The 57671-nt window shown below is 64.9% G+C and carries 37 protein-coding genes, 1 pseudogene and 1 riboswitch (2 of these 39 cut by a window edge); of the genes and pseudogenes, 16 read left to right on the top strand and 22 right to left on the bottom strand.

The genetic code is table 11. From position 1 onward, the window contains the following. The 4 genes from ftsZ to GFD25_RS03040 all read right to left on the bottom strand — a co-directional run. Positions 1-117: the start of a cell division protein FtsZ gene (gene ftsZ / locus GFD25_RS03025; RefSeq protein WP_338024611.1), read on the bottom strand. The gene continues 1146 nt to the left of window position 1, outside the view; 117 of the gene's 1263 nt are visible here — the first part of the coding sequence; it begins with the start codon at positions 115-117; the stop codon falls past the left edge of the window. Positions 118-260: 143 nt separating this feature from the next. Further along, positions 261-1472: a tRNA dihydrouridine synthase DusB gene (gene dusB, locus GFD25_RS03030; RefSeq protein ID WP_204314753.1), complete on the bottom strand. Its 1212-nt coding sequence runs from the start codon at positions 1470-1472 to the stop codon at positions 261-263. A gap of 190 nt (positions 1473-1662) precedes the next feature. Further along, the gene (locus GFD25_RS03035) at positions 1663-3138 is read right to left on the bottom strand and encodes a glycine--tRNA ligase (RefSeq protein WP_163229858.1); all 1476 of its coding nucleotides are present in this window, start codon (positions 3136-3138) and stop codon (positions 1663-1665) included. A 214-nt stretch (positions 3139-3352) separates the two neighbouring features. After that, on the bottom strand, positions 3353-9058 hold the full coding sequence (locus GFD25_RS03040) for a discoidin domain-containing protein (RefSeq protein ID WP_239512370.1): 5706 nt from the start codon (positions 9056-9058) through the stop codon (positions 3353-3355). A gap of 413 nt (positions 9059-9471) precedes the next feature. Next, positions 9472-9578, top strand: a riboswitch (TPP riboswitch). Between GFD25_RS03040 and thiM the strand changes: the two genes are divergently transcribed. The 5 genes from thiM (at position 9570) to GFD25_RS03065 (ending at position 16198) form a co-directional block, all read left to right on the top strand. Then, complete coding sequence (gene thiM, locus GFD25_RS03045) at positions 9570-10499, top strand: hydroxyethylthiazole kinase (RefSeq protein WP_163229862.1); 930 nt, start codon at positions 9570-9572, stop codon at positions 10497-10499. It overlaps the preceding riboswitch by 9 nt. A 40-nt stretch (positions 10500-10539) precedes the next feature. After that, positions 10540-13176, top strand: coding sequence for a phosphomethylpyrimidine synthase ThiC (gene thiC / locus GFD25_RS03050; protein WP_163229864.1), 2637 nt, complete (start codon positions 10540-10542; stop codon positions 13174-13176). A gap of 192 nt (positions 13177-13368) precedes the next feature. Next, positions 13369-14235 (top strand): bifunctional hydroxymethylpyrimidine kinase/phosphomethylpyrimidine kinase, encoded by an 867-nt coding sequence (thiD, locus tag GFD25_RS03055; RefSeq protein WP_163229867.1) that lies wholly within the window; start codon positions 13369-13371, stop codon positions 14233-14235. A 21-nt stretch (positions 14236-14256) separates the two neighbouring features. Then, entirely contained in the window at positions 14257-14628 is a 372-nt protein-coding gene (locus GFD25_RS03060) for a thiamine-binding protein (protein WP_163229869.1), read from the top strand. Between the two features lie 196 nt (positions 14629-14824). Continuing rightward, entirely contained in the window at positions 14825-16198 is a 1374-nt protein-coding gene (locus GFD25_RS03065) for an MFS transporter (RefSeq protein ID WP_163229871.1), read from the top strand. Between the two features lie 148 nt (positions 16199-16346). Here GFD25_RS03065 and GFD25_RS11990 read toward each other — a convergent pair whose 3' ends face one another. Together GFD25_RS11990 and GFD25_RS03075 are read right to left on the bottom strand one after the other, a co-directional pair. Beyond that, positions 16347-17720 carry a 2CS histidine protein kinase gene (locus tag GFD25_RS11990; RefSeq protein ID WP_239512371.1) on the bottom strand — a complete coding sequence of 458 codons (1374 nt, stop codon included), beginning with the start codon at positions 17718-17720 and terminating at the stop codon, positions 16347-16349. Positions 17721-17743: 23 nt separating this feature from the next. Then, entirely contained in the window at positions 17744-18481 is a 738-nt protein-coding gene (locus GFD25_RS03075) for a response regulator transcription factor (RefSeq protein ID WP_163229873.1), read from the bottom strand. Between the two features lie 213 nt (positions 18482-18694). Between GFD25_RS03075 and GFD25_RS03080 the strand changes: the two genes are divergently transcribed. Next, complete coding sequence (locus GFD25_RS03080) at positions 18695-19840, top strand: hypothetical protein (protein ID WP_163229875.1); 1146 nt, start codon at positions 18695-18697, stop codon at positions 19838-19840. Positions 19841-19864: 24 nt separating this feature from the next. On the opposite strand, the gene GFD25_RS03085 is transcribed toward GFD25_RS03080, so the two are convergent. Next, a complete protein-coding gene (locus tag GFD25_RS03085) occupies positions 19865-21457 on the bottom strand; it encodes a hypothetical protein (protein WP_163229877.1) in 1593 nt (530 codons plus the stop codon). Between the two features lie 138 nt (positions 21458-21595). Between GFD25_RS03085 and GFD25_RS03090 the strand changes: the two genes are divergently transcribed. Further along, positions 21596-24481 carry a transglutaminase domain-containing protein gene (locus GFD25_RS03090; protein WP_163229879.1) on the top strand — a complete coding sequence of 962 codons (2886 nt, stop codon included), beginning with the start codon at positions 21596-21598 and terminating at the stop codon, positions 24479-24481. Between the two features lie 120 nt (positions 24482-24601). Here the strand turns inward: GFD25_RS03090 and nagA are convergent, their stop codons facing one another. Both nagA and nagB read right to left on the bottom strand, forming a co-directional pair. After that, a complete protein-coding gene (gene nagA, locus GFD25_RS03095; protein ID WP_163229881.1) occupies positions 24602-25858 on the bottom strand; it encodes an N-acetylglucosamine-6-phosphate deacetylase in 1257 nt (418 codons plus the stop codon). Between the two features lie 58 nt (positions 25859-25916). Next, positions 25917-26729 (bottom strand): glucosamine-6-phosphate deaminase, encoded by an 813-nt coding sequence (gene nagB / locus GFD25_RS03100; RefSeq protein ID WP_163229883.1) that lies wholly within the window; start codon positions 26727-26729, stop codon positions 25917-25919. 324 nt (positions 26730-27053) lie between these two features. Between nagB and GFD25_RS03105 the strand changes: the two genes are divergently transcribed. Then, positions 27054-28202 carry an ROK family transcriptional regulator gene (locus tag GFD25_RS03105; RefSeq protein WP_420837542.1) on the top strand — a complete coding sequence of 383 codons (1149 nt, stop codon included), beginning with the start codon at positions 27054-27056 and terminating at the stop codon, positions 28200-28202. A 179-nt stretch (positions 28203-28381) separates the two neighbouring features. On the opposite strand, the gene GFD25_RS03110 is transcribed toward GFD25_RS03105, so the two are convergent. The 5 genes from GFD25_RS03110 to GFD25_RS03130 all read right to left on the bottom strand — a co-directional run bounded on the left by GFD25_RS03110 (position 28382) and on the right by GFD25_RS03130 (position 35583). Next, complete coding sequence (locus tag GFD25_RS03110; RefSeq protein ID WP_163229887.1) at positions 28382-30574, bottom strand: glycoside hydrolase family 127 protein; 2193 nt, start codon at positions 30572-30574, stop codon at positions 28382-28384. A gap of 62 nt (positions 30575-30636) precedes the next feature. Next, positions 30637-31578 (bottom strand): carbohydrate ABC transporter permease, encoded by a 942-nt coding sequence (locus GFD25_RS03115; protein WP_163229889.1) that lies wholly within the window; start codon positions 31576-31578, stop codon positions 30637-30639. 33 nt (positions 31579-31611) lie between these two features. Then, positions 31612-32547, bottom strand: coding sequence for an ABC transporter permease (locus tag GFD25_RS03120; RefSeq protein WP_239512377.1), 936 nt, complete (start codon positions 32545-32547; stop codon positions 31612-31614). Between the two features lie 262 nt (positions 32548-32809). Then, positions 32810-33805, bottom strand: coding sequence for a LacI family DNA-binding transcriptional regulator (locus GFD25_RS03125; protein ID WP_163229893.1), 996 nt, complete (start codon positions 33803-33805; stop codon positions 32810-32812). 164 nt (positions 33806-33969) lie between these two features. After that, positions 33970-35583, bottom strand: coding sequence for an extracellular solute-binding protein (locus GFD25_RS03130; RefSeq protein WP_163229895.1), 1614 nt, complete (start codon positions 35581-35583; stop codon positions 33970-33972). A gap of 437 nt (positions 35584-36020) precedes the next feature. On the opposite strand from GFD25_RS03130, the pseudogene GFD25_RS12520 reads away from it, so the two are divergent. The 3 genes and pseudogenes from GFD25_RS12520 to GFD25_RS03145 form a co-directional block, all read left to right on the top strand. Further along, positions 36021-37313, top strand: a pseudogene (locus GFD25_RS12520) (carbohydrate binding domain-containing protein); the annotation flags it as partial. A gap of 154 nt (positions 37314-37467) precedes the next feature. After that, positions 37468-38382, top strand: coding sequence for an alpha-L-arabinofuranosidase C-terminal domain-containing protein (locus tag GFD25_RS12110; protein ID WP_239512372.1), 915 nt, complete (start codon positions 37468-37470; stop codon positions 38380-38382). A gap of 71 nt (positions 38383-38453) precedes the next feature. After that, positions 38454-40871, top strand: a complete 2418-nt coding sequence (locus GFD25_RS03145; protein WP_204314751.1) for an alpha-L-arabinofuranosidase C-terminal domain-containing protein — start codon at positions 38454-38456, stop codon at positions 40869-40871. Positions 40872-41027: 156 nt separating this feature from the next. Here the strand turns inward: GFD25_RS03145 and GFD25_RS03150 are convergent, their stop codons facing one another. The 8 genes from GFD25_RS03150 to GFD25_RS03185 form a co-directional block, all read right to left on the bottom strand. Then, the gene (locus GFD25_RS03150) at positions 41028-41933 is read right to left on the bottom strand and encodes an ROK family protein (RefSeq protein WP_163229904.1); all 906 of its coding nucleotides are present in this window, start codon (positions 41931-41933) and stop codon (positions 41028-41030) included. 51 nt (positions 41934-41984) lie between these two features. Next, positions 41985-43505: a UDP-glucose--hexose-1-phosphate uridylyltransferase gene (locus GFD25_RS03155; protein ID WP_163229906.1), complete on the bottom strand. Its 1521-nt coding sequence runs from the start codon at positions 43503-43505 to the stop codon at positions 41985-41987. Next, complete coding sequence (locus GFD25_RS03160) at positions 43505-44587, bottom strand: phosphotransferase enzyme family protein (RefSeq protein WP_163229908.1); 1083 nt, start codon at positions 44585-44587, stop codon at positions 43505-43507. Before GFD25_RS03160 ends, GFD25_RS03155 begins: the two co-directional genes overlap by 1 nt. A 237-nt stretch (positions 44588-44824) precedes the next feature. After that, positions 44825-47077, bottom strand: coding sequence for a 1,3-beta-galactosyl-N-acetylhexosamine phosphorylase (gnpA, locus tag GFD25_RS03165; RefSeq protein WP_163229910.1), 2253 nt, complete (start codon positions 47075-47077; stop codon positions 44825-44827). Positions 47078-47270: 193 nt separating this feature from the next. Next, entirely contained in the window at positions 47271-48221 is a 951-nt protein-coding gene (locus GFD25_RS03170) for a carbohydrate ABC transporter permease (protein WP_163229912.1), read from the bottom strand. After that, positions 48218-49189 (bottom strand): carbohydrate ABC transporter permease, encoded by a 972-nt coding sequence (locus tag GFD25_RS03175; RefSeq protein WP_163229914.1) that lies wholly within the window; start codon positions 49187-49189, stop codon positions 48218-48220. The genes GFD25_RS03170 and GFD25_RS03175 overlap by 4 nt, the downstream gene beginning before the upstream one ends. A 141-nt stretch (positions 49190-49330) precedes the next feature. After that, positions 49331-50653 (bottom strand): ABC transporter substrate-binding protein, encoded by a 1323-nt coding sequence (locus tag GFD25_RS03180; protein ID WP_163229916.1) that lies wholly within the window; start codon positions 50651-50653, stop codon positions 49331-49333. Between the two features lie 287 nt (positions 50654-50940). After that, positions 50941-51678 (bottom strand): copper homeostasis protein CutC, encoded by a 738-nt coding sequence (locus GFD25_RS03185; protein WP_163229918.1) that lies wholly within the window; start codon positions 51676-51678, stop codon positions 50941-50943. A gap of 265 nt (positions 51679-51943) precedes the next feature. On the opposite strand from GFD25_RS03185, the gene GFD25_RS03190 reads away from it, so the two are divergent. The 5 genes from GFD25_RS03190 to GFD25_RS03210 form a co-directional block, all read left to right on the top strand. Then, positions 51944-53146, top strand: a complete 1203-nt coding sequence (locus tag GFD25_RS03190) for an ROK family transcriptional regulator (protein ID WP_163229991.1) — start codon at positions 51944-51946, stop codon at positions 53144-53146. Positions 53147-53230: 84 nt separating this feature from the next. Beyond that, the gene (locus GFD25_RS03195; RefSeq protein ID WP_163229920.1) at positions 53231-54127 is read left to right on the top strand and encodes a carbohydrate kinase family protein; all 897 of its coding nucleotides are present in this window, start codon (positions 53231-53233) and stop codon (positions 54125-54127) included. Positions 54128-54390: 263 nt separating this feature from the next. Next, a complete protein-coding gene (locus GFD25_RS03200) occupies positions 54391-54780 on the top strand; it encodes a VOC family protein (protein WP_163229922.1) in 390 nt (129 codons plus the stop codon). Between the two features lie 139 nt (positions 54781-54919). Continuing rightward, positions 54920-56302 carry an L-fucose:H+ symporter permease gene (gene fucP, locus GFD25_RS03205; protein WP_163229924.1) on the top strand — a complete coding sequence of 461 codons (1383 nt, stop codon included), beginning with the start codon at positions 54920-54922 and terminating at the stop codon, positions 56300-56302. Between the two features lie 162 nt (positions 56303-56464). After that, a protein-coding gene (locus GFD25_RS03210; protein ID WP_163229926.1) for a glycoside hydrolase family 125 protein crosses the window boundary here: on the top strand, positions 56465-57671 show its 5' portion. The gene runs 95 nt beyond the window's last position; 1207 of the gene's 1302 nt are visible here — the first part of the coding sequence; its start codon is at positions 56465-56467; its stop codon lies off the right edge, out of view.

Genomic DNA, 57671 nt, shown 5'->3' on the forward strand with positions numbered 1-57671 from the left:
GTTTTGCAGGCCTTCGGCGATCATGCGGTTGACGGCATTGCCACCCGCGCCGCCGACACCAACGACCTTGATGTTGGTTTTGTCGTTGAACTGCTCGTTCTGGGCGATTTCGCTCACCATTGTCTCCTGTCACTCACACGGTCACGCATAACTCTATCGCAGAACCCCTGATAAAGGAGTCACTTTTCTCAGCGTGTGTCGGCGTTTCGCGCATAGAATACCGCATTTTTCACGATATCGCACCCATGCGTGCGCCCGGCTCAGTAGCTGGCGTCCATCGGGTCGTCGCCGAACAGCGTTTCGCGCTGTTCGTGGGTGGTCTGACGCGATTCGAGCCACCCGTACGGCAAGTGCACCTTCTTGGCGAAGCGCACGCGTCCGCGAGGCTTGTCCTTGACCCTCTCCGGGAAGGTCATCGCCGGTTCGAGCCGTCCGATCTCACGGCGCACGTCGTCAAGGCTTTCGCATTCCATGAACGCCTTGCGCGTGGATCCGCCGACCGGGAAGCCCTTGAGATACCACGCGACGTGCTTGCGCAGGTCATGCACGGCCATGCGTTCGTCGCCGTCATAGAACTCGGCCAGGAGCTCGGCATGACGTTCGATCACACGGCTCACCTCGCCGAGCGTCGGGTTGACGCGCGTATCGTCGCCCGCGAACGCGTGCTTGATGTCGGAGAACAGCCACGGGCGCCCCTGGCATCCGCGGCCGATCGCGACGCCGGCGCAGCCGGTTTCGCGCACCATCTCGAGTGCATCGTCCGCACCCCAGATGTCGCCGTTGCCGAACACGGGGATGTCGAGCGCCTCGACCAGTTCGCCGATGCGGCTCCAGTCGGAATGGCCTCCGTAGTATTCGGCGGTGGTGCGCGCGTGCAGGGTCACGGCCGCGCATCCCTCTTCCTGCGCGATGCGGCCGGCTTCCATGAACGTCTCGTGCTCGTGGTCGATGCCGACGCGGATCTTCGCGGTGACGGGGATGTCCGCTTCGCTGCACACGCGCACGACGCGCTGGATGATCCCACGGAACAGATCGGTTTTCCATGGCAGGGCCGATCCTCCGCCGCGGCGGGTCACCTTGGGCACCGGGCAGCCGAAGTTGAGGTCGACGTGGTCGGCCATGTCCTCATCGACCACGATTCTCGCGGCCTGTTCGACGATGGCCGGATTGACGCCGTACAACTGCAGCGAGCGGATCTTCTCGCTCGGCGCGAACCTGCACAGGCGCAACGCTTTCGGATTGCGGGCGACGAGAGCGCGGGCGGTGATCATTTCGGCGACGTACAGGCCGTCCGGACCGTATTCCTCACACAGCACGCGGAACGGCCAGTTGGTCACGCCGGCCATCGGCGAAAGCACGACCGGAGTCGGCACGGTGATCGGGCCGAGCCGGACCGGCGCGATTGTCGCCGGTTCGGAGGACCGAGCCGACTCGGACGCCGGCCGAGACGATCCGTCGGCCGCCGCGGCCATGTCCCCGCGCGGGTCAAGTCGCTCTCGCTCGCGGTCATGCGCGGTGATCACGGTTTCAACATCCTTGGCTTTCGTCACGATATGTCGTTCCTCATCTGATGGAATGGGTTCCGGATTGAATGCAAAAAGGTCAATAACGCATTTGGCCCCTCTGGCGAGGGGGCCGAGGTCCGTTCAGACGGATGGCGGATCAGTACAGGCCACCGGCCTCGTTGATCTTCACGGAGTCCGGCCAGGCCTCGCCGCCCATGGCGACGGGCTTTTGCGGCACGTGCGTGCGCTTCTCGCCGATACGGGCGTCGACGTATTCGGCGACCTTGTCGAGCGAGATGCGCTCCTGGTTCATGGTGTCGCGGTCGCGGATCGTCACGGCCTGGTCGTCGAGCGTATCGAAGTCGACGGTGATGCACAGCGGAGTGCCGATCTCGTCCTCGCGACGGTAGCGGCGGCCGATCGCGCCGGCCTCGTCGTAATCGATCATCCACTCGTGCTGGCGCAGGTCGGACGCAAGGTTCTGCGCAACGGTCTGCAGCTCGGGCTTCTTGCTCAGCGGCAGCACGGCGGCCTTGATCGGGGCCAGACGCGGGTCGAGACGCAGGACGGTGCGCTTGTCGACGCCGCCCTTGGTGTTCGGGGCCTCGTCCACGTCGTACGCGTCCACGAGGAAGCACATGAGGGAACGGGTAAGGCCCGCGGCCGGCTCGATGACGTACGGCACGTACTTCTCGCCGGTGGCCTGGTTGAAGTAGCTCAGGTCCTCGCCGGAGTGCTTGGCATGGGCCGACAGGTCGAAGTCGGTACGGTTCGCGATGCCTTCGAGCTCGCCCCAGTCGGAACCCTGGAAGCCGAACTTGTATTCGATGTCGACGGTGCGCTTCGAGTAGTGGGCGAGCTTGTCCTTCGGATGCTCATAGTGGCGCAGGTTCTCCGGCTTGACGCCGAGGTCGAGGTACCACTGGGTGCGCGCGTCGATCCAGTACTGGTGCCAATCCTCGTCGGTGCCCGGCTCGACGAAGAACTCCATCTCCATCTGCTCGAACTCGCGGGTGCGGAAGATGAAGTTGCCCGGCGTGATCTCGTTACGGAAGGACTTGCCCATGTTGGCGATGCCGAACGGCGGCTTGGAACGCGACGAGGTCATGACGTTCTTGAAGTCCACGAAGATGCCCTGCGCGGTCTCCGGGCGCAGGTAGTGCAGACTGTTCTCGTCCTCGACCGGGCCGAGGTGCGTGCGCAGCATCATGTTGAAGTCGCGCGGCTCGGTCCACTTGCCGCGGGTGCCGCAGTCGGGGCACACGATGTCGGCCATGCCGTTCTCCGGCAGCTTGTCGCCGTGCTTCTCGGCGTAGGACTCCTGCAGCTTGTCGGCGCGGTTGCGCTTGTGGCAGTTGAGGCACTCGACCAGCGGGTCGTTGAACACGGCCACATGGCCGGAGGCGACCCACACCGGGGTCGGCAGGATGATGGACGTATCCACGCCCACCACGTCGCCACGGGTGACGACCATCGAGCGCCACCATTCGCGCTTGATGTTGTCCTTCAGCGCGACGCCGAGCGGACCGTAGTCCCATGCGGAGCGGGTGCCGCCGTAGATTTCGCCGGCGGGGAACACGAACCCGCGACGCTTCGCGAGGGACACGACTTCATCGAGTTTGGATACAGCCACAATGCACCTTCTGGTTTGAACGGTTTGGGGACTTGATATTACCGTGCCGAGTCTAGTTGGCGGCGATGACAGGGCGCGCGACTCGGTCAGCGACTCCGCCGGCCGGTTGGCCGGCGAACCCGCACGGATACGAGGAAAGCCCCCGGCGATGGACCAGGGGCCTTCCTCAGTTGCCGTTACCGTCCGCGGCCCTCACGGCCGGGGCGGACCGTCGTCATGCGCGGCGTCGACGACCCAGGGCGATGCCCGCGCCGGCTGCCATCATGAGGCCGGCGGCGACGGCGACGGTCGTCACCGCGGCGCCGGTGGAGCTCAGGCCGCCGGGCTTCTCCGTGAGGCCCTCACGGGCCGCGGTGAGCGCGGAAAGCGCGGCATCGACCTGTACCTGGGTGGCGGAGGCGTTGGCGCTGACGGCCTTGGCCTGGGTGAGCGCGGCCTCGTACACCTTCCACGAAACAGCCGTGTACTTGGAGGAGTCAAGCTTCTCCGCCTCGATCCTCTTGATCGCGGCATCGAGCCTGGACTTGTCCACGCGGTCCGGGTCGGGCGTCGGGGCAGGCGTCTCGCCCTTCATGGCCAGCGCGTCGAACGCGGCCTGAAGCGCGGTCTTCGCGTTCGCGACCTCCTCTGCGGTGGCGTCCGTCTTGGCGCTGATCTGCTTGGCGTAGTCGAGCGCGGCCTCGTACACCTTCCACGATTCCTCGGTGTACTTGGATGAGTCGAGCTCCCTGGCCTCGACGTCCGCGATCAGCATGTCGAGCGCGGACTTGTCGACCTGCCCAGGCTCCGGCTCGGTGTCCTTCTCCTTGAGCGCGGCACGGGCGTCGGTCAAGGTCCTGAGCGCGGCGTCGACCTCCTCCTGCGTGGCGTCCGTCTTGGCGCTGACGGCCTGAGCGGCCTTGAGCGCGTCGGCGAATGCGGACCAGCTGTCCCGCGTGTACTTGGACTCGTCGAGGTTCTCGGACTCGATGGCCTTGATGGCCTTGTCGAGCTCGGTCTTGTCGACGGCGGGCGCGGGCCTGCTCACGGTGATGTCGATCGTGGCGGTCTTGCCCTTATAGGTGACGGTCACGGTCTCGTCGGTCTCGGCGAGCTTCGCGTCGAGCGCCGGATTGAACGTGAAGCCGGCTGCGGTGTCGTCACCGTAGGTCACGTCCTTGGTGCCGTCGTCGCCGTAGTGCTCGGTGATGACCAGTCCGGCCGGGTCGAAGGACTCGCCGACCAGATAGGTGCGCCTGGTCGGCTGCGTCCTGACGCTGATGGACTCCAGGGTCGGGGCCGGCGGTTCCGGCGTCTCGCCGTTCACCTTGATGGTGAACGTCTTGGTGACGGAGCCGCTGTAGTCGACGATGCCCTTGACGGTCACGCTCGCCTCGCCGGCGGCGGTGTTGTTCGCATATTCAAGCACATAGTCGACGCCGTAGGCGAGCGTCCTGCCGTCAAGTCTGACCACGACGTCCTTCGTGTCGAAGACGGCCGGATTGTCGGCGTCCGCCTTGTCGACGGTCAGCTCGGAGGGCACGGTGACCTCGGCCTTGCTGATGTCGGTGGTCTCGACGGCCTTGCGCAGACGCACCTCGGCGGCGGACATGAACCGGTCGTTGCCGGAGTCGGCGTACGTGTGGACGGCCTTGAGACGCACGTACTTGGTGGTCACCGGCTGATCGAACCTGGCGATCTTCCACTCGTGGTCGGTGGTCCAGGTGCCGGTGCCGGCGTCGGTCCAGTCGGTGCCGTTGTCGGAGACCTGCAGCTTGTACTCGGTCACGTTGCCGTTCTTGCTGGAGGCCGGACGCGGCAGGTAGCGCAGGGCGTCGAGACTGGTCGGCTCCTTGAGCTCGAAGGCGATCCACAGGTCGTCCAGCGTGGTGGGCGTCCAGTTGGAATGCCAGTACGTGCTGACGTCGCCGTCCACCGCGAACGCCTTCGGGCCTTCGGTCGAACCGCCGCCGGACGTCTGCTCGCTGCCGACGGTGACGGTCATGTCGCCGGCCGGGTAGTCGCGGGCATCGGAGTCGGCGGTGTCCTCCTGTTCCTTGCCGAGATTGATTGCGAAGGTCTCGCGCGTGGCGTGGTCCTCGGACTCGGTGATTACGCGGATCACGTCGTTGTGGGCGGGCAGCACGGTCACGGACGCGTTGTCCTTGCCCACGGCCTCGACGTCGGCCACGATGGCCGGCGTGTTGTAGGAGCCGGAGGCGAGTGCGGATTCGGAGACCGCGGTGCCGTTGACCTTGAGGGATGCGAGGCCTGCCGCCGTGTTCGTGGTGAACGTGGTGGTGGCGACCTTGAGCTCGATCTCGGTCAGGCCGGTGCTCGTCACGCCGCTGGAGGCCCTGGTCTCGGAGTTGGTGACCGTGAAGCGGATGAACGTCGCGCCGGTGGGCGCGAAGTCGTAGGTGTACGGCTTGACGCGGTTGGACGATTCGGCCGGGGCGATGGTCTCCTCCACGTTGAGCCGGGTCCAGTCGGTGCCGTTGTCGGAGATCTCGATCTTCGTGGTGCCGGCGTCCGGGAAGGTCACGGACGAGCTGTCGCGGAAGAAGTACATGACGATCTGGCCGAGCGTCTGCTGGGTAGCGTACTCGAACGTGATCTGCGCCGTGTTATGACCGGCCTTCGACCATGCCCAGTTGGTCCATGCGGACGGGTTGGCGCCGCCGGAGAGGTTGTCGTCGACGGTGGTGGAACCGTTCTTGATGGCGTCCAGCGTGTCGGACTGAGAGCCTTCGGGGATGTCCTGCGTCAGATTCATCGCGTTGCCGGAGACGCTGTCGCCTATCGTCACGTTTGCAGTCTGCACGCGGATGGTGGCGGTGACACCGATCTCCTTGCCGAAGACGGTCGCGATGCCGGGCACGACCACGGTGCCGGCCTCATCGTACTCGCCGTCGGCGGGCTTGGTCCAGGTCACGGCGAAGTTGGCGCTGGTCACGGTGCCGTCGGAGAGCACGAGCGGGCGGGATTCGGGCAGTACGGCGGGCATGCCGACCTGGGTCGTGGCCGAGTAGTTGAGCAGCGCGCCGCCCTCGTCGATCATCGTGACGCGCACGCTGATCGTCTGGTCGGCGACGGTGCCGGTCACGGTGAACGTGCCGGTCTTGGATGCTTCGTCGGTGACCACGTTCCATGTCACGTTCTGGCGGTCCTTGGTGCCGTCGGAGTAGCGCACCTCGACGTCGGACGGCAGCATGGGCTTGTTGCCGGTCTTCACGTAGTAGTTGCGTGCGTAGTAGAATCCGTCGATGGTCCTGGCGGTGCTCGCGCCGGGTACGGCGGTCGTGGTGATCGTCGTGGTCGCGGGCTTGAGGCCCTCGGCCGTGGCGGTCACCGTGATGCCGCCCGCGGTCTTGGTGGACTGGACGATGGCGACCAGCTTGCCGCTGAAGGCCTTGCGATTGTCGTCCTGATAGGACTGGTGGTCCGTGGTCTTGCCGTTGTCCACGCCGACGAGCTTGCCGGCGCCCTCGACCTTGAACGTGACGCGGTCGTCGGCGTTCGGCACGACGTTACCGTCGGCGTCGGTCACGTCGACGGTGATGTAGCTGAGGGACTTGCCGTCGGCGGTGAGCTTGGTGGCGTCGGCCTCGACCTTGAGCTGGGATGCGACGCCGGTGGTGGTCACACGGGATCGGCCCTCGGTGTCGGTGATCCGCCTGCCGTCTTTGTCGAACGCCTCGGCGGTGATGGTGCCTTCGGCCCACTTGACGTTCCAGGTCAGGTACATGTTCTTGTCGGCGGTCGCGTTCTTGTCGGCGCCGTCATAGGTCTGGTACGTATAGCCTGCGTCGGTGGTGTGCGTGGTGAAGCTCTTCTCGCCGATCAGCCGCTTGTCGGAGCTGCCCTTCGGAGTGAAGTACAGCTTGACCGTGGCGGCGTCGGTGTAGACGACGACCGGCACGTTGCCGCTGGAGTCCTTGGCCACGACGTCGCCGTTCCACGCCGGCAGGATGTGCAGCGTGTGGGACTTCGTGTTCCACTGGGAACGGTAGAAGTAGTAGCTGTCCTTGGGCAGGCCGGCGGTGTCGACGATGCCGAAGTAGGAGTTCTTCGGTGACGGCCAGGTGCCCTTGAAGCCGGAGTCGGTGCCGTTCCACGGGGTCGGCTCGCCGAGGTAGTCGAAGCCGGTCCACACGTACTCCCCGGCGACGAAGTCGCGCCGGATCACGTCATACCAGGCGGAGCTGGCGGTCGCGCCCCAGCCGACGGCGTAGTTGTCGTACGAAGTGAGCTGCTGATCGCCGGTCGCGCCGGTGGTGACGTTGTAGATGCCGCGGCTGTTGATCGACGAGGCTGTCTCGGAGCCGTACAGCTTCCACGTCGGGTGGGCCTGATGCGTCGAGTCGTAGAGCCTGCCGTCCTCATAGTTGGCGCCCACGACGCCGCCTGCGGCGGTCAGCGAGTCGCCCATGGTGTTCGATTCGGTCCAGTTGGCCTTGATCTTGTTGTCGCCGTAAGTGGCCGGGCGGGTGGCGTCGGCCGCGTTGGTCCAGCGGGTGAGCTTGGCGGAGATGTCCGGGAAATCGGAGACGCCGCCGGAGATGCCCTCCATCATTTCGTTGCCGGTCGACCACATGATGATGGACGGGTCGTTGCGGTCGCGGTTGATGGTGGCGGTCAGGTCGAACTTGGCCCAGGACTCGTCCTTGTCTCCGCCGAGAATCCGGTTGTCGGATGCGATGGTCTTGTCGAAGTACTTGGCGTAGTCCTCGGTGTTGCCGTTCTTGGCGCGGTTCCAGCCGTCGAAGATCTCCTCGATGACGAGGATGCCCTCCTCGTTGCAGATGTCGATGAGGGCCTTGGCCGCGGTGTTGTGCGTGGTGCGGATCGAGTTGACGCCCATGTCCTTGAGGATGCGGACCTGGCGGGCGATGGCGCTGTGGTTGGCGACCGCGCCGAGCGAGCCCTGGTCATGATGCATGGAGACGCCCTTGAGTTTGACCTTGACGCCGTTGAGCGAGAAGCCGGTGTCAGCGTCGAAACCGGTCCAGCGGAAGCCGTACGTGGTGTCGTAGGTGTCGACGGTCCTGCCGGCCACCTGCACCTCGGTGCGCACGGTGTACAGGTTCGGGTTCTCGACGCTCCATAGCTTCGGCTGGGCGGCGGTGATCGTGGACGCCACGTCCGCGCTCTCGCCGGCCGCGACGTTCGTGGCCTCGGTGATGACGGTCCCGATCGCGGCGGAGGTCTCGCCTCCCTTGGGGAACACGGTCTGCTTGAGGGTGACATCGGCGGCCGCCTCCGTGTCGTTGGAGACGGTGGCGGTAAGGTTCATCGTCACGTCGCCGCCGTTCTGCTCGGCGAGCTCCGGCGTGGCGACGGCGACACCGTTGCCGGCGACGTGCACGCCGTCGGTGACGGTGAGGGTGACGTCACGGTAGATGCCGGAGCCGGAGTAGTAGCGCGAGGACGGGGTCTTGTGGTCGACCTTGACCACGATGGTGTTCTCCGCACCGAACCTGGCGGCCTTGGTCAGGTCGAAGGAGAACGGCGAGTAGCCGTAGGGATGCTCTCCGAGCTTGACGCCGTTGAGCCAGACGGTCGCGTTCATGTACACGCCGTCGAAGTTGACGCTCACCTGCTTGCCGGCCAGGCCGCGGTCGAGAGTGAAGGTCTTGCGGTACCAGCCGGTGCCGCCGGGCAGGTAGGCGCTTTCGGCCTCGCCGGACTGCGTGTAGTCCTGCGTGATGCTGTAGTCGTGCGGCAGGGAGATCCGTTGCCATGCGGAATCGTCGAAATCGGGATCCTGCGCGGCGATGGCGTCCGACATCTTGAACTTCCAGTTCGCGTCGAAGTCGGTAGTACGTGCCTGATCGGCCTCCACGCGGTTCGCGTAGACCATTTCGGGGGTGGAGCTCATCTGCGTGGTGGAGTCGGCACGGGTCGCGGTGTCATCAGCCGATGCGTTTATCGCTCCCATGCCCAGTGGAACGGATAGGGCCACGGCTGCGGCGAAAGCCACCACGCGGCCACCAATTCGGTGCGCTGTCATTCAGTTTCTTTCTTCATTGAAATCAGTGAGCGTCCGCAGTGACGCTCTCGATAATTATGCGGTCGTCATATCGTCACGGCGCAGGGCCGAACCGGTATCACTCACCGTGTTCTTCCTTAGTGTACAGAACTCGGCGACATTTATGCAAAGATCCTTAACAATTTAACCGGCGTCGGCGCGTCGGCGGATGGGACCACGTCGCAACAGCGAGAAAACGCCACGTCTCGTCGATCCCGCAACGGCAGATCTCGCCGCACCCAGGCCAAGCCGCAGAACAAGGCAAATACCACGCGGCACCATGACACGCAAGACCTATGTCCATATTGGGCCATACGTTTAGTGATGTAATGCAGGGGAACCCGGCCGAATGCCGGGTTGAGAGAGGCGCAAGCCTGACCCTTAGAACCTGTTGGTTAAGACCATCGTAGGGAGCAGCGATATGAGCGATGATTCGCATACCGATACGCAGTCGCATTGTTGCGGTTGCGCCGATCAATCCGCCGCCGGACCGTGCGGCCCCGACGACCTTACCTCCATACGCGGGCGGATCGCGCAGGCCGTGCGCGACGTCAGGGAACGCACGCCGCTGGCGCAGTCGTTCACCAATTTCGTGACGATCAATCTCGTCGCGAACGCGCAGCTGGCGGCCGGAGGCACCGCGGCGATGAGTTTTCTGCCGGACGACGTGATCGACACGGCGTCGATTTCCGGCGCGGATTACATCAATGTGGGCACGCTGCTGCCGTTCTACAAGGACGCGCTTCCGCAGATCGCCCGCGCGTTCCGCAAATCCGGCCACAAATGGGTGCTTGACCCGGTCGCCGCCGGCATCGGCAAGACGCGCACCGAAATCCTGCGCTCGTTCCGTGCCGCTCCCCCGACGATCGTGCGCGGCAACGCGTCGGAGATCATCGCGCTGGCGACCATGTGGGGTCTGATCTCCCCCGACGGGACGAGCCGGCCGGCCGGCGTGGAGTCGGTGGACGACGTGGACGCGGCCGTCGAGCCGGCGAAGACGCTGGCGACGTTCCTTGCGCAATCCGCGCCGGACGCCAGGGCCGCGGTGGCCGTGTCCGGCAAGGTCGACCTCGTGACCGACGGCGAACGGGTCTACCGTCTGCCCGGCGGCAGCGCGATGATGACGAAGATCACCGGCGCCGGCTGCTCGCTGGGCGGCGTGACCGCAACGTATCTGGCGGTCGCGGAACCCTTGATCGCCGCGCTGGCCGCCTCATTGCTGTTCAACCGTGCGGGCGAGATCGCCGAAACGAAATCGGACGGCCCGGGCACGTTCCAGGCGCACTTCCTCGACGCGCTGTGGAACCTGGCGCCGGAGCAGGTGGCGGGATCCGCGATCGACCTCCGATGAATCCAAGACTTTCCTATTAATCAACCCAAAAGGAAACCACATGAACAACTATCCATTCGCATCGATGCGCGACTCGTTCGACCTGTCCGCGTATTTCGTCGTCGGCCCGCAGGACACGCACGACCGACCGGTCACCGACGTGATCGAGGAGGCGCTGCGCGGCGGCGCGACGTTCATCCAGCTGCGTGCCAAGGACGCGGACGCCAAGGAGATCACCTCGCTCGCGCAGGACATCGCGCAGATCATCGAGGACAACGACAAGTCCGATTCGGTCGCGTTCGTGATCGACGACCGCGTGGATGTCGTGTGGCAGTGCCGCAACAAGGGCATCAAGGTCGACGGCGTGCACATCGGCCAGACCGACATGGAGCCGCGCGAGGCCCGCGCGATGCTCGGCGACGATGCGATCGTCGGCCTGTCGGCGGAGACCGAAAGCCTCGTCAAGATCATCAACGAGCTGCCCGACGGCTGCATCGACTACATCGGCGCCGGCCCGCTGCACGTCTCCACGACCAAGCCTGAGGCTTCGGTCGGCGGCAACGACGGCTCCGGCCGCACGCTCGACGCGGACCAGATCAACACGATCTGCTCGGCCTGCGACTTCCCGGTCGTGGTCGGAGGCGGCGTGACCGCGGCCGACATGGACATGCTCGCGCACACCAAGGCCGCCGGCTGGTTCGCCGTCTCCGCGATCGCCGGCGCCGACGACCCGCAGGCCGCGACCCGCGAGATGGTCGAGGGATGGAAGGCCGTGCGCGGCGAGACGAAGCACGGCTACGCCAAGCGCGTGATCGCCGAGCCGGAAGTCGCCGATGCGGCCACCGAGTCCGCCGAACCGAAGTTCACCAACGCGAAGGAAGCCAAGGAGGCGGTCAAGCTCGCCAAGCAGCAGCGCGTCGACATCGCCGCCCGCGGCTCCAAGCAGCGTGACAAGGCGCATATCCGCAAGACCAAGCCGGTGCATTTCGAGAACCAGTTCGGTTCCTACGACCTTGAGGTGCCGTACACCGAGATCAAGCTCTCGGACACGCCCGGCGTCGGCCCGAACCCGCCGTTCCACGACTACAACACCGAAGGCCCCAAGTGCGATCCGAAGGAAGGCCTCAAGCCCCTGCGCCTCGACTGGATCCTCGACCGCGGCGACGTGGTGGAGTACGAGGGCCGCGAACGCAACCTCGCGGACGACGGCAAGCGCGCCATCAAGCGCGGCAAGGCCACCAAGGAGTGGCGCGGCCGCAAGCACAACCCGCTCAAGGCCAAGGACCATCCGATCACGCAGATGTGGTACGCCCGCCACGGCATCATCACCCCGGAGATGAAGTACGTGGCCGAGCGCGAGAACTGCGACGTCGAGCTCGTGCGTTCCGAACTCGCCGCGGGCCGCGCGGTCATGCCGTGCAACATCAACCACCCGGAGGCCGAACCGATGATCATCGGATCCGCCTTCCTTACCAAGCTCAACGCGAACATGGGCAACTCGGCCGTCACCTCGTCCATCGACGAGGAGGTCGAGAAGCTGACGTGGGCCACCAAGTGGGGCGCGGACACCGTGATGGATCTGTCCACCGGCAACGACATCCACACCACGCGCGAGTGGATCCTCCGGAACTCCCCCGTCCCGATCGGCACCGTGCCGATGTACCAGGCGCTCGAGAAGGTCGAGGACGACGCGTCGAAGCTGAGCTGGGAGCTGTTCCGCGACACCGTGATCGAACAGTGCGAGCAGGGCGTCGACTACATGACCATCCATGCGGGCGTGCTGCTGCGCTACGTGCCTCTGACCGCGAACCGCGTGACCGGCATCGTCTCGCGCGGCGGATCGATCATGGCCGAGTGGTGCCTGCAGCATCATCAGGAGAGCTTCCTGTACACGCACTTCGACGAGCTGTGCGACATCTTCGCCAAGTACGACGTCGCGTTCTCGCTGGGCGACGGCCTGCGTCCGGGCTGCCTCGCGGATGCGAACGATCCGGCTCAGCTGTCCGAGCTGATGACGCTGGGCGAGCTGACCCGCCGCGCGTGGGCCAAGGACGTGCAGGTCATGATCGAGGGCCCGGGCCACATTCCGTTCGACACGGTGCGCATGAACATCGAGATGGAGAAGGCGATCTGCAACGACGCGCCGTTCTACACGCTCGGCCCGCTGACGACCGATACCGCACCGGGCTACGACCACATCACGTCCGCGATCGGCGGCGTGGAGATCGCCCGTTACGGCACCGCCATGCTGTGCTACGTGACGCCGAAGGAGCACCTGGGACTGCCGAACAAGGACGACGTCAAGCAGGGCGTGATCGCGTACAAGATCGCCTGCCATGCGGCCGACATCGCCAAGCACCACCCGCACGCGCAGGATCGTGACGACGCGATCTCGAAGGCCCGCTTCGAGTTCCGTTGGCTCGACCAGTTCAACCTGAGCTACGATCCTGACACCGCGATCGCGTTCCATGACGACACGCTGCCGGCCGAGCCGGCGAAGATGGCGCACTTCTGCTCGATGTGCGGCCCGAAGTTCTGCTCGATGGCCATTTCGCAGAACATCCGCAAGCAGTTCGGCAACGCGGCCCAGCAGGAGCAGATCGTCAACGAATCCGCCGAGGAGATCGCCAAGGGAATGGCCGCGATGAGCGAGAAGTTCAAGGAGCAGGGCGGCAAGCTCTACACCACCGCGGAGTGAGATCCGTCCTGACCGCTTCCTCTGCTCCCATGCTTGGGGAGCTGTTCTTATGGTGAAATAGCTCTCCAGGCATGGATATCTCAGCTTCCCCTGAAGGGGGAGCTGTCAGCGAAGCTGACTGAGGGGGCGACAATGCCACCGCAGCCATCCGGTGGAGCGACGCCCCACACCACACCAATGAAAGGACCCTGCATGCCCACCACGCTTCCCGCCGTACTTGCGATCTCCGGGTCGGATTCGTCCGGCGGGGCGGGCATGCAGGCCGATCTCAAAACCATGCTCGCCAACGGCGTATTCGGCATGTCCGCGATCACCGCGATCACCGCGCAGAACACGACCGGCGTCACCGCGGTCGAAAACGTGCCGGCGGACATGGTTGCCGCGCAGATCGACGCGGTGTTCGCGGACATCCCGCCGGCGGCCGTCAAAATCGGCATGGTCTCGTCCGCCGAGATCATCGAAACCATCGCCGACCGGCTCGCCGCGCATCACGCACGCAACGTCGTGCTCGACCCGGTCATGGTCGCCACGTCCGGCGCGAAACTCATCGACGATGACGCGATCGCGGCCCTCACCGAACGGCTGTTCCCGCTGGCGACGCTGGTCACGCCGAACATCCCCGAAACCGAGGAACTGGTCGGCCTGTCGCAACACCGGTTCACCACGCTCGACTCCGCGCAATGGTCCTCCCCCGCCGCCTCGCCGCTCTCGCGGGCCGCGGACGTGCATACGGCGATGGAACAGGCCGGCCGCACCGTCGCCGGCCGATACGGCTGCGCGGTGCTGGTCAAGGGCGGTCACGGCGTGACCGATGCGAACGATCTGCTGGTCGGAACGGACGGCGCCGTCACGTGGTTCCCGGGCACGCGCGTCGACAATCCGAACACGCACGGCACCGGATGCACGCTGTCGTCGGCCATCGCCGCGAACCTCGCCAAAGGCGAGCCGCTGCCCGACTCGATCCGGCACGCGAAGGAGTATCTGACCGGCGCGCTCAACGCGCAGCTCGATCTCGGCCACGGTTCCGGGCCCATGGACCACGCGTGGGCCTGGCGATAACACTACGAAGGAGCAATCATCATGTCCATCGACCGCAACGCAGTCAGGCAGGAGGTCCCCATCGATCCCCAGACCGGCAAACCGTATCTCAACACGGTCGCCGCGATCCAGGTGTCCGTCTCCGGCGCCGGTTCCGAGGTCTCGCCGTACGTGGCGCAGGCGATCCAGGTGATCCGCGAATCGGGCCTTCCTCAGGAGACGAACGCCCTGTTCACCGATGTCGAAGGCGATCTTGACGACGTGCTGCACGTCGCCGGCGAGGCCGCCAAGAAACTCGCGCAGCAGGGGTATCGGACGAGCCTCGTGCTGCACATGGACATCCGACCCGGGTTCCGCGGGCAGCTGACGGAGAAACCGAAGATCGTCGACGAGATTCTAGCCAAAAACGCCTGATTCGTCCACTATGTGACCTTTCCCAGGTATCCGTCACACATACACCTAATCTATCGACAAGGTCAACGCTCACCTACACAATAGGTGGGCGTTCCGGGTTCAAGGCCGGTTTTCGGACACACCGCGCGCCCCACACAATGGGACCGTAAGGACGCCGATCCACCGACCAAGATTCCCAAGCAGAGGTTCGAATATCATGACTGCTGCCGAACAGCAGATTCCCGCCGCATCCGGCACCCGCACCCGCGAGGCCGCCGCGGATCCGGCACAAGTGCAAGACATCATTTCGCGCGTGGATCGCGCCCATGAAACCCCGATGTTCCATCGCATCGTCGCGCTCGTCGCGGCCGGCATGCTGATGGACAGCATCGACGTGTACATCGGCTCCGCCGTCGCGTCCAGCGCGTTGGCCACCGGCTGGTCCACCGTCAAGCAGAATTCGACGTTCATGTCGGCCGGCTTCCTCGGCCTGCTCATCGGCTCCCTGTTGGCCGGTTTCGTCGGCGATCTCAAGGGCCGCCGTGTCGCCTACCAGATCAACCTGCTGCTGTTCGGCGGTTTCACGTTCCTCGGCGCGTTCGCCCCGAACATGGCCGTGCTCTCCCTGTGCCGCCTGGGCGCCGGCCTCGGCCTCGGCGCCGAGATCGTGACCGGGTTCGCGATGGTCAACGAATTCGCGCCGATGAACCGCCGCGGCCACTGGTGCGCGATCGTCTCGCTCGTCGCCAACTGCGGCGTGCCGATCGCCATGCTGCTGTGCGCGGCCATCATCCCGCATTTCAGCTGGCGTCCGCTGTTCGTCGGCATCGGCTTGGTGGCGGCCGTGATCTGGTGGCTGCGCCGAGACATCCCCGAATCCCCGCGCTGGCTTGCCGTGCACGGACGCTATGCGGAGGCGGACGCGATCGTCAAGCAGATGGAGGCCAACGGTTCCGAACCGGCTTCCGCGTTCGACACCGCCGCCGACGCGGCCGCGCAGAGCCGCAACGCCGGCGGTCGTTCGCTTGGCATCTGCCTGCTCGTGGCGATCGTGGCCGTGGGCGCGACCAACGTGTGCTCGTACGCGTTCACCTCTTGGGTGCCGACGATCCTCGTCAAGCGCGGCATCAACCTGTCCTCGTCGCTGACCACGTCCACGCTCATGATGCTCGGCGCTCCGGTCGGATGCCTTATCGGATCGCTGCTCATCGACCGTATCGGCCGCAAGCGCACGATCGTGCCCGCGTTCCTGTTCACCGGCGTGTTCGGCATGGCGTACGCGTTCCAGACCTCGACCGCCGGCGCGATCATCGTCGGCTTCCTGCTCATGATGTGCCTCTACACGCTGATGGCCTCCGTCGTGGCGGTGTATGCGCCGGAGCTGTTCGCCACGAAGGTGCGCTTCCGTTGCGTGGGCCTTGCGAACGCGATCGCCAAGCTGCTCAACGTGTTGATGCCGATGGTGGTGGGCTGGATGCTTACCGCGCTCGGCGCGACCTCGATCTTCGTGTCGATCAGCGTGATCGCGATCTTCTCGATGCTTATCGTCGGCTTCTTCGGCGCCGAAACCTCCCAGCGCTCGGTCGGCTGATCCGGTTCGTTCGGACCATTCGCCTGCATCCTATGCGAAAACCAACGCGAATCACTCCGTTTGCGTTGGTTTTCGCATAGGATGTTCTGTTTTCCGCTCGCAAACCAACGCCGGTTCCCCTGTTTGCGTTGGTTTGCGAGCGGAAGAGTCATCCGATCAGGGGGATCATGCCGACCAATGTCCATTCGCAGGCCCCTGTCTCATGAGTCGGCGCGTCGATTCGCGAGACGGGGGCCGATACGTTCAACGTGCCGCCGCGCTCGGCGATGCGGGTACGATAGCGTGCGATCCCGGTGCCGAGAGACCGGCTCACGCCGGATGGAAGATCCTTGTCGGACGACACATGGTTCGGATCGGCGGCGATCGATGCCATGTCCACAAGCGCGATCTGTACGGCATCACGGCCGATACCGATCGTGAGCACGTAGCCGCCGGCCGGATCGGCATGCTTGGCGACGTTGCCGTACAGTTCCTCGAGCAGCCCCGCTACCAGCGCGTCCTGCGCGGCATCGTCGTTCACGTTCGTGACGATCGTCTGCCCGTCGAAACCGAGTTCCGCAAGCCGATGGTCGCCGGATCGCGCGATCGCGCGCAGTTGCGCGGCAAGAGGACAGTCCGCGTCGATGCCATGCGACGGTACGAAGGAGGGTCGCATCGCCGGCATCGCAACCGTTCCATCGGCCCGATCAGATGCCGCGCCATGAACGGACGCCTGCCCGTCGTGATCGGCTGCCGGCCAAACCCCATCGGAGGACGGCGACCGCCGCGCATCGCCTTCGATCACGCGGATGACCTGATGCGTGCGGTCAAGCGCGCCGGCCGCAACGTCGCGCAATTCGCGCAGTTCGTCGGCGCCCGGCCGCTTGCCGTCGGCGATGTCCTTGTCCAGTCTCAGGATCAGGTATGCGAGATCGTTCGACACGTAGTCGTGGATGTCCTGCGCTGCGCGGGCCCGCTGTCGGCGGTACGCGAGCTCCATGCGTTCGCTGTGCCGCTCATGGTTCCAGCGTACGGCCATGCCGCCGAGCAGGAATCCGGAGAACAGGACGACGACCGGCGCGACGCCGGACATGGCGACCACGCCGAGCAGGACATGATCGTTGGAGTCGAAGGTCCCCGACGATGATATCCAGGAGATACCGCCCTGAGTGCATATCCACACGCCCAATGCGGCGACGGCGATGGCCGTTGCCGCGCGACGATAGGCGTAGCCGAGAATGCCTATGGCGGTCAGAACGCTCAGAAGCATGGCCGACGGCATGTCGACCGCGGCGACGCTCAGTGCGATCCATGACGCCGTGACCGCGAGCGCGCCCGTCACCGGACGGAACGCCATGAGCATCGTCGCCGCCACGACCGCGAACACGCACGTCGCGTCCACAACCGGCATGGTACCGGAGGCCAGGGCTGCCAGGGTTTCGCCGGCGCACACCAACGCGACGACCAGCACTGCCGTCAGCAGCCATGCGTTGTCCGTCCGCCGGTCGGCGTCGGTCAGCCGTTCGAACCATTCAACCGTCATGTCCTCACCCCGCTTCCGCATGATCAGAACACATGTCGTCGCACGCAGATCGAAATCGCCTGAGCGCGGCTGCGCGCGCCGAGTTTGGCGAGCGCCCGCCGTTCGAACGTGGCGATCGTCGGCGTGCCGACGCCGAGCCGATCCGCGATCTCGCGCGTGGTCAGTCCATCCGCGTACAGCCGCAGAACGTCACGTTCCTTGGGCGACAGCGCCCCATGTCCGACGTCGTATGCCGCGTCCTCCAACAGCGTGTGTGCTTCGGCGGCGTCGAGAAACCGAGGTCCGCCCGATGCCGGGTCGGCGTCGGTTCCGGCATCGTTCGTCGCGAGTCCCTGCGCCGCCCGCCGGATCGCCACGGCCAAGCCGGCGAGGTCGGTTTTGCCGACCAGCGCCTGCATGCCGCATCGCGTCGCCTCGTCCATGAACGAATCGACCGCGTATGAGGTCACGCCGACCACACCCACGTCCGCGCGTTTGACGCGGATCGCACGGCATACCTCGGTGCCGGGAACGTCGTTCATCGACATGTCGGTCACGAGTACGTCCGGCCGTCGCGCGCGGTTCAGGCATCGGCTGATCGCCACCGCGCCGAGTTCGCACGTCCACAGACACTCGAATCGCGCGTCCATGCGTGCGATCATGGTCGAGAGCACGGCCACCGCGTACGGGTCGTTGTCGACGATGCCGATACGGATGCGCGCGGGCGCACCGCCGCCGTCACTGGCCGAACCGTCCGGCCGATCATCGCGGATCCCGTCCATGCACGCCCCCTTACGTATCATGCGCCTCGCGCGGCCGCATCGTCGCGCCGCGTCATACGGGCTATGACATCCATCATTCCACCGATCGCGCGTGTTCCATACTGGAATCACCACAACACGCCGAGCGGACGGGTGATCGTCGCATCGGCCAACCGATGCGAGGCCGCCGACGCCGCCCGGATTGGACGGTCATCGACCGGAAAGGAGGCCACCATGACCTCGCTTTATCCCAATGCGAACCCCGCGGAGCGCGGCCGGTCCGACACGACGCTTCCACGGGCCGATGCGGCGCGGCGCACACCCCGGCCCGTGCACGGATTCGCGCAACAATGCTCATGGAACCGCGCGCATTGGATCGGCATCATCGCGCTCTTCGTCCTTCTGTCGCTGATCCTGTATTCCCGGCTCGCGACGTTCCTGCCCGAACTCGACGGACGTCCGATTCCGGACGGCTTCACGTGGGTGCCCGTCATGACGGCGGGTTATTGGCCGGTCGGATTGGGCGTCGCGAATCTTGTTCTCGGTTCGATCCGTTCCGGCTCGCTCTCGTTTCCGTTGGTCAGCGCGCTGATGGGTCCGATCGGCTTCGGCTGGGCGCATCTGCGCATGCTCGGCTACGTCGAATACCATCGGTGGGACGACTGGCTGACGCTGATGCGCGAACACGGCGGCGAACTGGCCGTACAGGCATTGGGCGGCTGCGTGATATTGCTGCTCGCGTATACGGCGGTGGCGTTCTGCTGTTACTCGATCGGACGGTACGGGCTGCGCAGGCTGTTTCTCGCGCCGGCCCCGACAAGCGCGAGCGGCCGTATGGTCGCGTGGGCGCGGCGTGACGCGGTGCGGTTCGGCTGCTGGCTGGCGATGGCGATCACGTACGGATTGGTGTTTGCGTTCTCGCTGATGCGCGGGCAGCTGGCGATGGCCGCGGTGCTGATGATCAATTTCGTGGTGCCGCCGGTGTTGCTGGTGACGTGCGGGGCGTACGCAAGCCGTGACGCCGCGATGTCGGCCGGACGCAGTGCACGACGGCATGGTTCCGCATCGATCGGCGACCGCCCGATGACGTCTGACGGCCGACGGGGCAACGCTCTGCCCTCATGGCTGCGTTCGGCGCTGTTTCCCGCGGTGTGCGCGCTGATCGGCGCGGCGCTGACGTTCGTGCTGTCCGCACCGTATCAGGACATGTGCCCGGTCGGCGGGGCGTGCACGCAGGTCGGCGGATGGTATATCGACTGGGCGGCGTTGACCGACACGGCGGCGGTTTTCCTTGTGATGTATCTCGTCGCCGGATATATCGGTTACCTCGCCGTGCTGATCGTCAGGCTGATCATGCGGGCCGTTCGCAGGGGCCGCTGATCCGCAGACCTCTCCCTCCCCGGTTCACTGCCCGGTGGAGGGAGTGGTGCCGTTGCCGCCCGTGGAGTCGGAATCGTCCTGCGAATCGCCTTGCGAACCATTGCCATCGGACGGCGTTGCGGGATCATTCTGCTCGGAGTCCTGCGAACCGGCGCCGGCGCCGGAATCATCCGATCCCTGATCGGCTCCGGTTCCGGTGCCGTTCGTGGTGTTCTGCGGGATGATCGGCATGGTGTCCTGTGCGCCGTTGTTCTGGATGATCTGCGCGTTCAGCGCGGTGAGCGCCTCGACGGACATGTTGACGTCGTCGCTGGCGGTCTGCAGCGCCTTGAGCGCATCCTGCAATGAAGTCATGGTCGGCTTGTCCTCCTTGAGCAGCGTGTTGGCCGTATCGATCGCCGTGAGCAGCGCGGCACGCGTGGATTCGTCGGCGACCGCTCCGGCGGTGCCGTCATACAGCGTCTGCGCGTCGGCGACGGCCGTCTGCAGCTGCTGTTTCGCCGCATTCCGGTCGGCGTCGTCCTTGGCGGTCCGGCTGACGGTCACCGCGTCGGCGGCCTTGGTCAGTGACGAGGCCAGTTCGGATGCCTTGTCGGCGGCGTCGTTCGCGTCGGCGGTCTGCGAGGTCAGCGCGGCCAGGGTCGCGTTCGCGTCGCACGAACTCACCGTACCCATGTCGTTCGCCTTGTCGACCGCGGTTTTCAGTGCCGTCACGGTGGTCGCGTCGGCCACCTGATCGGCCGTGATCTTCTGGGCGGCGGCGGTGGTTTTGAGGACGGAGGCCACCTTGTCGGCGGCGTCCTGATACCGGCTGTATGCCGACTGGCATGCGACGAGCTTGGCGGCATGGGTCTGTTCCGCCTGCCTGCCGTTCCACCAGAACACGCCGGCGACCGCCACGGCGGCAACGACGAGCGCGGCGGCGCCGGCGATCAGGAACCGGCAGTCGAAGACGAAGGAGCGGGTGTTGGCGGCATCCCCGTCCCCTCGCGACTCTTCCGGCGCGACGATGGGGCCGGTCTGCGTGATTTCGGCGAAATCCTCCGGAGAGGCCTCGATCACGTTGCTGGATCCGATGATGTCGGTCGCCGGTTCGGCGACGGCCCCTGTCTTCTTTGCCGTCCCGGCCGCATCGGTTTCGGACGAAGGGTTCAACGGCAGGCCCTGAGGGGGCGCCGGCACCGGTGGCACCGGCGGCATGACACTGGTGCCGCCGTCCGCGATGACGGTGGTGCGAGGCCCGTCATTGACGGGAGAACCGATGATCTGAGTCGGCGCGGCGTCGGGAGCCTCCTGCGAGGCCTCGGCATCCGTTGCGTCCGGCATCGTGGCCTGGCGTGCGCCGTCCGGCGAATCCGTCGTCCAGGTTCCCGTGATCGGGGGAATGGCGATCGTGGGGATGTCGGTCAGCCTCGACGGTTCGCCCGTCTCGATGGGCGGGAACGTGAAATCGACCATGGCCCCGTCGTCGTCCGGCGAGCTCACCGCGTCGAAGGAGAGACCCTGCGCGGGCACGGACGGCGTATCGGCATGCGTGCCATCCGATGACGCGCCCGTTGTCATGTCGTTCGTTTCCTGCGTCGCATCGGCGTTCGGCTCCCATTCGTCGTTCAGCATTCCCGTCCCCGTCCGTTCGTGTCTGATCATGTTCCACCACCATCATAGGGGGTGTTCGAGATCCCCGTGCCATTCGTCCATGAGCGGCACGGCCCGTCGCCGCGACATGGCGGCGTGCCCCTCGTATGATGAAAGGTTATGACCCAATCCCCCGCCCATGATGGCATCATGTTCGCCGATGAATCCAAATCCGACCTGCTCGACGACGCGCTGCGCGCCTATGCCGACCGCCGTCTCGCCTCACGCGCCGCGCTGCTTGAACGGCTGCCCGCCGTCACGCGCGTGCTCGCCGCGCTTGACGGAGACCGGCTGACCCTGATGCGGCTGGCGTATGGCACGCTGCCGGCCGATGACGTGATCGACGTCGAACCGTCCGTACTGCTGTCGTTCGCCGACCATGCGCTGATGCTGCGGCGCACGATGCCGTGGACGCGCGATCTGCCGGTCGACCTGTTCGTCCATTACGTGTTCTGGCCGCGCATCAACAACGAGGCGCTGGCCGACTGCCGGCCGACGTGCTACCGAGAGCTGGCGGATCGCGTGCGCGGTCTCGACGCCACTCAGGCGATGCTCGAGACGAACTACTGGTGCGCCGAGCACGTCACCTATCATCCGTCCGATGACCGTACGCTCAACGCGCTCGGAGCGTTGAACCTCGGCCTGGGCCGCTGCGGCGAGGAGTCGACGCTGCTGGTCACCGCGTTGCGCGCGATCGGCATTCCGGCCCGGCAGGTGTACACGCCGCGCTGGGCGCACTGCGACGACAATCACGCGTGGGTGGAGGCGTATGTGGACGGCCGTTGGCGGTTCCTCGGCGCCTGCGAGCCGGAGGAGGTTCCGGACCGCGGATGGTTCGACAAGGCGTCGACGCGTGCGATGCTCGTGCATGCGCGCGTGTTCTGCGATTTTTCCGAAGGGAACGTCGACGCGTCAGCGAGCGCCGGCGGCGACGGTTCGATGCTGTTGTGCAACCTGACCGCGGATTATGCGCCGACGACCGACCTTGCGGTGACCGTGACGGACGGCGACGGACGGCCTGTCGCCGATGCGAATGTGGCGTTCGAGCTGTTGAACATGGCCGAATACTATCCGATCGCGACCGCGGTCACCGACGGGCGAGGCATGGCCCGCATGACGCTCGGCAAAGGCAGCATCCGCGTGCATGTCAGCCGCGATGACGTGTTCTCCGACGTCATCGTCGACACCGCCGGCACCGATGCCGTCGCCGTCACATTGCCTGTCACCGGCAACGTCGTCGTCCCCGCCGTGTCATCTCGACCGGGTGAAGCGAGCGGAGAGATCCTGCCGTCCCCCACGCCCGGCGTTCCGTCATGGACATCCATCGACCTCGTCGCTCCCCCGAGCGGCACGCCGCACAGCCTGCCGTTGACCGACGAGCAGCAGCGGCGCACGGTCGCGCGCCGCGCCCGGGCCGAGGCGATGCGCACCGCGCGCGTGGCCGGATTCGCCGGACTCGTCGACGACACGACCCGCAGTGCGATCGCGGACCGGTACCAAAAGGTATCGCCCGATGCCGCCGATGTCATTCCTTCCCTGCTGACCGCCGCCGGCGCAAACGCGCCCGTCATCGCCGGTTTCCTGCTTGACGGCGATAATGCCGACACCGAGACAGGCCATGCCGACCCCGTCGTCGCCGACCGTGACCGTCTCGCGGTGCTGTCGGCGCTGAGTGTCAAGGACCTGTGCGACGTGTCGGCCGTCGCGTTGGACGACGCCGTGCGTTCCGCCGCGGCGGTGCGCGACATCACGTTGGACACCGTGCTGTCCGACGTCGCGCAAGCCGACCGGTACGATACGTACGCGCGTTACGTGCTCAATCCGCGCGTCGGCCATGAGCCGCTGGCCGGCGACCGTGCGCGGCTGCAATCCATGCTTGCGGCCGATGCGGATACGCTGCGCGCCCAGCCGCAACTGGTCCGCCGGTATCTGCTCGATCATATCGATGCCGCACGGTCCGGGGACGAGACGCCGGTGCCGATCTCCCCCACCGGCTTGCTGACGGCCGGCATCGGCACGCCGCGTTCGTTGGACGCCGCGTTCGTGACCGTGTGCCGCGCATTGGGCGTGCCGGCCCGGTTCGATCCGCAGACCGGCGAACCCGAGTATTTCCAAGGCGACGCGTTCCATCATCTGCCGGCAACGCATACGGACGACGATGGCGCCGCGTCGGCCGGGCGGATGGCGACGCTCACCGTCGTCGCCCCCGCTCGCGAACTTCCCGCATACGGTACCGATTGGAGTCTCGGCCGGCTGACCGACGGCGCGCACGGCACCGATTTCACGTCGCTTGACCTATGGGAGCGACCGTGGAACGGCAACCGCATGACGTTGACGGTCGAGGCCGGACTGTACCGGCTGATCACCACGGTGCGGTTGCCGAACGGCGGCCAGCAGACCAACGAGACGACGTTCCGGCTGGAGACCGGCGATGAGCGGACGGTGACGCTTGCCATGCGCACGCCGAGCGAGGATGAGCTGCTGGAACATATCGCCGTCGATGATGTGACGTTCCATGGGACGACGCATGATGATGGGAACGGGATCGGGACGGATGGTCACGAAGGTCCGGACGAGACGTGGCGCCTGTCGCAGCTGCTGCCCGATCGCGCGATCGTCGCGATTCTCGACGCGCACGGTTCGGAGCCGAGCATCCATGTACTCGACGAGCTGATCGCGCGTCCGCATCGCGATACGCACGACACCGGCCCTGTCGGAGAGGTGTCGGCCGATATTCCGGTCGTGTTCGCCGCATGCCCGGCCGACGCGCCGCTGAGCGCCACGCTGCGCTCGATGTTCGACGGACTCGGCGACGGCTCCCCTGCCGTATGGCGCTGCGACGAAACGACCTATGAGCGGCTGACGCGCGGAATGTACGTGGATCCGGACAAGCTGCCGATGATTCTCGTGACCCATAAGGAAGCGAACCGTATCATCGGCACCTATGCCTCCACCGGCTACAACGTGGGATCCGTCGACCTCGCCTTCCGCCTCGCGGCCAAATAGCGCGTCAAGACGACGATGGGCCTGTTGCGACGTTTGGCATCGCAACAGGCCCTGTCCGTGTCATCCGGCTTGACGCCGTCCGGATCGGTTGGTTTCCGACACGGACTGCGTCGACGCTCGCTACTTGAGCTTGCGTCCGGCGCACCACACCTCGCCGACCTGCCAAGTGGTCGGGTCGGTGAGCAGCAGGTCGGCGGCGTAGCCGGGGGCGACCAGACCGAGCGGCGCGCCGGTGACCGGGTTCGGCCGGTCGAAGCCGAACGCCTTGGCCGGGGTGAGCGTCGCCGCTTCGACGGCGGCCGGCGCGGCGATGCCGAGCTCGTTGACCGCACGCTGCACGGCGACTTCCAGCAGCAGCGTGGAGCCGGCGATGGCGCCGTTGGAGACGAGGCGGGCGTGACCGTCGACCACGTTCACGTCGAGCGCGCCCAACTTGTACGCGCCGTCGGGGCAGTCGGTGGCGGCCATCGCGTCGGTGACGAACGCGATGCGGTGCGGGGCGAAGCCGAAACCGAGCTCGACCATCGGGTTCTGCACATGGAAGCCGTCGTTGATGAGCTCGATGACGACGCGCGGATCCTCCACCGCCGCCGGGATCGGGCCGGGCTTGCGGTGGTGCAGGCCGTTCATCGCGTTGAACATGTGGGTCATGATGCCCGCACCCGCATCGAAGCCGCGCTTGGCGGTCTCGTAGTCGGCGTCGCAATGGCCGACCGCGGGCACGACGCCGGCGGCGGCGAACTGCTTGATGGCGCTGATGCCGTGCGGCAGTTCGGGCGCGATGGTGATCTGACGGATGCATCCGTCGGCGGCTTCGAGCAGCTCGTCCACGAGTTCGGGCACCGGATCCTTGAGGCATTCGGGATCGTGGGCGCCCTTGCGGGCCAGCGCGAGGAACGGGCCTTCGAGATGCGCGCCGAGGATGTCCGGACGCTCGTCCATCTTGGCCCGCACGTTCTTCAGGTTACGGCAGATCACGTCGACCGGATTGGTGATCAGCGACAGCACCTGACGGGTCGTGCCGTGCACGGCGTGTCCGGCGCGGGCGATGTCGATGCCCTCCGGACCGTCGTCGAACGAATGCTCCCATGCGCCGTGCGCGTGGATGTCGACGTATCCCGGGGTGAGGATGCGGCCCTGCGCGTCGATGATCGCATTGTCGTCGGCCGGGTCGATGCCGACCGAACGGCATGCGGATTCGAACTCCTCCTCGCCGGTGCCGGTGGCGAAGATCGTGCCGTTGGCGCAGACCACCCAGAAGTGGTCCTGCACGCCGCGCGCGTCCACCTTGCGCGCATGGTGGATGGCGACCGCCTGCGGCTCGCCGGCGAGCGCTGCCGTCACCTGTTCCACGGTCCGTTCTCGTGTTTGCGTCATATCGCGTTTCCTCCTTGACGAAACGAGCTCCCCGGTTGCGGGGAGCTCGCGGAATGGATCAGATGCCCTGCCAGGCCGGCTTGTGCTCGATCGCGTAGCGGTAGTAGTCCTTGTGACGCAGACGAGACGCGGCCTCCTCGTCGATGATGACGGTCGCGTGCGGGTGCAGCTGCAGCGCGGAGGCCGGGCAGAATGCGGAGACGCCACCCTCGATGGTCTCCTCGATGGCCTCGGCCTTGCCGGCGCCGAACGCGAGCAGCACGAGGTGGCGGGCCTTCAGGACCGTGCCGATGCCCTGCGTGATGCAGTGGGTCGGCACCTGGTTGATGTCGTTGTCGAAGAAGCGCGCGTTGTCGATGCGGGTCTGCTCGGCGAGGGTCTTGACGCGCGTGCCGGAGGCGAGCGACGAGCCGGGCTCGTTGAAGCCGATGTGGCCGTCGGTGCCGATGCCGAGGATCTGCACGTCGATGCCGCCCGCGGCCTCGATCGCAGCGTCGTAGGCCGGGCCGGCGGCGGCGATCTTGTCGCCATCCTCGAGCGGGGCGCCGTTCAGCACGTCGCCCGGCACGTGGACCTTGGCCGGGTCGAGGCCGAGGGGCTCGACGACCGTGCGGTGGATGGTGGAGTGGTAGGACTCCGGGTGGCTCAGCGGCAGGCCCAGGTACTCGTCGAGCGCGAAGCCACGGACCTGGCTCACGTCGATGTGCTCGGCCTTGACCTTGGCGGCCAGGGCCTTGTAGGCGGCCAGCGGGCTGGAACCGGTGGCCAGGCCCAGCACCGCGTTCGGCTTGCGCTTGATCAGTCCGGCGACGCAGTTCGCGTAGATCTCGCCGGCTTCGTCCTCGTTCTTGACGATGATGACTTCCGTCATTGGTCATCCTTTCCCGTTGCCCATGTCGCGCGGTCGGCCCCGTTGGGTCCCGCTGCGGCGCGGCAGGTTCCGTTTGGTTGTTTGCTCACTATGAGGACACGCCGTACGGCCCTCGCACCACATCGCGCGGCACCTTGGGCGCATCCCTAATTGTTAAGTGTACTTACATAAAGAGAAAACCGCCATCTTTCGGCGTTTTTCCAGTTGTTTACCATATATTAACCGCTATAATGAAAAGACAGTTGTTAGGATTACGCCGATGTTGTCCTTCCGTATGATGTTGATTCGGACCGAACACCACTAGCCAGGAAAGGCGGCATGACCATGGACGAACAAGCCTATACGGGATCGTTCCCGTTGCACACGCCAGGAAAGATATCCAAGGCGAGTCCGTCCGACGTGCGCCGCAAGAACCGCTCCCTCATCTTCAGCCTGCTGTTTCCGACCGGCCAGTGCTCGCGCGCCGAACTCGGCCGCCGCACCGGGCTGTCGCGTGTGGCCGTCTCCGACGTGGTCAACGACATGCTCGACGAAGGCCTGATCCGCGAGAACGGCTTCGAAACCACGACCACCGGCAAGGGCAAGCGCGGCACGCTGCTGAGCATCGACACGAGCCGGCTGAGGATCATCAGCATCGATCTGTCGCAGGACAATCTGGTGCAGGGCGCGGTGACCGATCTGCTCGGACTGCCCCAGCAGCGCATGGAGATCGCGCTGGGACCGGACATCCGCATCGGTGTGGACACCATCGTCCAGTTCGTGGACGAGTTGCGCTCGGACCTTGACGTCAACCGCATCGTGGGCATCGGCATCTGCGCGCCGGGCGTGATCGACAACGGCGTGATCCGCGCCTCGACGGCGCTCGGATGGCACGACGTCGATCTGAAGGCCACGCTGGAACGCCGTTTCGGCATCCCCGTATCGATCACCAACGACGTGACCTGCGCGATGCTGACCGAACGGTTCTTCGGACAGGCCGGACCGAACCTGCTGTTCGTCAAGAACGACCACGGCATCGGTTCCGCCACGCTTATCGACGACGTGCCGGTGGTCGGCGAGCATCATGCCGGCGGCGAGATCGGCCACATCTCGATCGACCCGGACAACGGCCCCGAATGCCCGTGCGGCAAGCGCGGCTGCATGGAGCGTCTGATTTCGGCCACTGCGCTGCGCGAACGGATGCGGCAGGTGCCGCCGTCGGAGCGCATGGGGATCATCCGGCAGGCCGGCGAATACCTGGCGACGGCGCTGGCGATGCCGGTCGGCATGCTCGACATCACCGACATCTGCGTGTACGGCCCGGCCGACATCATCAACAACACGCTGCTCGACGCCGCGCAGCAGCAGCTGGACCGTCTCACCGCGTCGACGTTCCACGCGCGCAGCGTGATCCGCCGGTGCCAGTGCGGCGCGGACATCACGCTGCGCGGCAGCGCCGTGTCCGTGGTACGCCACTACATCGAGGAATGGTGAGTCGACTTTCTCGCCCGCTCCGGCTCCACTCATTCCCATCCGCCCATATATCCACAGGCCGTAACCCAACACCAGCAAACCCCTCCCGTTGAGTTACGGCCGTTTCGCAGGCAAAAAGAGGCCGTAGCTCAACAATGGGACGCGGTTCCTGTTGAGTTACGGCCGACCGTGCGCGGGAATCAATCGTGCAGGAAGACGGTCATCTCGTTCTCGCCGCGGTTGGCCCACGCGAAGTACGGGATGAGGGTCGCGGTCACCGGCTCGCGGCGGACGGGCCGGTACTCGGCGTACAGCGGCGCGAACGCGGGCGACTCCGCGTCCGTGCCGGCCGGCACCGGCTCGCGCCATGCGGGCACCTCAAGGCGCACCATGTCACGCTCCACGTCATCGACCTCGCCCTGACCGTCCGCATCGATGCCGGCCGCGCCCGCGTGGAACTCGAACGGCACGACCTTGACCGAGTCCGGGTCGGCCAGGATCGCCGCCACGTCCGCGTGCAGCAGATGCAGGTTCGCGCCGTTGTCCCGCTCCTCGGCGCAGAACGTGATCGGGCCGCGCACGAACGCGACGCGGCCAGCGTCCTCGCGCACCATCGGATTCGCCTTCATCATGCGCACCGGCATCGGGAAATTGAACACGACCTCGTCGCCGTCATGCCACTGGCCGGCGAAGTACACGTAGCCGTCACGCACCGAACGCACGACACGGCCGTCGGCCTCGCCGGACGCCGAGATCGCACCCGCCGCCGCATCCACGGAACCGGCCCAACCCGGCAGACGGAACGCCAACGTGAACGTCGTCGCCTCCCCCAGCTTCACGACGACCTTGCCATCGCCCTGCCATGGCAGGTTCGCGTTCGTCGTCAGTTCGACCGCGGCGCCACCAAGCACCGCTTTCGCCACACCACCCATATACAGGTGCGTGTACAACGTCGAACCGTCATTGCCCACCGTGTATGCATACTCCTGCACCGACTCGACGATGCGCGCGATGTTCGGCGGGCAGCACGCGCAGCCGAACCACTTCTGACGCACGGTTTTGACGTGGCCGAGACGCTTGTCACGATGGTTTGCGTACGGATTGACTTCAAGCGGGTTCACATAGAAGAAGCTCTTGCCATCCAGCGCCATGCCGGCCAGCGTCGTGTTGTACAACGCCTGCTCCATCACGTCCGCGTATTCGGCCTTCGGCGCGATCTCAAGCATGCGGCGCGCGAAGAACGCGAGCGAGATCGCCGCGCACGACTCGGAATAGGCCGCGTCGTTCGGCAGATCGTAGTCGTACGAGAACGCCTCGCCGTTATTGGTGCCGCCGATGCCGCCGGTCACATACAGTTTCTTGTCCACGATGTTGCGCCACAGCGTCTCACACGCCTCGACCAGCGAATCATCGTCGGACAGTTTCGCCACGGCCGCCATGCCGGAATACAGGTAGCCGGCGCGCACCGCGTGGCCGACCGCCTCCTTCTGCTCGCGCACCGGCTTGTGCGCCTGCGCGTAGGACGGATCAAAATCCCAGTTGGCGTCGGTGTAGCCGGTGTCTTTGTCGCGCTTGTCCTCCGCCAAGAAGTAGTTCGGCTCGGTGCCGCGCTCGTCGATGAAGAACCTGGCGAGGTCGAGATACTTCTTCTCGCCGGTCAGGTCGGCCAGACGCGCCAGCGCCATCTCCGCGATTTCGTGACCCGGATAGCCTTTGCACTGGTCGGCTTTCGGTCCGAAATACTCGGCGGTGTAGTCCGCAAACCGGCATGCCGCCTTGAGCAGCTTGTCCTTGCCGGTGCCCTCGTAGTACGCGATCGCGCCTTCGATGAGGTGGCCGAGGCAGTACAGCTCGTGGTGCCAACGCAGGTTGTGGAACGCGCGGTCCATGCCGTTGAGGATGTAATAGGTGTCGAGATAGCCGTTGTCGAGCTGCGCCGCGCACACGATGTCGATCGCCTTGTCCGCCGTGGCCTCAAGCTCGGCGTCCGGGTGCTGGGTGAGGCTGTAGCCGACCGCCTCGATCCACTTCGAGAAGTCCGTGTCCTGGAACACGAAGCCGTAGAACTTGTCCGGATCGGGCGCTTCACCGTCTTTCGGGAGCACGGCAAAGCCTCGGTAGGAGAACTCCGGCGGGTACGCCTTGCGGTCGTCGTTTCCGTTCCTGCGCGCGTTCTGCGCGGCGGCGGCCTTGAAGTTGTGCATGCAGTAGCTGGGCGCGGCGCCGGGGACGTTGTCGTTGAGCGCGTTCCACTGGAACGGGATGACGGCGGTGCGCACGAGCTCCTGCTCGGCGTGCCAGAACGCGTCGGTGACGGTGACGCTGCGCAGTGCGAGCGGCTTGCTGTGCCGCGCGGCGGATGCGACGGCGTGCGGGTTGGTTTGGATGGACATGTGCGATGACTCCTTGAATGTTGTTGGGATCAGAATGGATAACTGAAGAGGTGTGTGATGCGTCAGCCTTTGACCGCTCCGATCATCACGCCCTTGTTGAAGTACTTCTGCAGGAAGGGGTAGATGACGAGCAGCGGCAGGGTGGAGACGATGATCACGCCGTATTTGATCTGCTCGGCGATGCGCTGGTTTTCGATGGCGTTGCGGGCATTCTCGAACACGTTGGCCTTGTTGGCGAGCAGGATGTTCTGCAATACCACCTGCAACGGCTGCTTGTCGGACGAGGTGACGTAGATCAGACCGGTGAAGTAGTCGTTCCAATGGCCGACGAAGTAGTACAGGCCGATCACGGCGATGATCGCGCTCGACAGCGGCAGCACGATTTTCACGAAGTATCCGATGTAGCTCAGGCTGTCGATCTGTGCGGCGTCATGCAGATCCTCGGGGATCGATGTCTCGAAGAACGAACGGGCGATGATCAGGTTCCACACCGACACGGCGGTCGGCAGGATGAACACCCACATCGAGTCGAGCAGGCCGAGATCCTTGTACAGCAGGTAGTTCGGGATCATGCCGCCCGCGAAGTACATGGTGAAGGTGAGCAGGAACAGCAGCACGCGACGCGGCTTGAACTCGCGCCGGGACAGCGCGAACGCACCGGGCAGCGTGACCACGAGGTTCAGCGCGGTGCCGAGCACCGCGTACACGATGGTGTTCCAGTAGCCCTGCCAGATGTCGCCGTTGGCGAACACCTTCCGGTATCCGGCGAAGTTCAGTCCGAGAGGGATGAGGGTGACGTCTCCGGCCGCGACCTTCGCCTGATCGGACACGCTGGCGATGATGACGAACCACAGCGGGTAGATCACGACGAAGCAGGTCAGGGCGATGACCGCCCAGATGACGATGTCGGTCACCCGGTCGCCGAAGCCTTTCTTCTGGCTGACGTGCTTGTTCCAAGGGATTTCGGGCGCTTTGGTTGCGACCGATGCGTATGCGTTGCTCATGATGGCGAACTCGTTTCTGGAAATTGCGGATGGTTAGAAGATGCTGGTTTCGGATGCGCGGCTCGCGATGAAGTTGGCGAGCAGCAGGAACGCGAAGTTGACGAGCGTGTTGAACAGGCCGATGGCAGTGCCGTAGGAGTACTGGTATCCGAGCAGACCCAGCTTGTACGTGTAGGTCGAGATGACTTCGGACGCCGGCAGGTTCATGGTGTTCTGCATGAGGAACACTTTCTCGAAGCCGACGGAGAGCACCGAACCCATGTTCATGATGAGCAGGATCACGCAGGTCGGCATGATGGTGGGCAGGTCGACGTACCGGATGAGCTGGAGTCGGCCGGCGCCGTCCATTTTGGCGGCCTCGTACAGCGACAGGTCCACGGAGCTCAGTGCGGCCAGGTAGATGATGGCGTTCCATCCGCAGTGCTGCCAGACTTCCGAAATCCAGTAGATCGGGGCGAACAGGTTCGGGTTGTCCATCACGCTCGATTGGCCGAGGAATCGCCCGATCAGACCGCTGTCGGGAGCAAGGAAGATGTTGATCAGGGAAACGACGACCACGATGGAGATGAAGTGCGGCATGTAGGTGAGCGTCTGCACGAATCCCTTGACCGTCTTCGATCCGATCTGGTTGATGAGCAGGGCCAGGATGATCGGGAAAATGAAGCCGAGCACGAGTGTGCCGAGGCTGACGCGCACGGTGTTGACGATCGTTTCGACGAACATCGGCGAGGTGAAGTACTGGTGGAAGTACTTCAGGCCGACGAGCTTGCCGCCGGTCAGCCCCGCGCCCGGCGTGAAGTCGCGGAACGCCAGCTGCAGTCCCCACATCGGCACGTAGGCGAACAATCCCACGAAGCCGAGCGTGGGCGCGACCAGCAGCCACAACTGCCAGTATTTTTGGAAATGACGGACCAGCCGTGCGCCGACGGACGGTTTTGCCTGATCCGTACCTCCGGTGGTCTGAATCATCGTTGATTGCGACATCGCATCCTCCGCTTTGATTGTGTGATATTGAGAAATGGTTTTCGTTGAAATGAAGAAGATAGATGAAACTTAAGTATTTTCGTTACCGAAAACGTTTTCTCTATGTCATGAGGATAGAGCCGACTCGCCAGAATGTCAATTCACTTCCGGCCGGATCATGCCACGGCACCGAACGCCGTATCTGACGTCGACATACAAAAACGCCGGCCCGCTTCACGCGGGTCGGCGCATCAGGAAAGAACGAGGTTCAGCAGTCCGTCGAGGCGCGGCGCATCAACGCGCACGACGCGTATTCCACGCCATGCGAGGGCTTGCCGTCCATCGCATCCATCAGACGGCGCGCCGCCAGCCGGCCGATCTCATCCAACGCGTTGGACATGCTCGTCAGCGGAGGGTTGGTGTTGAGCACGATCGGCCCCCAGTCGTCATGTCCCATCAGCGCCACGTCCTGCGGCACGCTGATGCCGTGCGTATGCAGCACGTCAAGCGCTCCCATCGCCAGCACGTCGCTTTGGCAGATCACCGCATCGAACGCGGTGCCCGCGTCGATCAGCCGCAGGATCTCCTGCCGCGACCATTCGGCCATCCATGTGCCGAAACGCGGAATGTTCACCGGCGTCAGGCCGAGTTCGTCCATCATCTCCATCGCGCCTTGCAGGCGGTCGATGGCGGCCTTCGAGCTGGCCTCGCCGCACACGATCGCGATCCGGTCACGCCCGATCTCGGCCATGTGCCGCACAGCCATGCGCCCCGCCTCTACGTTGTCGACCGTGATCGAACAGTCGCGCTCGTCGGACGACGCGGCGTACGCGTACACGACCGGCACCGGGACCTCCTCGTGCAGCGGCGGCCTGATGTTCGTGTTGTGGTTCACGATGAGCAGTCCGTCGACGTTGCGCGCGAGCAGCGCGTCGATGCACTGGCGTTCCAGCCTCACGTCACCGAAGGCGTTCGACAGCAGCACGGTCACGCCGTTGGCGCTCAACTCGTTCTGCACACCCGCCATGATCGGGCTGGAAAACGAGCCTTGGTCGGCCGCGAACATGCCGATCGACCCGGACTTGCCGGATACCAGCGTCTGCGCGATCGGGTTCGGTTCGTAGTTCAGACGCTCCGCGATCTCGTTGACCTTCTTGCGCGTCGCCTCGCTCACGCCCGGTTTGCCGCGCAGCGCCTTGGACGCCGCGCCCACCGACACCCCGGCCGCCCGAGCCACGTCGGTAAGGGATGCCCTTCCCAGCATGCCTGTGCTCCCCATGTCCTTACCACCGGCCATGACGCCCCCGATCGCACCAATTGTCTACAAAAACGTTTTCTTATTACGTTTATCATAAACGAACAGCGACGAACTCGGGGACGTCATGTCTCGGTATTGCCTATATGCCGTTTGTCTCCATCGGCGTCCGCCTACTTGACGTTCTCGTCGTAGAGCTTCTGCCAGGTCTGGATGCCCTGCTCGAGGCCGGAGTTGTTCAGCTTCTGAACATAGGCGTCCCACTCCCCATCGATGCCGCCGTTGACGACCCACTTCGAGAACTGCGACAGCGCGTAGTTCGTGACGGCGGTGTTGATGTTGGCCAGCTGCGTCGACTGGTCGGTGCTGGGCTGGACGTACGAGGGCATGTAGTCGTCGGACTCTGCGAGGGTCTTGTAGATGTCGCCGTACGCGGTCTCGACATCCTTGAGGACATAGTCGTCCTGCTCGCGCGAGGTGGCGTCCTTGGAGGTCAGCGTGACCTCCGGGGGAATCCAACCGGCGAAGTAGCCGTAGATGGCTTCCAGCTTCGGCTGGGTCTCGGCGTTGACCTGGGTCTTCTCGTAGTGGTGATTGCCCTTGTCGGTGGTGAACTCGGGGATGGAGCCGACGTACTGTTCGACGGAGATCTTCTCGCTGTACAGCGCGTTGACGATCTTCCAGATGGCGTCCTTGTTCGGGGCCTCCTTGGCCACGGACAGGCGGCCGTTGACGATCATGAACTCGTCGGCGTTGTAATCCCAGCTCGGCTCGCTGGACGCGGTCGCTTTGAGCGGCGGCAGCGAAACATAGTCGTACATGTTGTTCTGGCCGAAGGAGGTCAGTTCGTTGAAGCCGACCTGCACGCCGACGGTTTCCGGATCGGCCTGGATGTCGGCGTTGTACTTGTTCACGTCCTGCGTCAGGGTGTTCTTGGGCAGCAGCCCCTCGTCGACGAAGCGGTTCAGCATCGTCACCAGGCTCTTGTATTCGTCGGAGACGAGGAAGTTGCCGACCTTGCCGTCCTTGACGTAATAGCCGTTGACGCCGGCGGTGTTCTTCACGAGCTGCGTGGTGATGCCGGTGGACCCCATCATGCCGAAGATGAAGTTGCTGCCGATGGTGGTGGTGACGAGCGGCGCGAAGCTGAACGGCACCTCATCGGCCTTGCCGTTGCCGTTCGGGTCCTGCGTCTTGAACGCCTTGAGCACGGTTTCGAGCTCGTCCCACGTGGTCGGTTCCTTGAGGCCCAGCTTGTCGAGCCATTTCTTGTTGATCATGAGTCGGATGGCGGAATTCAGGTTGGTGCTGTCCTTGGCGCTGGGCAGGCCGTAGATGTGGCCGTCCTGAGTGACCACCTTCTCGGCGTTCGGATAGGTTTCGAAGAACTTCTTGACGTTGGGCAGCTGCTTGTCGATGTGGGGTTTGAGATCCTCGAACAGATTGCCGAACTGCAGCGTGGAGGCCAGATCCATCGCGCAGATGGCCACGTCGGGGATGTTGCCGGAGGTCAGCATGCCCGGACGCTGCTGCTGCCACTGGTTGGTGTCCAGATCGGTCCACTCGATGTCGCAGTCGCAGGCCGCTTCGAGCTCCTTGGTCCACGACATCTCGTCCATCTTCGGGCTGTTGGATACGTCGTGGACGACGCTGATCTTCACGACCGGCTTGCCGTCGGCGTTGACGCGGGTCTGCGATCCGCTGGACGAACTGCCGCATGCGGCCAGCGCGGACAGCGACATCACCGTCGCGGCGGTCGCCGCGATCATCTTGGTTATCGGCTTCATTGCTTCACTTTCTCCTTGAGTCGGAACCGTGGCGTTGAGCGAACCGTTCCGATGATGGTTTTGATGGATCAGTGAGAAAACGTCTTCGTTAAGGGCGTACGTCGTTGTTGATCAGGTTTGGCTTGATCTCCATCGAACGAAAACGTTTTCTTGATATGCATCATAAAGCTACGATTCCCAAAAGTCAAATGACATGTGAAAGACCTTCGCCTTACTAGATACTTACTTAAAGCTGCCGAACACGCCAGGAACACCGACAGCAATTTGCGAAACTCCATCACAATGCCTATATTGAACACAGATTTCGAAAACGTTTTCTGCGGTCTGTCGGAGTCGCGCTCCGCAGAAGTATGTGACGGAATCGCAGTACAAAAACGTTTGCGCATATATTGCGGCGCGACGCAGCGCGTCGCCTCCAGCGTTAAGGAGCATCATCCATGCCAACCCAACACACCATCACGGTCCGCACCGACGACCGCGTCAAGGAGCAGGGCGACCTGTTCGGCGTCTTCTTCGAGGACATCAATCACGCCGCCGACGGCGGCCTGTACGCCGAGCTCGTCCGGAACCGATCGTTCGAATTCGACCCGATCGACAACCCCGACTACACGCCGCTGACCGGCTGGACCGTACTGCCGCAAGGCGGCTCGACCAGAGCGACCGTCGCGGTCGACCATCCATTGAACGCCAACAACCAGCACTATCTCGTTCTCGGGCCGGCCGTATCCGCCGACGACGAACCGGCCGGCATCAGCAACGCCGGATTCAACGACGGCATCCCGGTGAGCGCGGACGACCAGTACGCGTTCTCCTGCTTCGCGCGCATCGACGACGCATCGGCCGCGAGCACGGCCACGCTGCGCGTCGAACTACGCTCCGCGGACCTGACGACCATCCACGCCGACGAGACGTTCACCGTCACAGCCGGCGAATGGACACGATTCGCGGCGACGTTCTTCCCCGACGCCGACGATCCGACCGCCGTCCTGGTCATCCGCAGCGACGAGCACGCGACCCTCGATCTCGACATGGTCTCGCTGCTCCCGATCGACACGTTCGACGACGATCACGTGCTGCGCCGCGATCTGGCCGAAAAACTCGCGGATCTCAAACCCAGTTTCGTGCGCTTCCCCGGCGGCTGCCTCATCCACGACGGCGCGTTCGACCCGGCCGCCCGCGACTCCGTCTACCGTTGGAAGTTCACCGTAGGACCGGTCGAGGAACGCCCGTCGAAACGCAATCGATGGAAGTACAACCAGACCTTCGGACTCGGCTTCTACGAATACTTCCGCCTGTGCGAGCAGATCGGCGCCGAACCGATCCCCGTCATCTCGCTCGGCTGCAACGCGCATCATCATCTGCAGGACGACATCGGGAACCTCCAGTCGTGGATCGACGACGCGCTCGACGTGATCGAATTCGCCAACGGTCCCGTCTACAGCACGTGGGGCAAGGTCCGCGCGCAGATGGGTCACCCGGAACCGTTCAACATGAAGTACATCGCACTCGGCAACGAAGAGGAGTACCAGGAGTTCTACGACCGGTACGAGATCGCCGTGCACCAGATCCACGACCGCTACCCGGACATCCGGATCGCCGGCAGCGCGGGCGTCTGCCCGTACAGCGACCTGTACGATCCGGCGTTCGAGCAGGGCGACCGGCTCGACACGCCGCTCATGGACGTGCACTTCTACCATGCGCCCGAATGGACGGTCATGAACGCCCACCGCTACGACCATCACCCATACCACACCAAGGTGTTCCTCGGCGAATACGCGACGCTCGACGACACCTGGTTCAACGCGCTGGCCGAAGCCGCGTTCATGACCGGACTCGAACGCGCCGTTGTTCAACAACGTGAAGTACACCGACTGGAAGCCGGACATGATCAACTACGACGGCCGCACATCCTATGGCACGCCGAGCTACTATGTGCAACGACTGTTCTCGCGCAACCAGGGCACGTCCCTGCTCGGCACCGGCGACGACATCACGCGCGGCCCGCGCTCCCGCTGGTCGGCGCGCGGCGACGCCTCGCTCAACATCATCAACGCGCCGTTCACCGTCAACCGACTGACGATCACCGATCTCGACCATGACGGCGCCGTCCTGCAGCAGGAATCCGGCATCGAGATGACACCCGACGGCACCGCCACGCTGCCGCTCGACCTCGCCGGTTGCGAACACTTCCGGATCGACCTCGACTTCACCGCGCACGAGAAGCTCGATCCGGAATCCTCCGGCACCGACGTCACCATCCGTTTCGCCGAAACCAGCCCCGACGACTATGTGGCGCTGGCCATCAACAGCTGGTGGGGCCGCATGCTCACGCTGCGCACCTACCAGCACGGCAAGGAGTCCTACTACAGCGCGATCCACGTCAACTACGCCGCGGAGACGACGCACCGCGCGCTGCTCGAGTTCGATCACGGCACGGTCAGTCTCGTGATGGACGGCAAGCCGATGCTTAACGAGACGCTGCTGCCGTATGAGCCGGACGATTTGTACTACTCGGCGGTACGCGACGCGGACGACACGGTGACCGTCAAACTCGTCAACGTGAAGGACACGCCGGCCGACGTACGGCTCGCATTCGACCACGCCGTCGACGCGACATACTCGGTCGAGCACATGGACGGATTCGCATTGGACGCGCGCAACGATCTTGAACATCCGGCGCGGGTCGCCTCCAGCGAGCGCACCGAACACGCGGGAGACGCCGCCACCGAACCGATGACCGCACTCGACTACCACGTGCCGGCCCACGCCGTGCACGTGCTGAAATTCCGGGTCGACTGATCCGTTCATCCCCATCCGCGCATCATCCAGCCATCATCCGAGCATCATCCATGTACGTTCAGGAGCATTCCATGTCCACGCAACATTCCATCTCGATTCACACCGACGACCGCGTCAAGGAGCAGGGCGACCTGTTCGGCGTCTTCTTCGAGGATCTCAACCATGCCGCCGACGGTGGCCTGTACGCCGAGCTCGTCCGGAACCGATCGTTCGAATTCGACCCGATCGACAACCCCGACTACACGCCGCTGACCGGTTGGACCGTATTGCCGACCGTCGGCGGCACTCGCGCGACCGTCGCCGACGCACATCCGTTGAACGCCAACAACCAGCATTATCTCGTTCTCGGTCCGGCCGTATCCGCCGCCGACGAACCGGCCGGCATCAGCAACGACGGGTTCAACGACGGCATCCCGGTGCAGGCCGGCAAACGGTACCGCTTCTCCTGCTGGGCGCGTATCGACGACGATTCGGCCGCGAGCACGGCCAAGCTGCTTGTCGAACTGCGATCGCATGATCTGACGGCCGTCCGGGCAACCGAGTCGTTTGCCGTCGCGGCCGGCGGATGGAGCAAGTTCGAGGCCGAGATGACCGCGGACCACGACGATCCGACCGCCACGCTCGTCATCCATAGCGATGACCGGGCGACGCTCGATCTCGACATGGTCTCGCTGCTCCCGATCGACACGTTCGACGACGATCACGTGCTGCGCCGCGATCTGGCCAAGAAAATAGCCGATCTCAAGCCACGGTTCGTGCGCTTCCCCGGCGGTTGCCTCATCCACGACGGCGCGTTCGATCCGGCGGCGCGCGACTCGGTGTATCGCTGGAAGTTCACCGTCGGACCGGTCGAGGAACGCCCTTCGAAACGCAGCCGTTGGAAGTACAACCAGACCTTCGGACTTGGTTTTTACGAATACTTCCGTTTGTGCGAGCAGATCGGGGCGGAACCGATCCCGGTGATTTCGCTCGGCTGCAACTCGCACGACCACACCGAGGACCCGATCGAGAACCTGCAGTCGTGGATCGACGACGCGCTCGACGTGATCGAATTCGCGAACGGTCCCGTCTACAGCACGTGGGGCCGCGTACGCGCCGATATGGGGCATCCCGAGCCGTTTGACATGAAGTACATCGCGTTGGGCAACGAGGAGGAGTATCAGGAGTTCTACGACCGGTACGAGATCGCGCACCGCCAGATCCACGACCGGTATCCGGACATCCAGATCATCGGCAGCGCCGGCGCCTGCCCGTGCAGCGACGTCTATAAGCCGTCGTTCGAACAGGCCGACCGCACCGGCACGCCGATCATGGACGTGCATTTCTACCATTCTCCGGAATGGGTCGTGATGAACGCCTACCGCTACCATTCGCATCCGTACCATGCCAAGGTGTTCATCGGCGAGTACGCGACGCTCGACGACACATGGTTCAACGCGCTGGCCGAAGCCGCGTTCATGACCGGGCTCGAACGCACGCCGGCCGTGGCGATGGCCTGCTACGCGCCGCTGCTCAACAACGTGAAATACCGCAACTGGGACCCGGTGCTCATCGATTTCGACGGGCAATCGTCGTATGGCACGCCGGATTATTACGTGCAGCGCATGTTCTCGCGCAACCAGGGCACGTCCCTGCTCGGCACCAGCGACGACATCGCGCATGTCGTGCCGTCCGGTTATCCGGTTGACGGCGCGGCGTCGATCGCCATCGGGGATGCAGGCATGACGATTGACGATCTTACGCTGACCGATCTGACTCAGGCCGGTTCGGCTGATGGCGGCGGCGTGACGCTCCAGCACGAGTCGCATGTCGTGCTCGCACCCGACGGCACGATCGCGTTGCCGTTGCGCACCGACGGTCGCGAACATTTCCGTCTCGAATTCGATTTCGTACCCGCCGTGCCCGCCGACCCCGGTTCGGGCGGCAACGAGATGCGCATCCGCTTCGCCGGCACGACGGATGAGGACTACGCCGCGGTCACGATCAACGGCTGGTGGGGCCGTGCGCTGTCGCTGCGCACGTTCGAGCACGGCAAGGAATCGTATTATGCCGTGTCGCACATCAAGTGCCTGCCGAACGTGTCGTATCACGCGCTAATGGAAGTCGACCACGGTACGGTCAGCTTCGCGCTGGACGGCGAGCGGATCTTCCGCGAGACGCTGCTGCCGTATGAACCGGACGATTTGTACTACTCGGCGGTACGCGACGCGGACGACACGGTGACCGTGAAGCTTGTGAACGTGAAGGACACGCCGGCTGACGTACGGCTCACGTTCGATCATGCCGTCGACGCGACGTACTCGGTCGAGCACATGGATGGATTCTCGTTGGATGCGAAGAACGATTTCGAGCATCCGGCACGGGTCTCGCCCAGCGAGCGCACCGAACACGCGGGAGATGGCGTCAGCCCGGTGTACGAACTGGATTACCCGCTTCCGGCACATGCCGTGCATGTTCTGAAATTCCGGCTCATCGGCGAAGAGAACTGAGCGGAATCGCTTCCCGCAATCATCACGAACAGGCCGTATCTGGGTCCACGAACAACAGTCTGATTCGATTACGGTCCTGCGAACATGCACAACGGCCGTATCTGAGTTGGCATGGTGCGTCATGAACTCAGGTACGGCCGTTGATTATGCCGACGGTCACGCCAGCGCGGCGCCGATGGCGCCGAGCGGGGCGTCGGCCGGGGCGAGACGTATGCGCGATCCGAGGTCCAGACCCTTGAGGAACGGGCAGGAGGCCTCGCGCGCGTGCAGTTCGTCCAGCGTGACGTCGATCAACGGCTGTCCGGTCTTCGCCATGCCGCCGCCGAAGATGATCATGCGCGGGTCGACCGACTGCGCGGCGATCTGCACGGCGTCCACGATGGCATGCGTCACCATGGCCAGCACGCGCCGCGCATCGGCGTCGCCGCCACGGGCCTTGGCGATCAGGTCGGGCATCGGCGGCACGCCGTCGGCGGTCGGCCACAGACGCGCCACGGACGCGCCCGAGCACACGGTTTCAAGGCAGCCCTGCTGGCCGCACGGACAGGCGAAACGGTTCGGATCGACCGGCACGTGGCCGATTTCGCCGGCCGCGCCGCTGTAGCCGTGCTGCAGCACGCCGTCGATGAGGATGCCGGCGGCCAGGCCGGTACCGAAGTTGAGGAACACGACCGTGCCGTCGGTGTCGTCGCCGCACAGCACCGCGGCCGCGCCGACCGCCGCCGCGTTCACGTCGTTGTCGACGTGCACCGGCAGGCCGAGACGCTCGCCGGACAGCGCGCCCAATTCCAGCGTGTCGATGTCGAGGTTGACGACGTTGGCGATGCGGCCGGTCGTCGAATCGACCTGACCGGGCGTGCCCATGCCGACGCGCGTCACGTCGGAGAGCCGGTCGCCGGCGACCTCACGTACGAGAGACACGACGTCCTCGACGACGTTGTCGCCGCCGCGGCGGGCGGGGACGCGTTTCGAGTCAAGGACCGCGCCGGACGCGTCCGTCAGCACCGCTTCGATCTTCGTGCCGCCGATGTCGACGCCGACCAGATACTGCTTATCCGTCATGATGATGATTCCTCTTTTCCGGCTTTCCGGTACGCGGAAAGCCATGTCGTTTCACGCCGAGCGGAAGCCCAGCGTCTCCAGGAACGAACGGGTCTGCTCCTTGCGCTTGAATACGGCGGTGTTGCCGAGGATGCGTTCGCATACGCTGCCCAGCTCGTCGCGCACGGCGGCGCGGATCTCCTCGCGGTCGCGCGAGCCGTGCAGCGCGGCGGTCAGTTCTTCCCATTCGAGCGTGAACTCGCCGACCGACTCGGGCAGTTCGCTTTCCCCGGCGGCGAGCGCGTCCTCGATCACGCCGAGCTGGTCGACGAGACGGCCGGGCAGGATGAACAGGCCCTGCGCCTCGATCAGGCCGATCGGCTCCTGCTTGACGGGCCAGAACTCCGGGTGCGCGTGGAAGATGCCTTCGGGGTATTCGTCGCTGACCGCGTTGTTGCGGAAGATCAGGCTCATCTCGTAGCCGCGTTCGGTGATGATCACGCTCGGCGAAAGCGCGGACTGCCGGTTGCCGTCGGCGTCGTGGCTGGCGATGCCGGCCTCGGCGTCATCGTAGCGCACCCAGGCCTCGCGGATGATGTCGGCGACCTCGACGATCTCGTCGCGCGAACGCGACACGACGCGCACGGCCGTGCCGGGCCAGTCGAGGATCTCGACCGTCGCCGCCTCGTGGCCGGGCAGAGTCAGGCTCGCCCAGGTCTCGGCTTTGAACATGGGCAGGATCTCGCCGCCGCCCTGGTAGTGATCGTGCGCAAGCACCGAGCCGCCGATGCGCGGCAGCGCGGCGTTGCATCCGAGGAAGTATCCCGGGAACCGGTCGACGAAGTCGAGCAGGTGCACGAAGGTGATGCGGTCGACGTGCATGGGCGTGTGCTCCATGTTCACGCAGATGCCGTGCTGACGGAAGTAGCCGTACGGCGAGAACTGCCAGAACCACGGGCTGCCGCCGAGCTCGACCGGCAGCGTGCGCAGCGTGCGCTTGTCGCGTCCGGCGAAGCCTTCGTTCTCATGGCAGATCGTGCATGACGGGTAGCCACCGGCGACGGCGTTGCCGGCCGCGGCCTTCTTCATGTTCTTGAATTCGGGCTTGGCGAGGTTGATCGTCACGGTCAGGCCGTGCGAGTCGAACCGCGGGTTCCGGTCGAGCGTGGCCTTCTTCACGTAGGTGTTGTCGACGCAGTAGTCGTAGAACCAGCGCATGGCCTCCATGCCGCCGTCGCGCGTTTCGAGTGCCGCGAAGCGGTCGTCGATGGCGGACGGCGCGGCCGACAGGATGCCCATGACCGCGTCCGTCGTGGAGGCGCCTTCGCCCTCCTCGATCAGGCCGGCGTCGGTCGCGGCCGTGCGGAAGTCCGCCACCAGTTCATCCACGCCCTTGTTGCCGGCCGTCTCGCCGGTCGGACGGTACGAGGAGAGCGAGAACAGTTCGAAGATGCGGTTGCGCGCCAGGTCGGCGTCGCGCGGGTCGAGGTCGAGATGGTTCACGGCGTGGTCGACGAGCGCGTCGATGCTCGCGTACACGGCGTCGATCGGCGTCGTCGACTCGGCCGAGGTGGTCGGTGTCGCGTCCGTCATCAGCGGTCGCCCTCCCCCATCACGTCGGCCACGATGGCCGCGGTGTCGTCGGCCTTGGCTTCCATCTCCTGCACGAGCTTGATCTGCGTGCGCGAGCGCACGAGGTTGTGCTCGGGGTACTTGGTGGCGAAGTAGGTGTCGCCGGCGAGGTAGTCGGCGAGGAAGCGCATGCCGCATTCGAGCGTCATCATCTTGGCGCCGGTCGGCAGCAGTTCGGCCTCGCGCGCGGTGATGCTGTCGCGCAGTTCGCCGACGAAGCCTTCCGTGTAGGCGCGGAACAGCTCGGTGCTGAAATGCACCTTGTCGAGGTCCTGCTCGTCCTCGAGCGCGGTGGACGCGCCGAAGCGGATCGAGTCGCCGAAGTCGTAGAGCATGGAGCCGGGCATCACGGTGTCGAGGTCGATGATGGCGCGCGCCTTGCCGGTGTCGGCGTCCATGAGGATGTTGTTGAGCTTGGTGTCGTTGTGGGTGACGCGCAGCGGGATCGTGCCGTCGGCGAGTCCGCTCGTGATGGTCGCGTATTCGTCGGCGTGCGCCATGTAGAAGTCGATCTCGTCCCGGCAGGTGGCCGCACGGCCCTTGACGTCGGCGGCGACGGCCGCCTTGAAGTCCTCGAAGCGGTGCGGGGTGTCGTGGAAGTGGGCGATGGTTTCGGTCAGCTGCGAGGCGTCGAAGCCGGCGAGCTGGTTCTGGAACGCGCCGAAGGCCGCGCCGGCGCCGCGGAACACGGAGGCGTCGGTCACGAGGTTGTAGGAGACGGTGTTCTCGATGAACGCGTAGACGCGCCATGCGCCGTCCGGCAGCTCGCACCAGGTCGCGCCGTCGTTGGCGGGCACGATGTCGAGCGTTTCCTGGCCCTGTTCGCGCAGGAACGCGGTGACCAGTTCGACGTTGCGCATCAGGTGGACGACGTCGGGGAAGATGTCGGTGTTCATGCGCTGCAGGATGTAGCGCTTCGCGTCGGTCGTGACGAGGTAGGTGGCGTTGATGTGGCCGTCGCCGTACGGTTCGATGGCCTCGATCGTTCCTTCGAGCGCGAAACGGGAGGCGATCTCGGCGAGCGTGACGTCGATGTCCGTCATGGGGAGTCCTCTTTTCGTGGAAATGGGCGGCGCCGGCCGACCGGCATGTTCGTTCGCATGCGGAGGCAACAGCGACGCAGTTGTTTTGTTAATACTATATACATAAATGGAAAACCGTACAATTTCGGCGTTTTATGATCGACTCCATTGTCGATTTCGGTTTTCCGATATGAAATTTACATTAATAAGGGGCTTCCCCGGGCCGTAATCGGTCCGGAAAAGCCCCGGATCACGCACTCAGATACGCCGCCAGGCGATGGCGCTGGCGTCAAGGTCGAAGTGCTCGCTCGCGCCGTCGGGCAGCGCCACGTCGGTGGACTGCGGGCGGTCGGTGTTGTTGATCACGCAGTACCAGCCGGTTTCGGGGAAGCGGGCGACCTCGCACTCGGGGTTGGTCGAGCTGTAGGTCGCATAGCGGTCCTCGTTGCGGCTCGCGTAGAACAGGATGCGTTCCAGCAGTCGCGCGTTCGCGGCCGAGTACGGCAGGCCGGACACGTACACGCCGCGTCCCTTGCCGTATTCGTTGACCGCGAGCTGGACCTGCCCGCCGTCGGCGCGCAGCAGGGTCACGTCCTCGCTGACGGGGTACGTGTTGGGGATCTGCTCGCCGAAGTCGATGCCGCCGAGCGGGGCCTTGCCCTGTCCGCCGCCGCAGCCGGACAGCGGGATGCGGTATCCGGCCGCCTCCCACGCCTCGCGCGCCGCCGGGTCGACGTGCACGTCGGCCGTGATGAAGTGGTCGGGCGTGACGGGCGGGAAGTACTTGTCGACGGACAGCGTCTGGTAGCGTTCCTCGTCCACGCCGAACACGTCGGCCAGCTGGAAGAAGCGGCCCTGATGCCACTGCGAGCTCGGCTCGCCGACGCCCACGAGCGCGCCGCCGCCGCGCACCCACGCGCGCAGCGTCTCGGCCAGCTTCGGATCCTTCGCCCAGACGTCGCCGCCCGAATACGCGGTGTCGACCGGACCGCCGGTGATGATCACGTCGACGTCGTCGTCCACGCCACGTTCGATCACGTCATCGAAGCTGACGAACCGCACGTTGACGCGCATGCCGGACAGCGATTCGAGGATGCCGTAATACGAGTACGTCTGCTTGTTGGGCAGCGCGTGGGCGACGGTGTACGCCATCCACGAACGCATCTTGCCCCACGAGTTGAGGATCGCGACGTTGAGCTCGCCCGTGGCGGCCTCGCCGTTCGTGCGATCGTGGATGTCGCGGAACTCGTCGGCGATGTGCTCGACGGCGTCCACGAACTTCGGGAACTTCGCGGCCAGCGACAGGTAGCCGCCGTAGCCCATGCGCGCGATCGGCGAGCGCAGGATGGCGCGGCGGGCCTTGCGCCAGTTGTCCCACGCCTCGATGCTCGGATCGTTGCCCTCGTAGAACGTGTCGGGGAAGAAGTACGGCAGGAAGCGGCCCTCGGTGTACTTGACGCCGGGGATGTCGGCGATCATGCGGGTGGTCGTGCCGTCGCCGATGGATCCGACCACGGCGTCGAGGCCGAGGTCGCCGAAGCCGTCCTTGTACGGCTCGGTGCCGATCCACTGGTCGCCGAGGAACATCATGGCTTCCTTGCCCGCCTTGTGCGACATGTCGGCGAGCGTCTTGACGTTCTCGCGCACGAAGCCGGAGAGGAAGTCGATCCAGTCGCGCTGGGCCTTGCGCGGCACGCGCCAGGCGGAGTTGTAGCAGCCTTCGTCCACGAAGTCCTCGGGACGCAGGCGATAGCCGTACCGCTTCTCGAAGTCGTCGAGCGCCGCCGGCGAGACGGTGCACGAGCAGCCGAACCAGTCGACGATCTTCTCGCGGTGCTTCGGGTCGAACAGCAGGGTGAACTGGTAGAAGAACGTGGTGAAGCGCACGACGTCGGTCTGCGGGTTGTCCTTGAGCCACTGCTCGAACGTGTCGAACACGAACTTGCGGGTGGCCGGATGGTAGATGTCGAACGGGATCTCGTGTTCCTTGTCGCCCCAGTCGTTGGTGAGGTGGTTGTACATCTCGACCGGGTCCCAGATGATGTAGGCGAGGAACGAGGCCGTGTACTCGTGCATCGGCGTCGCGCCGTTCACGGTGACCGTGTTCGAGGCCGCGTCGACCGTCCAGTTCGCCGGGTCGACGACCGCGCCGGTGGTGCGGTCGATGACCTCCCAGTACCTGGCCGGGTCGGCGTCGTAGTTCGGGGTGAGCTGCTCGGCGAAGAACGTGGCCATGAGGTCGATGGTCACGGTGTCGGTTTCGGCGAGCACGCGCTGGGTGAGCAGGTAGACCTGCGGCGTCTCGTCCATGTGCAGGGTGATCCACTCGTTGTGCGCGCGGGTCGGGAAGTAGGCGCTGTAGATCTTCTTGCCGAGGGCGAGCACCGCGTCGTCGAGATGCGTGCCGTCCGAGTTGCGGATCGCGTCCGCGCCCCACAGTTCGGCGAGTTCCTTGGTTTTCTCGGCGAAGTTCGATTCGCTGGGAAGTGTGAAGCGTCCGGTGGTGGTCATGAAGTGTTTGCTCCTTGTGAATTTGTTGCGGCTCGTGCTGAACGGTTCGGCACTGGACTGTCCGCTTAACGCGTCGCCTTCGGCCCTGCAATCAAGGGCCTCGCTGCGCTCGGGCTCAATGCTGCCTTCGCTCGTCTATCGGCTCGCTCAGGCTGAGCCTACGGACAGTCCACTGGACTGTCCGCTTGACGGCTCAGCCCTTGACCGCACCTGCGGCGAGGCCGGCCTGCCAGTAGCGCTGCAGGCCGAGGAAGAGAATGATCACGGGCAGCACGCCGAGCAGCGCGCCCATCATGAGGGCGCCGCGGTCGTTGAACGTGGCGAGCGAGACCATGCCGTACAGGCCGAGCGTGACGGGCTTGAGCGTGTCGGCGGAGATCATCATCAACGGCAGCAGGAAGTTGTTCCACGTCGCGACGAACAGGAACAGGAAGATCGTCACCATGGCCGGCGCGAGGATGCGCAGCACGATGGTGAAGAAGATCCTCGCCTCGCTGGCGCCGTCGATGCGGGCCGCCTCGAGCAGCTCGTTCGGCACCGAGGTCTGCGCGTACACGCGGCCGAGGAAGAAGCCGAACGGCGAGACGCAGCACGGGATGATGACGGCGAGCATCGTGTCGGTCAGGTGCATCGTGTGGAAGATCGAGTACTGCGGGATGGTCAGCAGGGCGGCCGGCATGAGCATGCAGCCCATGATGACGCCGATGGCAAGGTTCTTGCCGCGGAAGTTGAACTTGGCGGTGGCATATCCGGCCATGACGGCGACGAGGGTGCCCACCGCGGCGGAGACGCCGGAGTAGACGAGCGAGTTGAAGACCCAGCGCCAGAAGTTGCCGCGGGTCCAGCCCAGCAGCTTGCCGTAGTTGGTCGCGATCGCGTTCGGCAGATCCTGGATGCCGACGGCGAACCACAGTCCGTTGCTGCCGGTCATCTGGCTCGGCGTCTTGGTGGAGGCGATGATCGCCCAGTAGATCGGGAACAGGAAGTAGATCAGCGTGAGCACGAGCGCGACGATGGTGACGGTCTTGACCGCGGTCGACGGCTGCATCGAGCGCGGCAGGTCGTTGGCGTGCAGGTCGCGGATCTTGTCGGCCTTCTTGCGGGCGCGGCGGGCGGCGCGCTCCTCCTTGGTCAGGTCGCTCATTGTTCGTTCACCTTCCTTTCGGCGAGTGCGTACAGCGCGGCAAGGATGCCGGCGATCAGTGCCATGACGATGGCGATGGCCGAAGCCGGGCCGTCGCCGCTCGGGGTGATGGTGCCGCGCGAGGTGTACAGGGCCATCATCATCGGCGTGAACGACTTGGAGATGCTCGGGTCGGACACGGACATGATCTCGGGCTCGTTGAACAGCTGGATGGTGCCGACGATGGACAGCAGCATGGCGAGCAGGGCGGCGGCGCGCACGTTGGGCAGCTTGATGCGCATGGCGATCTGGAAGCCGTTGGCGCCGTCGATGCGCGCAGCCTCGTACAGGTCGTGCGGGATGGCCTGCAGAGCGGCGAGGAAGATGAGCATGTTGTAGCCGGTGAACGTCCAGGTGGTGATGTTGGCCATCGAGCCGATCACGATGTTCTTGGCGAAGAAGTCGACGTTGATGCCGAGCGCGGCGAGTCCCTTGACGATCGGCGAGATCTGGCCGTTGTACAGGAACACCCAGATGATCGAGGCGACGACGCCGGGGATGGCGTACGGCAGGAAGTAGCCCAGGCGGAACACGGTGACGCGCTTGACGATGAACGAGTCGAGCAGCATGGCGAGAGCCAATGCGGCGATGATCATGAACGGCACCTGGATGAGCGTATAGAGCAGCACACGGCCGATGCCGGCCCAGAACGTGCCGGAGGTGATGACGTACTGGAAGTTCTGCAGGCCGACGAACTTGTTGACGAGCTTTCCGCCGCCGTACGCGCCGCCGCCTTCGGCGACCTGACGGAAGAAGCTGGAGTAGATGGCCCAGATGATGGGCAGGATGAAGACGAGCGCGAAGAGGATGCCGAACGGGGCCATGAAGGCCCAGCCCGTACGGTTCTCTCGCCTGGCGGCGTCCGAGCGCTTCGGCTTGGAGGACCGCCTGGCGCCTGACGCGTTCGCCGCGTGCGTGGTGGTAGTCATGGAACGACCTTAGCTTTCGAAAATACGGATGGATGGTGTGCTTCATGAAGAAAGGCCGGAGTATCGGACTCCGGCCTTTCTTCAGATGGTGTTGGAACTGATGTCATCTGCCCGGAAAGGCCCGGTCAGCGATGGTTCCCGCTACTCCTTGACGGACAGGTTGAGGTTCTTCAGCGTGTCGATCGAGGTCTTCTGCGCGACGGAGAAGATGTCCTCGACCTTGCCGGAGCCATCGACGGCCTTGGCGGCGGTCTCGTTCATCGCGGTGGCGACGGCGGAGAAGCCCGGCATGTAGGTGAAGTCGCCCATGTTGTTGTTCGCGGTCTTGAACTCGGCCATGATGTCCTGGCCGCCGAAGAAGGTGGCCCAATCCTTCGGGGTCTTGGCGTCCTCGGTGGTGGCGGCCGGCACGAGGCCCTGGGAGACGAGGTCGGAGACCTGGGTGTTGAACCAGTCGAGGAACTCCATGGCTTCCTTCGGGTGCTTGGAGGACTTCAGCACGGCCACGCCGGAACCGCCGTCGGGGCCGGTCTTGCCTTCGTTGCCGAACCAGTCGCCGAGCTGCGCGACCTGCCAGTCGCCGGCGCTGGTCTCACCGGCGGAGCCCATGAACAGCGGGGCCTCCCATGCGGCGGCCACGGTGCCGATCAGCGAGCCGTCCTGCAGCGAGGCGTCGAAGGAGGCGTCCCAACGGGCGTTGGTGGTGACGGCCTTCGCGTCGATGAGCTGCTGGTAGAGGTCGGCGACGGCCTTGGAACCGTCGGTTTCGGTGTTGACGACCCAGGCGTCGTCCACGACCTTGTACCAGCCGCCGGAAGCGCCAGCCAAGCCGGAGATCATGTTGCCGGCCTCATCGGGCTGGTAGGACATGATGTACTTGCCGGCGGCAGCCGCCTTCTTGGCGGACTCGACCATCTCGTCGGCGGTCTTCGGCACGGAGATGCCGAGCTTGTCGAACTCGGCCTTGTTGTAGAAGTAGACCAGCGGGCCGGTGTCCTGCGGCAGGCCGTAGTACTTGCCGCCGACCTGCATCAGGGAGTACGGGCCGGACGCGAAGTGGTCCTTGTACTGCTCGGCGTACTCGGTGACGTCCTGCAGCATGTCCTTGGTGAAGACCTCCGGGAGCTCGGCGTAGCCGACCTGAGCCAGATCGGGGGCGTTGTCGTTCTTGACGTCGGTCTCGAGCTTCTTGATCATCTCGGAGGCCTTGCCGTCGAACTTGGTGGCCTTGACCTGAATGTCCGGATGCTCCTTGTTCCACTTGGCGACGATGTCGTTGACGAGCACCATGCCGTCGTTGTCGGGCAGACGGTGCATGTAGGTGATGTTCACCACGCCGCCGTCGGACTTGTCGTCTCCCGCGTTGGTGTTGTCGTTGCTGGTGGTACCGCAACCGGCCAGGCCCATGGACAGGGCGGCGACGGCGGCGAAGCCCGCTACCACACGCTTGTTGAATGCAACCATATTTCTACTCCTCTATGAGATGGGAGCCACCGCTTCCTCGCGGCAACTGATGTAAATATAAACCGACGACCATTAAATGTCAACTACCTTTACATTAACAGCGTGTCGCCCGAGAGACGGCTTTATTACAGGCGTCGGAAACCTTCTTTTTCAAGAGGCATCATTAGTTAACATTCTTAACATTAACGGTCATTGCATAAAAAAGCCCCCGCAGCCTATTCGGGCGCGAGGGAAGAAACCGGAACGCCGACGAGGCGCGCGGATTGCGGACGCGTCACGCGACGGCGTCACGCATGAGCCGCCTCCACGGCGGCGCGAACCGCCATGCGATCGGTGCGCTCCAACGGGGTGTCGCCTCCGCCGCCGGGTCCGCCGGCGGAGGCGATCAGCGTCCTGGCGGACAGGTGCACGGCATCCACGCCTGTGGCGCGCAGCGCACCGATGCTCTCGGGGCGCACGCCGCCTCCGGCTTCGATCTGGATGCGGCCGGCGGCATGCTCCACCAGCGCATGCAGACGGCCCAGAGCCTCGGGCGCGGCGGACGCGCCTCCCGAAGTGAGCACCCGCGTGTATCCGAGGCCGATAAGCGTGTCCAGCGCGACGAACTGGTCGGGCACCATGTCGAACGCGCGATGGAAGGTGATCTGCACGTGCCGGTTGCACCGTCGCGCCTCCTCGCGCGCCTCGTCGACGAGCCGACCGGCGAAATCGACGTCGATGCGCCCGTCGGCGCCCAGACCACCGACCACCACGCCGGAGGCGCCGGCGAGGATCGCCGTGCGCACGTCGGCCAGCTGCACCCGTTTCTCGGATTCGTCGAACACGAACGAGCCGGCGCGCGAACGAATCAGCGCCTGCACCCCCTGCGGAACGCCGACGTGCCCGCAGTTCTGGATCATGCCGAAGCTCGGCGTCAGCCCGCCCGTGGCCCCGAGCGCCGAGCACAGTTCGATGCGGTCGGCTCCTTCCTCGAGCGCGATGCGCGCACCGCACACATCCTGCACCGCGATCTCTATGGTCGTCATGACTACATCCACTCCTTATACAAGTAATCGCATGGCCGTCGGCTTACTCGCACCGCCGCGACACTGCCGCACGGGCGCAGTCCGCCCCGCCCGCGACGGCACGGACAAGGGACGTCCACCCCATGTCCGACAGTGTGCACGAGCGACCCGCACGACACGCCGAACGGGTTCGAGTTGAAGAATCTAGTTAACTTGGTTAATATATGAATCAAGTTCAGATTCAAGGATGACATGCAACGAAGCTGGACACGAGGAGGTGAAGGACATGAACGCCAATGCGACCGCATCGCAGGCTTCCGTATCGGAATCCAACCGCTCACGCATCCTTCAGCATCTCTATCATAACGGTATCAGTTCCCGGGCACAGATCGCAAAGGCCCTCGAACTGACCCCCGCCGCGATCACCAAGATCACGGCCCGCCTGCTCGAGGCCGGCGTCATCTCCGAAACCGGCGATCTCGAAGGCAGCAAGAACCGTCGTTCCATCGGACTCAAGCTCGACACCGCGCAGTTCCATGTCGTCGGCGTGAAATTCGCCCGCAGTCTCGTGGAGGTCGGCCTATTCGACCTCGCGGGCCGGCGCATCAGCCTCGAGGACCTTCCCACCGTCAGCGAAGACACCATCCCCGCCACCCTGGCCACCATCCACGAACACGTCAACCGCCTCATCGCCTCCGACGACGCGATCGTCGCCGTCGGCATCGCCGTGCCCGGCCCGTACCTGCAGGACCAGGGCCGCACCGCCGTCGTCTCCTCCATGACCAGCTGGCGCTCGGTCAACTTCCTCGCCGAATTCGGCGAAGCCTTCCCCGTCCCCGTCTTCATCGAGCAGGACGCCCGCGCCGGCGCGCTCGCCCAGTACCTGTTCGACCGCGACAGCACCTGCGAGAACCTCGCCTACTACCTGATCGGCGAGGGCGTCGGCCTCGGCGTGATCGACAACGGCCGTCTCATCGACGGCTCGCAGGGAGCCGCCACCGAGATCGGACACATCAGCATCGACGTCCACGGCATCCCCTGCGACTGCGGCAACGTCGGCTGCCTCGAACGCTACTGCTCCGCCGTGGCCATCCACCAGCGCCTCCTCGACACCGACATCGTGCCGGACGCCGGATCCATGACGCACACCGAAGCCTGCCGCGCGCTGTTCGCCGCGGCGGACGCGGGCGACGGACGGGCCGCCGCGCTCATCCACGAGGTCGGCCGCTACGCCGGCTACGGCTGCGTGACGATCCTCAACGCCTACAACCCCGCGCGCATCGTCGTCGGAGACATCGTCTCCGAGGCGGGCCAGCCCCTGCTCGACGCGATCCACGAGGTCGTCGCCGAACGCGCGATCCCCGACATCGCCGACGAGACCACCATCGCGATATCCCCCCTGCCCACCGACGCGACCGTCACCGGCGCGGCTGCCGTGGCCATCACACAATTCTTGGAACACCCCTCAGTGTTCTTCGACGACGTCTGAGACGCGTCGCCGACCAAAACCTAACCACCTCACAACACAACACTGACGCCGGTCCCGACGCCAACCAACCAGAAAGGAACCATCATGTCCAAGCCCATCGTTCTGTCGCTCGGCGAACTTCTGTGGGATATGCTGCCCACCGGCAAGCGCGCCGGCGGCGCCCCGGTCAACTTCGCATACCACGCGATGATGAACGGCACCGAAGGCTGGTCCATCAGCGCCGTCGGCGAGGACGCGCTCGGCGACGAGCTGCTCGTCGAGGCCGAGAAGGCCGGCATCCACACCATCATCCAGCGCAATGCCTGGCCGACCTCCACCGTCGAGGTCGCTCTCAAGAACGGCATCCCGGAGTACACCATCGTCAAGGGCGTCGCCTGGGATCACCTGCTGCTCACCCGCCAGCTCATCGAGGTCGCCGAGCAGGCCGACGCCGTGTGCTTCGGCACCCTGGGCCTGCGCTCCCCCGAGTCTCATGACACGATCATCGAACTGCTCAAGCACACCAAGGCCGGCGCGATGAAGTTCTTCGACATCAACCTGCGCGGCGACCACTACTCCAAGGAGCTCATCGAGGAGCTGCTCGGCTACGCCACCGTGTTCAAGATCAACGACGCCGAGCTGCTGCTCCTGCGCGACATGTTCGACATCCGCGGCACCTCCGACGACGAGGCCTGCCGCTGGTTCATGAGCGAGTACGGCCTGGACTACATCATCCTGACCGGCGGCTCGACCTTCTCGACCATCATCGCCAAGAACGGCGAAAGCTCCACGCTCAACACCCCGCACGTCGAGGTCAACGACACCGTGGGCGCCGGCGACTCCTTCTCCGGCACGTTCACCGCGAAGATCCTGCTCGGCAACACGCTGTCCGAGGCCCACCGCGCGGCCGTGAACACCGCCGCGTTCGTGTGCACCCAGGCCGGCGCATGGCCGAAGTACCCGGACGTGATGCCGGACTACCTCGCCGCCGCCGGCGAGTGACCCCGCGTGGCCGTCCGCGCGCCGGCCACGCATCCATGCGCACCGATCCATCCATCTACGCATGGGGCGCCACGCACGCGGCGCCCCATCGGAACGGGAGGCGTCGTCGAGTCGCCTCCCCACCCGGTTCCGCAACGACGCGGAGCCACCCCTCCCCCATTTTTCGTCATGCGGCCATCAGGCACCCAGGCTCGCCCCTGCCCTGCCCGCATGGCCCCGTGACGGCCATATCAAACCATCACCATCCAGCCAAAGGAGCAACCATGGCCATCCAGGACACCGTCACCGGCGTGCAGCACGTCGGCATCCCCACCACCGACCTCGAAGGCACGATCGCCTACTACGAGAAGCTGGGCTTCAAATGCCTCGGCATCTACCCGAACGGCGAGGACCGCTGCACGTTCCTGCGCCTGAACAACCTCACCCTCGAAGTGTGGACGATGGATCCGACCCCGATGGAGAACGGCGCGATCAACCACTTCGCGCTCGACTCCACCGACATCGAGGCGTCGTTCGCCGAGGCCCAGAAGCTGGACCTGAACTTCGTCGAGGGGTCCATCCAGCACATCGACACGTTCTGGGAGCACGGCATCCGCTACTTCAACGTGCTCGGACCGAACCACGAAGTCATCGAGTTCTGCCAGATCATGTAGCCGCACGCCCGTCGCAAGCGGGTTCCATCGGCCTTTCCCATCGCACCACGCCGGCGTCCACGCAACGTCGCGAACGCCGGCGAACCATGACACCAGTGTTTCCGAAAAGAGATTCAACAAGGGATAACAGGGATTCACTATGAGCAACGCAACCTCCGCAAAGACGCCGTGGGTGGAAAGCCCCGACGGATATCTCGACCGCACGCCGATCCTCCAGTTCGCGATGACCTCCGTGCTGTTCGCGTTCTGGGCGATCGCATCCAGCCTCAACGACGTGCTGATCACCCAGTTCAAGCCGGTGTTCGAGCTGACCGACATGCAGACCGCCCTCGTGCAGAGCGCGTTCTACGCCGGCTACTTCATCATCGCCATTCCCGCCTCGCTGTTCATCAAGCGCACGAGCTACAAGGTCGGCATCATGACCGGTCTTGCGTTCTTCGCGCTCGGATGCTTCATCTTCTTCCCGGCCTCGCGCCTGATCACGTACGAGATCTTCCTGTTCGCAATCTTCGTCGAGGCGATCGGCCTGAGCTTCCTCGAGACCTCAGCCGACACGTATGCCACGCTGCTCGGCCCGAAGCGCCTGAGCACGCTGCGCCTCAACGTCGCTCAGACGATGAACGCGCTCGGCCTGCTCACCGGCGTGCTGCTCGGCAAGTACTTCGTGTTCCAGGACTCCAACCTGCACACCGAGATGGAGAAACTGCGCAAGACCGACCCGCAGGCGGCGATCGACCTCGCCTCCGAGCAGCTCGGCCGCACGCTGCAGCCGTACATCGTGGTCATGATCGTCATGCTCGTGTTCATCGTGCTGTTCGCGATCGTGAAGTTCCCGAAGTGCCGCCCGCAGACCAAGGAGGGCGACGTGGCCAAGGCCACGCTCGGCGAGACGATGGCCTATCTCGGCCACAACGGCCGCTTCTGGCAGGGCATCGTCATCCAGTTCATCTACATCGGCGCGCAGACCGGCATCTGGTCGTTCACCATGCGCCTGGCCCTCAACGTGTCCGAGCAGGCCGGCGCCCCGATCTCCGACCGCGAGTCGGCGAACTACATGATGATCAGCTACATCATCTTCTTCGTCGGCCGTATCTCCGCCAGCTACCTGCTGTCGAAGTTCCGCGAGACGCGCGTGCTTGCGGTCTACATGATCGTCGGATGCGTGGTGCTTATCGGCACGGCGTTCGTGCCGGGCATGGCCTCGGTCTGGCTGGCCGTGATCGTCAGCCTGTTCCTGGGACCGGGCTGGCCGACGATCTACTCGCGCACGCTCAAGACCGTCGAGGACCGTCGCCACACCGAGACCGCCGGCGCGATCATCGTGATGGCGCTGGTCGGCGGCGCGATCCTGCCGATGGCGCAGGGCGCGCTCTCCGACGCGGTGAACATGCAGTTCTCGTTCATCCTGCCGGCGATCGAACTGCTCGTCGTGGGCCTGTACTTCATGAGCGAGTTCAAGCGCGACAAGTACACCCCGGCGCAGCTCAAGGAGATGACCGAGAAGGGCGAGATCGCCAACTGATCCGACTCCCAAGCCGGTGATCGACCGCCGTGACGACCGTGACGACGCAGGGCCTCATGCAAAGCATGGGGCCCTGTTCTCGTATTGGCGTGTCGCGTACTAAAGCAGTTTAGAATGATACTGCATTAATTCATTAATCTAGTTAACAAAGAAGTTGGATTCATGACCTACACCGAAGTACCGCAATCCGTTGCGGCGTTCATGCAGCGCATCACCGACCTGTGCGGCGACGAGCACGCACGTTGGGCCGAAAACTTCAACGCCTGCTTCGCGAACACGCTGCTCACCACCGTCAAGCGCCACGAGGACGGCACCACGTTCCTGCTCACCGGCGACATTCCGGCCATGTGGCTGCGCGATTCGACCGCGCAGGTGCGTCCGTACCTGGTGATCGCCAAGGACGACCCCGACCTGTCCGACATGATCGCAGGTCTCGTGCGCCAGCAGTTCCGCTTCGTCAACATCGACCCGTACGCGAACGCGTTCAACGAGGAGCCGAACGGCCACACGTGGGATCCGAACGACCAGTCGGACTTCTCCAGCCCGTGGCTGTGGGAACGCAAGTACGAGGTGGACTCCCTGTGCTACCCGATCCAGCTAGCATGGCTGCTGTACGCGAACACCGGCCGCACCGACCACTTCGACGACGAGTTCGTCTCCGGCGTGCGCCGCATCCTCGACGTGTTCGAGACCGAGCAGGACCATGCCGCACGCTCGTCGTACTTCTTCGTGCGCGACTGCGACATCCCCACCGAGTCGCTCGTCAACGACGGCAAGGGCTCCCCCGTGGCCGTGACCGGCATGACCTGGTCCGGCTTCCGTCCGAGCGACGACGCCTGCACCTACCACTACCTGGTGCCGGCGAACATGTTCGTCGTCGTGGTCATGGGCTATCTCGAGCGCATCTTCGGCGGCGAGATCCTCGACGACGCCGACATCGCCGCGCGCGCGAAGGCGCTGCGCGTCTCGGTGCGCGACGGCATCGAAGAACACGCGAGGACGACCAACCGCGACGGCGAGACGATCTACGCCTTCGAGACCGACGGCCTGGGCCACTACAACGTGATGGACGACAGCAACGTGCCCGCGCTGATGGCCGCGCCGTACCTCGGCTACTGCGAGCCGGACGATCCGACGTACCTGGCCACGCGGCGCACGCTGCTGAGCGACGAGAACCCGTACTACTACGAGGGCGAGTATCTCAAGGGCATCGGCTCGCCGCACACGCCGCCGCGCTACGTGTGGCCGATCGCGCTGGCGATCGAGGCGATGACGAGCGGCGAGAAGGACTGCGAGGCGCACATCCTCGACCGTCTCGTGGCCACCGACGCCGGCACGCACCTCATGCACGAGGGCATCGACGTGGACG

The organism is Bifidobacterium aerophilum (genome assembly GCF_010667685.1).
Lineage (GTDB): Bacteria > Actinomycetota > Actinomycetes > Actinomycetales > Bifidobacteriaceae > Bifidobacterium > Bifidobacterium aerophilum.

Excerpts from the sequence above, each read along its gene's own strand:
- dusB (WP_204314753.1), bottom strand. The coding sequence starts at position 1,472 with ATGGCCGCGGCGGCCGACGGATCGTCTCGGCCGGCGTCCGAGTCGGCT.
- GFD25_RS03040 (WP_239512370.1), bottom strand. The coding sequence starts at position 9,058 with ATGGGAGCGATAAACGCATCGGCTGATGACACCGCGACCCGTGCCGAC.
- thiM (WP_163229862.1), top strand. The coding sequence starts at position 9,570 with ATGAGCGATGATTCGCATACCGATACGCAGTCGCATTGTTGCGGTTGC.
- thiC (WP_163229864.1), top strand. The coding sequence starts at position 10,540 with ATGAACAACTATCCATTCGCATCGATGCGCGACTCGTTCGACCTGTCC.
- thiD (WP_163229867.1), top strand. The coding sequence starts at position 13,369 with ATGCCCACCACGCTTCCCGCCGTACTTGCGATCTCCGGGTCGGATTCG.
- GFD25_RS03060 (WP_163229869.1), top strand. The coding sequence starts at position 14,257 with ATGTCCATCGACCGCAACGCAGTCAGGCAGGAGGTCCCCATCGATCCC.
- GFD25_RS03065 (WP_163229871.1), top strand. The coding sequence starts at position 14,825 with ATGACTGCTGCCGAACAGCAGATTCCCGCCGCATCCGGCACCCGCACC.
- GFD25_RS11990 (WP_239512371.1), bottom strand. The coding sequence starts at position 17,720 with ATGACGGTTGAATGGTTCGAACGGCTGACCGACGCCGACCGGCGGACG.
- GFD25_RS03075 (WP_163229873.1), bottom strand. The coding sequence starts at position 18,481 with ATGGACGGGATCCGCGATGATCGGCCGGACGGTTCGGCCAGTGACGGC.
- GFD25_RS03080 (WP_163229875.1), top strand. The coding sequence starts at position 18,695 with ATGACCTCGCTTTATCCCAATGCGAACCCCGCGGAGCGCGGCCGGTCC.
- GFD25_RS03085 (WP_163229877.1), bottom strand. The coding sequence starts at position 21,457 with ATGCTGAACGACGAATGGGAGCCGAACGCCGATGCGACGCAGGAAACG.
- GFD25_RS03090 (WP_163229879.1), top strand. The coding sequence starts at position 21,596 with ATGACCCAATCCCCCGCCCATGATGGCATCATGTTCGCCGATGAATCC.
- nagA (WP_163229881.1), bottom strand. The coding sequence starts at position 25,858 with ATGACGCAAACACGAGAACGGACCGTGGAACAGGTGACGGCAGCGCTC.
- nagB (WP_163229883.1), bottom strand. The coding sequence starts at position 26,729 with ATGACGGAAGTCATCATCGTCAAGAACGAGGACGAAGCCGGCGAGATC.
- GFD25_RS03105 (WP_420837542.1), top strand. The coding sequence starts at position 27,054 with ATGGACGAACAAGCCTATACGGGATCGTTCCCGTTGCACACGCCAGGA.
- GFD25_RS03110 (WP_163229887.1), bottom strand. The coding sequence starts at position 30,574 with ATGTCCATCCAAACCAACCCGCACGCCGTCGCATCCGCCGCGCGGCAC.
- GFD25_RS03115 (WP_163229889.1), bottom strand. The coding sequence starts at position 31,578 with ATGAGCAACGCATACGCATCGGTCGCAACCAAAGCGCCCGAAATCCCT.
- GFD25_RS03120 (WP_239512377.1), bottom strand. The coding sequence starts at position 32,547 with ATGATTCAGACCACCGGAGGTACGGATCAGGCAAAACCGTCCGTCGGC.
- GFD25_RS03125 (WP_163229893.1), bottom strand. The coding sequence starts at position 33,805 with ATGCTGGGAAGGGCATCCCTTACCGACGTGGCTCGGGCGGCCGGGGTG.
- GFD25_RS03130 (WP_163229895.1), bottom strand. The coding sequence starts at position 35,583 with ATGAAGCCGATAACCAAGATGATCGCGGCGACCGCCGCGACGGTGATG.
- GFD25_RS12110 (WP_239512372.1), top strand. The coding sequence starts at position 37,468 with ATGATCAACTACGACGGCCGCACATCCTATGGCACGCCGAGCTACTAT.
- GFD25_RS03145 (WP_204314751.1), top strand. The coding sequence starts at position 38,454 with ATGTCCACGCAACATTCCATCTCGATTCACACCGACGACCGCGTCAAG.
- GFD25_RS03150 (WP_163229904.1), bottom strand. The coding sequence starts at position 41,933 with ATGACGGATAAGCAGTATCTGGTCGGCGTCGACATCGGCGGCACGAAG.
- GFD25_RS03155 (WP_163229906.1), bottom strand. The coding sequence starts at position 43,505 with ATGACGGACGCGACACCGACCACCTCGGCCGAGTCGACGACGCCGATC.
- GFD25_RS03160 (WP_163229908.1), bottom strand. The coding sequence starts at position 44,587 with ATGACGGACATCGACGTCACGCTCGCCGAGATCGCCTCCCGTTTCGCG.
- gnpA (WP_163229910.1), bottom strand. The coding sequence starts at position 47,077 with ATGACCACCACCGGACGCTTCACACTTCCCAGCGAATCGAACTTCGCC.
- GFD25_RS03170 (WP_163229912.1), bottom strand. The coding sequence starts at position 48,221 with ATGAGCGACCTGACCAAGGAGGAGCGCGCCGCCCGCCGCGCCCGCAAG.
- GFD25_RS03175 (WP_163229914.1), bottom strand. The coding sequence starts at position 49,189 with ATGACTACCACCACGCACGCGGCGAACGCGTCAGGCGCCAGGCGGTCC.
- GFD25_RS03180 (WP_163229916.1), bottom strand. The coding sequence starts at position 50,653 with ATGGTTGCATTCAACAAGCGTGTGGTAGCGGGCTTCGCCGCCGTCGCC.
- GFD25_RS03185 (WP_163229918.1), bottom strand. The coding sequence starts at position 51,678 with ATGACGACCATAGAGATCGCGGTGCAGGATGTGTGCGGTGCGCGCATC.
- GFD25_RS03190 (WP_163229991.1), top strand. The coding sequence starts at position 51,944 with ATGAACGCCAATGCGACCGCATCGCAGGCTTCCGTATCGGAATCCAAC.
- GFD25_RS03195 (WP_163229920.1), top strand. The coding sequence starts at position 53,231 with ATGTCCAAGCCCATCGTTCTGTCGCTCGGCGAACTTCTGTGGGATATG.
- GFD25_RS03200 (WP_163229922.1), top strand. The coding sequence starts at position 54,391 with ATGGCCATCCAGGACACCGTCACCGGCGTGCAGCACGTCGGCATCCCC.
- fucP (WP_163229924.1), top strand. The coding sequence starts at position 54,920 with ATGAGCAACGCAACCTCCGCAAAGACGCCGTGGGTGGAAAGCCCCGAC.